At 41.1% G+C, this 57,671-nt stretch carries 53 protein-coding genes and 3 tRNA genes (2 of these 56 only partly in view); 37 read left to right on the top strand and 19 right to left on the bottom strand.

The genetic code is table 11. The features are described 5' to 3' along the window. The 3 genes in view from B3P16_RS08310 to B3P16_RS08300 are tightly spaced (at most 54 nt apart) and all read right to left on the bottom strand, a layout consistent with a single transcriptional unit that may run on beyond the window. On the bottom strand, positions 1 to 51 hold the 5' end (the start) of the coding sequence (locus B3P16_RS08310) for an RNA polymerase sigma factor (RefSeq protein ID WP_286842370.1). 1,191 nt of this gene lie to the left of the window's left edge; 51 of the gene's 1,242 nt are visible here — the first part of the coding sequence; its start codon is at positions 49 to 51; its stop codon lies off the left edge, out of view. Positions 52 to 105: 54 nt separating this feature from the next. Further along, entirely contained in the window at positions 106 to 444 is a 339-nt protein-coding gene (locus B3P16_RS08305; protein ID WP_046672122.1) for a YciI family protein, read from the bottom strand. Between the two features lie 40 nt (positions 445 to 484). Continuing rightward, the gene (locus B3P16_RS08300) at positions 485 to 961 is read right to left on the bottom strand and encodes a carboxymuconolactone decarboxylase family protein (RefSeq protein WP_046672123.1); all 477 of its coding nucleotides are present in this window, start codon (positions 959 to 961) and stop codon (positions 485 to 487) included. 224 nt (positions 962 to 1,185) lie between these two features. On the opposite strand from B3P16_RS08300, the gene B3P16_RS08295 reads away from it, so the two are divergent. From B3P16_RS08295 to B3P16_RS08285, 3 genes are all read left to right on the top strand, one after another. Further along, complete coding sequence (locus B3P16_RS08295; RefSeq protein ID WP_286768384.1) at positions 1,186 to 1,890, top strand: MgtC/SapB family protein; 705 nt, start codon at positions 1,186 to 1,188, stop codon at positions 1,888 to 1,890. 91 nt (positions 1,891 to 1,981) lie between these two features. Next, positions 1,982 to 4,681, top strand: coding sequence for a magnesium-translocating P-type ATPase (mgtA, locus tag B3P16_RS08290; RefSeq protein WP_286842366.1), 2,700 nt, complete (start codon positions 1,982 to 1,984; stop codon positions 4,679 to 4,681). Positions 4,682 to 4,749: 68 nt separating this feature from the next. Then, positions 4,750 to 6,504: a DUF885 domain-containing protein gene (locus tag B3P16_RS08285; RefSeq protein WP_286753249.1), complete on the top strand. Its 1,755-nt coding sequence runs from the start codon at positions 4,750 to 4,752 to the stop codon at positions 6,502 to 6,504. Positions 6,505 to 6,566: 62 nt separating this feature from the next. On the opposite strand, the gene B3P16_RS08280 is transcribed toward B3P16_RS08285, so the two are convergent. After that, positions 6,567 to 7,556 (bottom strand): GlxA family transcriptional regulator, encoded by a 990-nt coding sequence (locus B3P16_RS08280; RefSeq protein ID WP_046672125.1) that lies wholly within the window; start codon positions 7,554 to 7,556, stop codon positions 6,567 to 6,569. Positions 7,557 to 7,691: 135 nt separating this feature from the next. On the opposite strand from B3P16_RS08280, the gene B3P16_RS08275 reads away from it, so the two are divergent. From B3P16_RS08275 to B3P16_RS08245, 7 genes are all read left to right on the top strand, one after another. Continuing rightward, positions 7,692 to 8,114, top strand: coding sequence for an SRPBCC domain-containing protein (locus tag B3P16_RS08275; RefSeq protein ID WP_112375656.1), 423 nt, complete (start codon positions 7,692 to 7,694; stop codon positions 8,112 to 8,114). A gap of 62 nt (positions 8,115 to 8,176) precedes the next feature. Continuing rightward, complete coding sequence (locus tag B3P16_RS08270; RefSeq protein WP_286753250.1) at positions 8,177 to 8,599, top strand: DoxX family protein; 423 nt, start codon at positions 8,177 to 8,179, stop codon at positions 8,597 to 8,599. Positions 8,600 to 8,693: 94 nt separating this feature from the next. Then, the gene (locus B3P16_RS08265) at positions 8,694 to 9,143 is read left to right on the top strand and encodes an SRPBCC family protein (RefSeq protein ID WP_046672128.1); all 450 of its coding nucleotides are present in this window, start codon (positions 8,694 to 8,696) and stop codon (positions 9,141 to 9,143) included. A gap of 12 nt (positions 9,144 to 9,155) precedes the next feature. Next, a complete protein-coding gene (locus tag B3P16_RS08260) occupies positions 9,156 to 9,554 on the top strand; it encodes a glyoxalase (protein ID WP_112375658.1) in 399 nt (132 codons plus the stop codon). 63 nt (positions 9,555 to 9,617) lie between these two features. After that, positions 9,618 to 10,589, top strand: a complete 972-nt coding sequence (locus B3P16_RS08255) for a dimethylarginine dimethylaminohydrolase family protein (RefSeq protein WP_286842359.1) — start codon at positions 9,618 to 9,620, stop codon at positions 10,587 to 10,589. 215 nt (positions 10,590 to 10,804) lie between these two features. Next, positions 10,805 to 11,689: an ABC transporter ATP-binding protein gene (locus B3P16_RS08250; RefSeq protein WP_286753253.1), complete on the top strand. Its 885-nt coding sequence runs from the start codon at positions 10,805 to 10,807 to the stop codon at positions 11,687 to 11,689. Continuing rightward, the gene (locus B3P16_RS08245; protein WP_286842356.1) at positions 11,682 to 15,326 is read left to right on the top strand and encodes a M1 family aminopeptidase; all 3,645 of its coding nucleotides are present in this window, start codon (positions 11,682 to 11,684) and stop codon (positions 15,324 to 15,326) included. Before B3P16_RS08250 ends, B3P16_RS08245 begins: the two co-directional genes overlap by 8 nt. Before the next feature lie 47 nt (positions 15,327 to 15,373). Here the strand turns inward: B3P16_RS08245 and B3P16_RS08240 are convergent. Next, positions 15,374 to 15,447 (bottom strand) — tRNA-Ile (locus tag B3P16_RS08240). A gap of 89 nt (positions 15,448 to 15,536) precedes the next feature. Here B3P16_RS08240 and B3P16_RS08235 point away from each other — a divergent pair. The 8 genes from B3P16_RS08235 to B3P16_RS08200 all read left to right on the top strand — a co-directional run bounded on the left by B3P16_RS08235 (position 15,537) and on the right by B3P16_RS08200 (position 23,204). Continuing rightward, the gene (locus B3P16_RS08235) at positions 15,537 to 16,169 is read left to right on the top strand and encodes an HAD family hydrolase (protein WP_172462466.1); all 633 of its coding nucleotides are present in this window, start codon (positions 15,537 to 15,539) and stop codon (positions 16,167 to 16,169) included. A 91-nt stretch (positions 16,170 to 16,260) separates the two neighbouring features. Further along, the gene (gene rpsU, locus B3P16_RS08230; RefSeq protein ID WP_046672133.1) at positions 16,261 to 16,455 is read left to right on the top strand and encodes a 30S ribosomal protein S21; all 195 of its coding nucleotides are present in this window, start codon (positions 16,261 to 16,263) and stop codon (positions 16,453 to 16,455) included. Between the two features lie 101 nt (positions 16,456 to 16,556). Continuing rightward, positions 16,557 to 17,438: a tyrosine-type recombinase/integrase gene (locus B3P16_RS08225; protein WP_286753255.1), complete on the top strand. Its 882-nt coding sequence runs from the start codon at positions 16,557 to 16,559 to the stop codon at positions 17,436 to 17,438. A gap of 14 nt (positions 17,439 to 17,452) precedes the next feature. Then, entirely contained in the window at positions 17,453 to 17,812 is a 360-nt protein-coding gene (gene hpf / locus B3P16_RS08220; protein WP_286753256.1) for a ribosome hibernation-promoting factor, HPF/YfiA family, read from the top strand. A gap of 245 nt (positions 17,813 to 18,057) precedes the next feature. Beyond that, on the top strand, positions 18,058 to 18,432 hold the full coding sequence (locus B3P16_RS08215; RefSeq protein WP_046672136.1) for a DUF6686 family protein: 375 nt from the start codon (positions 18,058 to 18,060) through the stop codon (positions 18,430 to 18,432). Between the two features lie 373 nt (positions 18,433 to 18,805). Further along, the gene (locus tag B3P16_RS08210) at positions 18,806 to 19,333 is read left to right on the top strand and encodes a ferritin (RefSeq protein ID WP_070563752.1); all 528 of its coding nucleotides are present in this window, start codon (positions 18,806 to 18,808) and stop codon (positions 19,331 to 19,333) included. 224 nt (positions 19,334 to 19,557) lie between these two features. Beyond that, positions 19,558 to 22,236: a TonB-dependent receptor gene (locus B3P16_RS08205; protein ID WP_286842354.1), complete on the top strand. Its 2,679-nt coding sequence runs from the start codon at positions 19,558 to 19,560 to the stop codon at positions 22,234 to 22,236. Next, positions 22,233 to 23,204 carry an NAD(P)H-quinone oxidoreductase gene (locus B3P16_RS08200; protein WP_312522780.1) on the top strand — a complete coding sequence of 324 codons (972 nt, stop codon included), beginning with the start codon at positions 22,233 to 22,235 and terminating at the stop codon, positions 23,202 to 23,204. The genes B3P16_RS08205 and B3P16_RS08200 overlap by 4 nt, the downstream gene beginning before the upstream one ends. Here B3P16_RS08200 and B3P16_RS08195 read toward each other — a convergent pair. Continuing rightward, positions 23,193 to 24,056: an AraC family transcriptional regulator gene (locus tag B3P16_RS08195; protein WP_286842352.1), complete on the bottom strand. Its 864-nt coding sequence runs from the start codon at positions 24,054 to 24,056 to the stop codon at positions 23,193 to 23,195. The two genes, B3P16_RS08200 and B3P16_RS08195, sit on opposite strands and share 12 nt — an antisense overlap. Positions 24,057 to 24,200: 144 nt before the next feature. Here B3P16_RS08195 and fucP point away from each other — a divergent pair, with 144 nt between their 5' ends. From fucP to B3P16_RS08155, 8 genes are all read left to right on the top strand, one after another. Then, positions 24,201 to 25,466: an L-fucose:H+ symporter permease gene (gene fucP / locus B3P16_RS08190; RefSeq protein WP_286842349.1), complete on the top strand. Its 1,266-nt coding sequence runs from the start codon at positions 24,201 to 24,203 to the stop codon at positions 25,464 to 25,466. A gap of 10 nt (positions 25,467 to 25,476) precedes the next feature. Continuing rightward, on the top strand, positions 25,477 to 25,809 hold the full coding sequence (locus B3P16_RS08185; protein ID WP_046672141.1) for an L-rhamnose mutarotase: 333 nt from the start codon (positions 25,477 to 25,479) through the stop codon (positions 25,807 to 25,809). A 2-nt stretch (positions 25,810 to 25,811) separates the two neighbouring features. Beyond that, positions 25,812 to 27,470: a UxaA family hydrolase gene (locus B3P16_RS08180; protein ID WP_286842347.1), complete on the top strand. Its 1,659-nt coding sequence runs from the start codon at positions 25,812 to 25,814 to the stop codon at positions 27,468 to 27,470. Positions 27,471 to 27,519: 49 nt separating this feature from the next. After that, positions 27,520 to 28,833, top strand: a complete 1,314-nt coding sequence (locus tag B3P16_RS08175; protein WP_286842345.1) for an alpha-L-fucosidase — start codon at positions 27,520 to 27,522, stop codon at positions 28,831 to 28,833. 2 nt (positions 28,834 to 28,835) lie between these two features. Further along, positions 28,836 to 29,600 (top strand): SDR family NAD(P)-dependent oxidoreductase, encoded by a 765-nt coding sequence (locus B3P16_RS08170; RefSeq protein ID WP_046672143.1) that lies wholly within the window; start codon positions 28,836 to 28,838, stop codon positions 29,598 to 29,600. Between the two features lie 41 nt (positions 29,601 to 29,641). Further along, a complete protein-coding gene (locus B3P16_RS08165; protein WP_070563737.1) occupies positions 29,642 to 30,499 on the top strand; it encodes a fumarylacetoacetate hydrolase family protein in 858 nt (285 codons plus the stop codon). Between the two features lie 25 nt (positions 30,500 to 30,524). Then, entirely contained in the window at positions 30,525 to 31,352 is an 828-nt protein-coding gene (locus B3P16_RS08160; protein WP_286842342.1) for an amidohydrolase family protein, read from the top strand. Positions 31,353 to 31,531: 179 nt separating this feature from the next. Further along, a complete protein-coding gene (locus B3P16_RS08155; RefSeq protein WP_115047408.1) occupies positions 31,532 to 32,323 on the top strand; it encodes an SDR family oxidoreductase in 792 nt (263 codons plus the stop codon). Positions 32,324 to 32,473: 150 nt separating this feature from the next. On the opposite strand, the gene B3P16_RS08150 is transcribed toward B3P16_RS08155, so the two are convergent. The 3 genes from B3P16_RS08150 to B3P16_RS08140 all read right to left on the bottom strand — a co-directional run bounded on the left by B3P16_RS08150 (position 32,474) and on the right by B3P16_RS08140 (position 34,172). Then, the gene (locus B3P16_RS08150; protein ID WP_286842339.1) at positions 32,474 to 33,721 is read right to left on the bottom strand and encodes a S41 family peptidase; all 1,248 of its coding nucleotides are present in this window, start codon (positions 33,719 to 33,721) and stop codon (positions 32,474 to 32,476) included. 263 nt (positions 33,722 to 33,984) lie between these two features. Next, positions 33,985 to 34,057, bottom strand: a tRNA-Phe gene (locus B3P16_RS08145). Positions 34,058 to 34,099: 42 nt separating this feature from the next. Then, positions 34,100 to 34,172 (bottom strand) — tRNA-Phe (locus B3P16_RS08140). A 188-nt stretch (positions 34,173 to 34,360) separates the two neighbouring features. On the opposite strand from B3P16_RS08140, the gene mnmA reads away from it, so the two are divergent. Both mnmA and B3P16_RS08130 read left to right on the top strand, forming a co-directional pair. Then, positions 34,361 to 35,452 (top strand): tRNA 2-thiouridine(34) synthase MnmA, encoded by a 1,092-nt coding sequence (gene mnmA, locus B3P16_RS08135; RefSeq protein WP_046672147.1) that lies wholly within the window; start codon positions 34,361 to 34,363, stop codon positions 35,450 to 35,452. 187 nt (positions 35,453 to 35,639) lie between these two features. Then, positions 35,640 to 36,704 (top strand): PA0069 family radical SAM protein, encoded by a 1,065-nt coding sequence (locus tag B3P16_RS08130; protein ID WP_286842336.1) that lies wholly within the window; start codon positions 35,640 to 35,642, stop codon positions 36,702 to 36,704. 126 nt (positions 36,705 to 36,830) lie between these two features. Here B3P16_RS08130 and B3P16_RS08125 read toward each other — a convergent pair whose 3' ends face one another. The 4 genes from B3P16_RS08125 to B3P16_RS08110 form a co-directional block, all read right to left on the bottom strand. Beyond that, a complete protein-coding gene (locus B3P16_RS08125; protein ID WP_286842334.1) occupies positions 36,831 to 38,249 on the bottom strand; it encodes an amino acid permease in 1,419 nt (472 codons plus the stop codon). A 387-nt stretch (positions 38,250 to 38,636) separates the two neighbouring features. Then, entirely contained in the window at positions 38,637 to 38,798 is a 162-nt protein-coding gene (locus B3P16_RS08120; RefSeq protein WP_286842332.1) for a FeoB-associated Cys-rich membrane protein, read from the bottom strand. 6 nt (positions 38,799 to 38,804) lie between these two features. After that, positions 38,805 to 40,907 (bottom strand): ferrous iron transport protein B, encoded by a 2,103-nt coding sequence (feoB, locus tag B3P16_RS08115; protein ID WP_286777336.1) that lies wholly within the window; start codon positions 40,905 to 40,907, stop codon positions 38,805 to 38,807. Then, a complete protein-coding gene (locus tag B3P16_RS08110; RefSeq protein ID WP_046672175.1) occupies positions 40,907 to 41,146 on the bottom strand; it encodes a FeoA family protein in 240 nt (79 codons plus the stop codon). The genes feoB and B3P16_RS08110 overlap by 1 nt, the downstream gene beginning before the upstream one ends. Positions 41,147 to 41,274: 128 nt before the next feature. Between B3P16_RS08110 and B3P16_RS08105 the strand changes: the two genes are divergently transcribed. Then, positions 41,275 to 41,724 carry a MarR family winged helix-turn-helix transcriptional regulator gene (locus tag B3P16_RS08105; protein ID WP_070563722.1) on the top strand — a complete coding sequence of 150 codons (450 nt, stop codon included), beginning with the start codon at positions 41,275 to 41,277 and terminating at the stop codon, positions 41,722 to 41,724. A 5-nt stretch (positions 41,725 to 41,729) separates the two neighbouring features. On the opposite strand, the gene B3P16_RS08100 is transcribed toward B3P16_RS08105, so the two are convergent. Together B3P16_RS08100 and B3P16_RS08095 are read right to left on the bottom strand one after the other, a co-directional pair. Next, the gene (locus tag B3P16_RS08100) at positions 41,730 to 42,539 is read right to left on the bottom strand and encodes a ZIP family metal transporter (RefSeq protein ID WP_286842330.1); all 810 of its coding nucleotides are present in this window, start codon (positions 42,537 to 42,539) and stop codon (positions 41,730 to 41,732) included. After that, on the bottom strand, positions 42,539 to 43,120 hold the full coding sequence (locus B3P16_RS08095) for a phosphatase PAP2 family protein (protein ID WP_120336230.1): 582 nt from the start codon (positions 43,118 to 43,120) through the stop codon (positions 42,539 to 42,541). The genes B3P16_RS08100 and B3P16_RS08095 overlap by 1 nt, the downstream gene beginning before the upstream one ends. 200 nt (positions 43,121 to 43,320) lie before the next feature. Here B3P16_RS08095 and glmM point away from each other — a divergent pair, with 200 nt between their 5' ends. Then, a complete protein-coding gene (gene glmM / locus B3P16_RS08090; RefSeq protein ID WP_286842328.1) occupies positions 43,321 to 44,703 on the top strand; it encodes a phosphoglucosamine mutase in 1,383 nt (460 codons plus the stop codon). Between the two features lie 88 nt (positions 44,704 to 44,791). Next, positions 44,792 to 46,867 (top strand): Na+/H+ antiporter, encoded by a 2,076-nt coding sequence (locus tag B3P16_RS08085; RefSeq protein WP_286842325.1) that lies wholly within the window; start codon positions 44,792 to 44,794, stop codon positions 46,865 to 46,867. Positions 46,868 to 46,967: 100 nt separating this feature from the next. On the opposite strand, the gene B3P16_RS08080 is transcribed toward B3P16_RS08085, so the two are convergent. The 4 genes from B3P16_RS08080 to B3P16_RS08065 form a co-directional block, all read right to left on the bottom strand. Continuing rightward, complete coding sequence (locus B3P16_RS08080) at positions 46,968 to 47,990, bottom strand: WD40/YVTN/BNR-like repeat-containing protein (protein WP_112375758.1); 1,023 nt, start codon at positions 47,988 to 47,990, stop codon at positions 46,968 to 46,970. Between the two features lie 13 nt (positions 47,991 to 48,003). After that, complete coding sequence (locus tag B3P16_RS08075; RefSeq protein WP_070563707.1) at positions 48,004 to 48,477, bottom strand: hypothetical protein; 474 nt, start codon at positions 48,475 to 48,477, stop codon at positions 48,004 to 48,006. A gap of 1 nt (position 48,478) precedes the next feature. Continuing rightward, positions 48,479 to 48,967, bottom strand: coding sequence for a hypothetical protein (locus tag B3P16_RS08070; RefSeq protein ID WP_239468737.1), 489 nt, complete (start codon positions 48,965 to 48,967; stop codon positions 48,479 to 48,481). Positions 48,968 to 49,063: 96 nt separating this feature from the next. Continuing rightward, positions 49,064 to 50,086, bottom strand: a complete 1,023-nt coding sequence (locus B3P16_RS08065) for a LacI family DNA-binding transcriptional regulator (protein ID WP_070563701.1) — start codon at positions 50,084 to 50,086, stop codon at positions 49,064 to 49,066. A gap of 123 nt (positions 50,087 to 50,209) precedes the next feature. Here B3P16_RS08065 and B3P16_RS08060 point away from each other — a divergent pair, with 123 nt between their 5' ends. From B3P16_RS08060 to B3P16_RS08035, 6 genes are all read left to right on the top strand, one after another. Further along, positions 50,210 to 51,694, top strand: coding sequence for a xylulokinase (locus tag B3P16_RS08060; protein WP_046672159.1), 1,485 nt, complete (start codon positions 50,210 to 50,212; stop codon positions 51,692 to 51,694). 1 nt (position 51,695) lies between these two features. Next, a complete protein-coding gene (gene xylA / locus B3P16_RS08055) occupies positions 51,696 to 53,024 on the top strand; it encodes a xylose isomerase (protein WP_286753270.1) in 1,329 nt (442 codons plus the stop codon). A 51-nt stretch (positions 53,025 to 53,075) separates the two neighbouring features. Beyond that, positions 53,076 to 54,752, top strand: a complete 1,677-nt coding sequence (locus B3P16_RS08050) for a sodium/sugar symporter (RefSeq protein WP_286753271.1) — start codon at positions 53,076 to 53,078, stop codon at positions 54,750 to 54,752. A 121-nt stretch (positions 54,753 to 54,873) separates the two neighbouring features. Continuing rightward, positions 54,874 to 56,829, top strand: a complete 1,956-nt coding sequence (locus tag B3P16_RS08045) for a gamma-glutamyltransferase family protein (protein WP_286842319.1) — start codon at positions 54,874 to 54,876, stop codon at positions 56,827 to 56,829. An 87-nt stretch (positions 56,830 to 56,916) separates the two neighbouring features. Then, the gene (locus tag B3P16_RS08040; RefSeq protein ID WP_115047425.1) at positions 56,917 to 57,519 is read left to right on the top strand and encodes a 2'-5' RNA ligase family protein; all 603 of its coding nucleotides are present in this window, start codon (positions 56,917 to 56,919) and stop codon (positions 57,517 to 57,519) included. Positions 57,520 to 57,603: 84 nt separating this feature from the next. Then, positions 57,604 to 57,671 carry the start of an Nramp family divalent metal transporter gene (locus B3P16_RS08035; protein WP_112375766.1) on the top strand. 1,810 nt of this gene lie beyond the right edge of the window, so 68 of the gene's 1,878 nt are visible here — the first part of the coding sequence; its start codon is at positions 57,604 to 57,606; its stop codon lies beyond the right edge, outside the window.

Below are 57,671 nucleotides of genomic sequence, written 5' to 3'. Positions count from 1 at the left end.
TATTTTGGTAAATTCTTGCTGGAAAAGCTGTTTTAGAAAATCTGGATCCATAAGTTTAAAATAGGATCGGCTATGTCGGTGTACAGCCGATCCTGTATATTATGATTAGTTGAGCAGTGCACGTATCTCTACACTTCCGTTAAATTCGAGAATAGGACAGCCATGGGCCAATGTTGTGGCTTCGTCAAGATCCTCTGCTGCGACGACAATAAAACCGCCGAGTCTCTCCCGAATTTCCACAAAAGGTCCATCCGTAACGATACCGCCAGGCTTTAATACCTTTCCGGCAGGCTCAAGACGGGAGCCATGATCCTTCAGTTTACCTTGCGTATCGATGTCATGGATCCAGTCGAACCACCTTTTGTTCACAGCTTTTGCTTCTTCTTCTGTCAGTTGACTTTGCTCATTGGCCCCCTGACGAAATAATAAGATGAAATCTTTCATTTTTATGGTTTAATTTATCGTGTAAATATACGTTTCGTATTTATGAGGTTGGCTGTACTTTGTGCTGCCCAACTTTGTAGCTTCCTGCTTGTGTGCGGAAGGAAATATTGATCCTATTGTAGGAATTGATTGCTGTAATGGCCAAGGTCAGGTCAATAAGTTCTTCTTCCGAAAATATTGCAGTTGCTTTAGCATAAACCTCGTCCGATACATCACCATGTGTAATTTTCGTCACGGCTTCGGCCCATTCCAGTGCAGCACGTTCACGTTCGCTATACAGCGGGGCTTCCCGCCAGGCATCCAATAAGAACAATCGTTGTGGTTGATCTCCGGTGGCCAGTAGATCTTTTGAATGCATATCCAGACAATAAGCACAGCCATTGATTTGTGATACACGGAAATAAATAAGATGCAAAAGCTCTTGTTCTATGGAGCACTTGCTCAGATATGCACCTATTCCAAACATCGATTTCATGGCGTTTTGCCCTTTTGCGAAAAAATTAATTCGTTGTTCCATTTTTTTATTGTTTTTAGTGTAACTGATTTACACCACAACAATGCTTGAAGTTAAAGAAATTGGACAGCTTGATCTATAAATTTTATATTTAAATTGTAAGTACCTGTATTATAGTTTTTTAATTTAAGTATTTCTCTAATAAAATTCTAATAATTTTCTAAAAGATTTCTAACGAATCATGGGGGGAGGAATGTGGACCTTTGCAGGCAAAGGAGGATAAAGAGATGAGTGTTTTTGAATTTACCATACGATTATTTGCTGCATTGCTTTTGGGCGCTGCCGTGGGCGTAGAGCGCCAATGGCGCCAGAAAAATGCGGGACTTCGGACGAATACCTTAGTTTCGTTGGGAGCAGCAGCTTTTGTGTTACTTTCCATAGAAATTGGCGGTGATGCTACCGGACGGATCGCTTCTTATGTGGTCAGTGGAATTGGTTTTCTTGGCGCTGGTGTGATTATGAAGGACGGTTTGAATGTGCATGGCCTGAACACGGCAGCGACGATTTGGTGTTCGGCGGCAGTAGGCGCGCTCTCCGGTCTAGGTTTGTATGCCCAAGCATCTGTCGTTGCGCTGGCTATTATTTTTACACACCTGATCTTTCGTCCAATCGGACAAAAAATGGCCTTCTTGACTTTTAATAAATCGGCAGCATCCCAGACCGAATATCTACTGACCATAGGCTGTGGGATAGACATCGAAAATCATATTCGTGTTTTATTGATGCAGATGCTCAGCAGTAACGAAAAGCTATTGTTGTCTTCCCTTTCGAGTGACGATACCCTGGCTACTAACACTGTTGTCATTAGGGCTATTGTTAGAGCCATCGGTCAGCAAGACAGTCTTATCGAACGGATGGCTAGCCGATTGACGATTGAAGAAAGAGTAACAAAAATAAGCTGGGAAATTATTGGTACCGAGTCGGATTTGTAATACAAGTCGGATTTGTAATAAGAATTGGATCGGTAATACGAATTGGGTTTACGGAAATTAACATGAAACGGGCTATAGGGTTATGATTAAAATGAACAATAAAACAACAAGGAATCCATTGCACAATATGATCAGTTCCAATGGAATGAATGTAGGGACTGTGACCAAATTGCAGGGGGTGGCCAGTCAGGATGAAAAACTTGCCTGCGCGATGTTAGAAACGAGCAGAGAAGGGATTACAGATGAAATGGCTGCGGAGCGTCAACAGAAATTTGGTTTAAATGAGGTGAAACATCAAAAGGCCCCAAAGTGGTATGTGCAGCTATTGAAATCTTTTGCTAACCCCTTTATATATATTCTGTTATTGATTGCCACTGTTTCCTTTATTATCGATGTTGGGCTTCCGAAGGTTGGCGAACGGGATTATAAAACAGTTGTTGTGGTGTCCATTATGATTTTGGTCAGTGCACTGCTTCGTTTTGTACAGGAGTATCGAAGTAATGCCGCCGCAGAAAAATTAAAAAGTATGGTGAAAACTACGGCGACAGTATTGCGGAAATTTAAAGGCAAAAGAGAGATTCCTATTGTTGAGCTGGTGCCGGGAGATGTTGTATACCTTTCCGCAGGGGATATGATTCCTGCAGATTGCCGTATTATTCAGAGTAAGGATCTTTTTGTGAGTGAAAGTATGCTGACCGGAGAGGCGGTTCCTGTAGAGAAGAATTATTTGCCGATCCGGGATGCAGGGAATAAATCACCTGTTGAACTTTGTAATATTTGTTTTATGGGGACCAATGTCGTTAGTGGATCGGCGACAGCCCTGATTGTAACGACAGGAAGCTACACCTATTTTGGAAGTATCAGCAAATCGATTACGGGTGAACGTCCCGAAACAAGTTTTGATAAGGGGATAAATAAGGTGAGTTTTTTATTGATCCGTTTTATGCTGGTCATGGTTCCGCTGATCTTCTTGATCAATGGGTTGATGAAAGGGAACTGGACGGAAGCGCTACTGTTTGCCATTGCTGTTGCTGTAGGTTTAACACCCGAAATGCTGCCCATGATTGTCACCGCTAACCTGGCAAAGGGTGCTGTCAATATGAGCAAACGTAAAGTCATCGTCAAGCGGCTAAATTCCATCCAAAATATAGGTGCCATGGATATTCTGTGCACGGATAAAACAGGAACATTGACATTGGACAAGATCGTCATGGAAAAACATCTGAACGTCTACGGTGTCGAAGATGACGAGGTACTCAAATGGGCCTATCTCAATAGTTTTCATCAGACTGGCCTGAAGAATCTGATGGATAAGGCTGTGCTGGAACATGTCGAATTGCACGATTACCTGAAAGTGGAGGATCAATATTTGAAAATTGACGAGATTCCATTTGATTTTCAGCGGCGACGGATGTCTGTGGTCCTCAAACAGCATAATGGCAAACACCTATTGATCTGTAAAGGGGCCGTAGAGGAAATGCTTGAGTTATGTACACATGCTTTTGATCCGGGAGATGACCGTAGCCTGCATGTCGAAAATGACCGTACAGTACCGATGGACGATACGATGCGTAAAATTGTATTGAAAACATCAAAAAAGATGAATGAGGAAGGGCTACGTGTTTTATTGGTTGCTATCCGAGAATTTGAAGGTAGTCACCCGTTGACCTATGCTGTTGCAGATGAAGCGAAAATGACGTTGACCGGATTTATTGGCTTTTTGGATCCGGCCAAACCATCGTCACAGCCTGCGATTGAAGCCTTGCAGAAATTGGGGATTGCGATTAAAGTACTGACTGGAGACAATGAGATTATTACACGCAAAATCTGTCTGGATGTCGGCATTCCGGTGGATCGGATCGTCAATGGAAATGAATTAGATAGCATCACGGACAGCGAGCTAAATCAATGTGTTGATCGGGTGTCGGTATTTGCGAAATTAAGTCCGCTCCAAAAAGTTCGTGTTGTGAAGGCATTAAGGGAAAAGGGGCATACGGTTGGGTTTATGGGCGATGGCATCAATGACGCAGCGGCACTTAAGGAGGCTGATGTCGGTATCAGCGTGGATACGGCTGTCGATATCACCAAGGAAAGCGCAGATATCATTCTTTTGGAAAAGGATCTTATGGTGCTGCGAAAAGGGGTTATTTACGGGCGTAGAACTTTTGGCAATATCATTAAATATATCAAGATGACGGCGAGCAGCAATTTCGGCAATATGTTCAGTATGCTTGGTGCTAGCGCTTTTCTTCCATTTCTTCCAATGCTGCCCGTGCATCTGCTTATTCAGAATCTACTCTATGATATATCGCAGATAGCTATTCCCTGGGACAGTATGGATGAGGAATTTATTGTCGAGCCAAAGAAATGGGACGCTGGCAGTGTCTCTAAGTTTATGTTATTTATTGGTCCCATAAGTTCACTGTTTGATTTTGCCACTTTTGCAGTATTGTTTTTCGTGTTCAAGGCCAATACCGTATCGGATCAAACACTCTTTCAGACTGGTTGGTTTGTGGAGGGATTGCTTTCACAAACATTGATTATCCATATGATAAGAACCAAGAAAATACCCTTTATTCAAAGCTGGGCTGCAGCGCCGGTTGTGGCGTTGACGAGTTTGATGATGATTATCGGTGTTGTTTTGCCGTTTACACCATTTGCTGCTGCTTTAAAAATGGAGGCACTGCCCCTAACTTATTTTCCATGGCTTATCGGCATTTTGATCTGCTATTGTTTAATGACGCAGTGGGTGAAAAATTGGTTTATTCGGAAATTTCATACCTGGTTATAGTTGTAAATTATTGGAGTAAAATGCTGAAATTCATCAACAATAATGTTAATTTTAGGCAAAATACTCCAATGAAACTTATAACATATACCCTTGCTATCTTTGGATTGGGCCTAATGGCTTCCTGTGGATCGGGAACTCAGGACCGACAATCTACTGTTGATACTGCTGCGAATGAAAAGTTTAAATCGTATGAGGACCGCTTTATTCTACAGCTTTGGAAGGAAAATCCGGAATGGGCTACCCAGGTCGGATTCCATCAGTATGATTCCTTGTTGACCATACCTGATGCTGATGCGCAAAAACTACGACTGGAGTTTTCGAAAAGACATTTGGACAGCCTTAAAAATTTTGATCTGAGTACGTTGAATCTTTCTCAGCAAACAGATTATCATCTGATTCAAAACTATCTTGAATCCAATATTTGGGCGATTGAAAAAGAGCGCGCGTATGAGTGGAATCCTTCTTCGTACAATGTTGGTGGGACGATCGCTTTTATGCTTGCCGAGAATTATGCGCCTTTATCGACCAGACTTAAAGCGATATATCATCGGTTGACGAAGATTCCGGCCTACTATGAGGCGGCGAAAGGACAGCTTAAAAATCCGGCCACGGTCTTGACCGATTTGGCCATTCAACAGAATTTGGGTGGTTTATCTGTGTTCGAAAACGATTTACGGGATTCACTTAAAAAATCCGATCTGCCGACATCAGAAAAGGATGCCATCCAGAAGGCTTCACAACAAGCTATTGCGGCGATTAACGGATATGTTCAATTTTTAAAAGTGACACCTAACCCTTCTCCACGAAGTTTTAGACTAGGAAAAGAACTTTATGACAAGAAATTTGATTTCGATATCCAATCGGGTTCAACGGCAGAACAGATTTATCAGGCTGCTCTAGCAAGAAAAAGCTATTTACACAGAGAGATGTATAAAATTAGCAAAGAGCTGTGGCCTAAATATTTTGGAAAATCGTCCTTGCCATCCGATAGTTTGCTTGTCATTCGAAAAATGATCGACACCCTGTCTGTCAAACATGTCAAAGCAGAAGAGTTTCAATCAGCTATCGAAGCACAGATACCGAAGCTGGTTGCATTTGTCAAACAAAAGGATTTATTGTACATCGATGATAGCAAGCCGCTCGTGGTGCGTAAAGAGCCTGCTTATATGGCTGGTGTTGCAGGAGCTTCAATCAGTGCACCTGGTCCATACGATAAAGGCGGAAATACCTATTACAATGTGGGCAGTCTGACCGGTTGGACGAAAGAGGCAACGGAAAGTTACCTTCGGGAGTATAACCATTACATTTTACAGATACTCAATATCCACGAGGCTATTCCAGGCCATTATACCCAATTGGTGTATGCCAACCAATCGCCGAGTCTCATCAAGAGTATTTTAGGAAATGGTGCAATGATTGAGGGCTGGGCTGTCTATACCGAACAAATGATGCTCGAAAATGGTTACGGAGACAATGCTCCAGAAATGTGGTTAATGTGGTACAAATGGCATCTGCGTACTGTTTGCAATGCGATACTCGATTATAGCGTCCATGTGAAAAATATGAGTGAAAAAGACGCCATGCATTTGTTGGTTGATGAAGCGTTTCAACAGCAGGCTGAAGCAGCCGGAAAATGGAAACGTGTGTCGGTGAGCAGCGTGCAGTTGACATCTTACTTTACGGGATATAAAGAAATTTATGATCTTAGGGAAGCTGTGAAGCAAAAAGAAGGAAAACAGTTTAATTTGAAGGCGTTCAATGAAAAATTCCTGAGCTTTGGCAATTCACCGGTGAAGTATATCCGGGAAATGATGTTAAAATAAAAGTAAGAAATGCGATCAATGATAAAGCCACTCCCCTGAGTGGCTTTATTGTTGATCAAAGCTTATTGCTCGATGGCAACATCGGCGGTCACCTTGGCAAATTTGTTTCGATAATCTATTGGTGTAAGGCCAGTAATTTTTCGGAAAATATCTCGAAAGGCTTTTGTATCTGTATAACCTACATCATACATGACCTCAGAGACGTTTTTTCGTGATGCTTCGAAGAACTTTTTTGCAGCTTCGATGCGTACGCGTTGCAGGTATTCAACAGGCGTGTTATTGGTTGCTTCTTTGAATCTCCGTTCAAATGTTCGCCGCCCAATATTGACATGATTGGCCAGTTCTTCGACTGTAATTTTCTCCTCGTACTTCTTCTCGATATAGTCTTGAGCTTGTTGGATATCCAGATCAGCATGATTACGTTGGCCTCTGAATATGGCGAATTGCGATTGATTATCCCGGCTGATATCCAGTGCGAAATATTTGGCTATGAGTACGGCTGTTTCCCTATCGGCATACTTTTCCACTAAATAGAGGATCAGATTCCATAAACTGCTCGCGCCACCACTGCTGTAGATATTTTCATGTTCAGTGATCACGGCACCATCTTCAATTTCAATGTGGGGGTATTTTTCCTTGAACTCTTCGATATGTGCCCAGTGTGTCGAACATTTTTTCCCATCTAAAAGACCGGTCTCAGCGAGCAGGAAAGCACCCACACATAGACTGGCAAGACTAGCCCCTTTGTGGTACAGTTTTGTGAAATAAGGGATCGCTTCGGCATTATCACGTATTCCTTTTTCTATGTTGCCAAAAATAGGCGGTATAATAAGCAGATCTGTTTTCTGAACGTCCTGTAGTAGTCGGTTTGTCTTGATGGTATACTCCCCGCTATTGGCCGGGACGTAAGTCGTTAAACCTACATATTCGACTTCAAAAATAGGCTGTTTTCCAAAGGCCGTTAGAAATTCATTGGCCGTATGAAAGGTTCTGAACGCAGGGGTAATACCTTCGATAGTACCGTATTCGGGAACAAAAACAGAGATTTGCATATCATTTTTGGTTTATGATATAAAGGTACAAATAGTTTTTGTCGTAATCTACCCCTAAAGTTGTCGTCTTTGCAACAGCCGCAATGTTGTGATCCTTTGCATCTTTGTTATATCAATATAAACAATAGAAAAACAATGGAAAGACAGACAAAAATTACAGTTGAAGCCGCGATTAACGCTCCTGTAGAAAAAGTATGGAAACTTTGGAACAATCCTGTGGATATCATGCAATGGAATACGGCAGATCCGAGCTGGCACTGCCCAAGTAGTGAAAATGACCTTCGTGTAGATGGAACTTTTAAAAATAGAATGGAGGCGAAAGACGGAAGCTTTGGGTTTGACTTCGAAGGAACCTACCATACGGTAAATCTATATCGGGAAATTGCTTATACCATGGCTGATGGAAGAACTGTAAACACGTTTTTCTCGGAAACGGAAGGGCAAACTAACGTAACTACAGTATTTGAAGCGGAACAGGAAAATGATCCTGAACTGCAAAAATCGGGTTGGGAGGCTATTCTGAATAACTTCGTAAACTACGTAGAATCTGCGAATTAATATTTCCTGACTTCAAGGTGAATCAGAACTGAAATTATACACTTACACAAACGACTTATACAATGAAAAAGAACAAAATTGCTTTTTGGATAGCAACGGTATTTATAGTTCTCTGGGAAGGACTAATGCCACTTGGAACACTATTATTTGCTCCTCAATATATCAATGCGGGCACAAAACCGTTGGGATACCCCGACTATTTTGCCTATGCATTAATCATCTGTAAGGTGTTGGGCGTTATTGCAATTGCTGTACCACAGGTTCCAGGTAAATTAAAAGAATGGGCTTATGCTGGATTGACATTTAACTTAATATTTGCTTTTATCAGTCATGCCTGTGTTGACAAAAATGCTGCATTTATGGCCATGCCTATTGTGATATTGGCGGTACTCGCTGTTTCTTACGTCTATCAGGGTAGAATAGCCCGCTTGAGCAGCAAAGATATGAGCAACACAGGAACGTATCATCAGACCTCAGTTGTTTAAGGCCTTATTAGATTGGATTGTCCTAAAATAATGCCTAATAGAAAAAGTAAAACAAAAAACCAGCAGTAGTAATTTATTTATAAACGATATAGCTATGAAAACGAATCATGTTTCTTTACATCGAATTATTCAGGCGAGCCCTGAAAAAGTGTTCCGTGCTTTTGCAGACCCGATAGCACATGCCAGCTGGCTTCCTCCTTATGGTTTTCTATGTACCGTACAACACATGGAATTTAAAGTCGGGGGAAGTTTCAAAATGACTTTCACCAATTTTAGTACAGGTCATAGTCATTCCTTCGGTGGTGAGTATCTAGAGATTGAACCAAATGGTTTTATCAAGTACGTGGACCGCTTTGATGACCCTAATTTACCAGGTGAAATGACTACGACTGTTTCTTTGCGTAAAGTGATCTGTGGCACTGAACTTCAGATTGAACAGACGGGAATTCCCGAGATTATTCCCGCGGAGATGTGTTATCTTGGGTGGCAAGAATCTTTGGAAAAAATGAAAAAGCTTGTGGAACCTGAAATACCGGACGCTTAATCAATTTAAATTATGCTAGTTGAGCAGATGGAACGCTTGCAAAGCGGAATATTCATTACATTCTCAGGAAACTGTAGGGCAGCACTTACCTTTTACCAGACTTGTTTCGGGGGCACTTTACATTTCGAGATGTTCGAAGAACCCCTTCAAGGCTATGTTGAAACTCCTGTGGTGAGTGCCGCTCTTATTTCCGAACGCATTGTCATCTATGGCTCCGATCTCGTACACAATGAAGGTCGGAAAGTGGGAAACTATGTAGCTGTATTTGTTCCCTGTCAGGACAATGCTGATCGCGAGGAATTAATCGGAAAACTTACATCCCAAAGGATCAAAAATAAATCTGGTGATACAGCACATAAATTTATTGAGGTAACTGATTTGTTCAATGTACGCTGGGTTTTGGGAATTTAGTTTCCTCTTTCAAATAGTTGCTTTTTCTATTAAAAAAAAGCAAATTGTACTAAAATCAGTGTTATGATCTTTGTAGAAAATGAGTTTGCGCCATTAAAGAAAGTTATTTTGACGGTTTCCGAATTTGGCTTTCCCAAAATGATGAAAATGGATGATCTTCGGTTTTTGTCTTCGACCGCCCTGGAGGAGGATGATACCCATGCAGGAAAGGATTTTGGAGAAGTATATCCGGAGTTGCAGCGGTTATGGGAACAAGAACGCCACAATTTCGCTTTGGTGTTGGAAAAATATGGGGTGGAAGTGTTTCGGCCCCGTCATTTAACAGCATTGGAGAAATGGGCAGGGGGAGAGCATGGTTATTCCAATTTCTTTGTTCGCGATCCATTTTTTACAATTGGACATGCTGTGATTGAAGGATCCATCCGTTTTATGCAGCGACGTAATGAAATATGGCCAATCCGGGATCTGTTGGAACGTGAAGTTTATCAACAGGACTGCCTTTATGTAGCAGCGCCAAGACCAGCAATAGCAGAGCAGGATGATCTTGCGCTATGGCACGGTCCCTTTATCGAGGGCGGGGATATTTTGGTCTATGGAAAGCATGTTTTTGTTGGCAATTCTGGACTTGCTTCGAATAGTCTTGGCATCAAATGGCTTTCTAAATTATTGCATCCTTATGGCTACCAGGTTGAAGAAGTAAAACTTCATCCCAATATACTCCATTTGGACTGTGCACTTGGTATGATCCGGGAGGGGTTGATGATTGTTTGTGAAGAAGCCTTTATCCATGGGATACCCCAAAAATTGAAGGCTTGGGACAAAATCCTGGTGAATTTGGAAGAGGCGAGTTTGCTGGCGACGAATGGTCTGCCCATTAATCCGGAGGTTTATGTGACAGATCCTATTTTTGCCTACTTAGGCGACAAAGTCTCAGCACTGGGTATGCAGGTTGAATACGTTGATTTTCAGGTCAGCCGTAGCTTTGGTGGGTCTTTTCGTTGTAGTACCCAGCCATTATTGCGGAGTTTCCAGTAGACTTCTTCATTCTTTCTGATCCCTATCCAGATTTTTTGGTCCTGCTGGAGACGCACTTTTTCCAATGGATAGTTAACTAGTAAAATGCTGTTGCTTTGTCCATAGTCCTGTCTACAAAGAGTCTTTTATTTTCGTTTGTTTTTAACTTTTACTATATTGATGTAACATATCCTTGTTTTGGTATACTAACATATTATTAACAGTTAAAATAAATTATGAATTTATCAATAGAGACCCTTAGTAAGACCTATTCTAATGGGGTAAAAGCTTTAGATGGCGTAAACTTAGAAATCAAGCCTGGGATGTTTGGTCTACTGGGGCCAAATGGTGCAGGCAAATCTTCTTTAATGCGGACGATTGCGACACTTCAGAAACCCGACAGTGGGCGTATTACTTTTGGTGATATTGAGGTACTCAAAAATCAGCTCGATTTACGGAAAGTTTTGGGTTATTTACCACAGGAATTTGGTGTTTATCCCAATCTGTCGGCATCAGACCTGCTGCAATATTTTGCAAAATTGAAAGGAATTAAATCTAAAGCGGATCGGGATGCCATTATCAATCGTGTTCTTGAGGTAACCAATCTTTGGGACGTGCGCAATAAAAGTGTAAGTGGTTATTCGGGCGGTATGAAGCAACGTTTTGGTATAGCGCAATTGTTGCTGAATGATCCTAAGTTAATCATTGTTGATGAACCGACCGCAGGGCTTGACCCAGCGGAAAGACATCGTTTTTTAAATGTGCTACGCGAGATAGGTACCGATCATACTGTTATTTTTTCCACGCATATCGTGGATGATGTGCGTGAACTCTGCCATGAGTTGGCCATTCTGAATGGGGGAAAGATTCTTTTGAGGGGCACTCCTAAAGAATCCATCGACCAATTGGAAGGTAAAATCTGGGTACGTATCATCAGTCGGGATCAATTGGATGAGTATACACAAAAATATAACGTTATTTCAACCAATTACAATCAGGACAACACGCTCAATATTCGGGTGTACAGCGATGAGCGTCCTGATGAATCATTTGTGAACGCTCAAGGCCAATTGGAGGATGTCTATTTTGTGGCGCTAAAAAATGATCAACGCCATGTTTAGAGCCATTTTTAATTTTGAGTTTGCGCGTTGGTTTAAGAGTTCGGCCGTCTACATCTATATGGCACTCTTCTTTGCGCTTTCGTTGTTCATTATGCTGTCTTCACTCGGTATTTTTGACGGTATAACGGCAACGACTTCGTCCAATACCATGATGAATTCTCCTTGGGCAATTAACGGCATGGTCAACGGTATGTCGACTATTATCTATTTTTTGATACCGTCCATCGTTGGAGCCTGCGTCTACCGGGATTTTCAATATCAGGTGCATACGATACTTTTCAGTTACCCTTTCTCAAAAACGGATTATCTACTCGGTAAATTCTTTGGATCGGTGGCTGTTGTATTGGTTATTGTATTTGCTTCAACCCTGGGGATTATCGTTGCACAATTTGTACCAGGCATCAATCAATCCCTTTTGGGGCCAATTCAGGTTGGGGCTTATTTACAAACCTATCTTGTGCAGGTTATCCCTAATCTCATTATTTTTAGTGCAATTATCTTTGTGCTGGTAACATTGACACGAAACGTATACGTTGGTTTTGTTGCGGTGCTGATTCTTATTATTCTTCAGGTGCTGGTTCAGAATCTGGCAAACAACATGGACAACCGTTTCGTAGGGGCATTGATCGATCCTTTTGGGGATAGTGCCATCTCGTATTATACACAATACTGGTCTCCTGAAGAGAAGAATGTAAACAACCTGCCATTTACTGGAGCTGTTATTTATAACCGGTTAATATGGCTTGCGGTCGCAGCCCTATTCATTGGCGGGTTTTATGTGTTGTTTTCTTTTTCACAACATTCGATTTCCTTTAAATCGTCGAAAAAAGGAGCCCGTTTAACCAAAAATAACTTTGATAGTGTCTTCAAAATCAATCTACCAAAAGTAAATTATGATTTTTCGACATTTCATTATTTAAGAACAATGTGGATGATGGCACGGTATGACTACCAATATATTGTCAAAAATCCGGTGTTTTTAATATTGACTTTGGTAGGGGTATTGTTCATTATCTTAATGGCAAGTACCATTGGTTCGATATTCGGAACGTCGACCTATCCCGTGACCTGGAAAATGCTGATGATCCCGGGGACTACATTTAAATTTTTCCTGCTGATCCTCACTTTTCTTTTTACGGGACTTCTTGTGCATCGTGGAAGTATTACTCGGATGGGAGGACTACTGGATACCACAGCGGTACCCAACTGGGCTTTTATGGGATCGAAGGTTCTCGCAATTCTTTTGATGCAATTAACCTTGCTGGCCGTTGTGATTGTGACCTGCATGGGCTTCCAAATATACTATCGTTATTATAATTTTGAAATCGGACAATATGTGATGCACCTGATGGTATACGGTATGCTGTCAAACTTGGTGTGGCTCTTCATTTCGCTTTTTGTCCATACGCTTTTCAAGAATTACCTGGCTGGATTTTTTGTGTTGTTGACACTTTTTATTGGATTACCTTTTTTATCTATGGTGGGTGTAGAACAAGAGATCTATCAATTTAATCAGGGACCGGATCTCGATTACTCGGATATGGATGGATTTGGTTACGTTCTACCGTTTTTAACCTATCGGGTTTATTGGCTACTTTTTGCAGTGTTCTTTGCTGTTATAGCCCTGTTGTTGTGGCGGAGAGGTAGTTTTTCAGGAATTGGCGAGCGTTGGCGTATTTTTAAGGCGAACTTGGGGCCGGTAACCACGGCGATACTCATTTTTGCCTTTGTGGGCTTTATCGGCATCGGTGCTGCAATCTATTACGAAAATCATGTTAAAAATCCCTATTATACCAGTTTAGATCATGAAAAACAGGCTGTGGAATGGGAGAAGAAATATAAAAAGTACCAATACAGGCCGCAGCCCCGTGTCGTGGATGTCAAGTTTAATTTAGATATTTTTCCCGATAAGCGTAGTTTTAAAGCGAATGCGGCCTATGTGCTAAAAAACAAGACGAATACGCCTATAGATTCCATTTTCGTCAATTATAATGATTACGATTATACCTTTTCTTTAAGTGTGCCGAATAAATTGATATCGGCCGACGATAAATATAATTTCAATATTTATAAACTCGAAAAGCCTATGGCTCCGGGCGATTCTATTGTATTGAAATTTAGCACGGCTAGTCCGGCCAACACCTGGATAAATGAAAAGTCTCCTGTGAAGGGCAATGGCACTTTTATCAACAATATGCTTTTTCCGAATATAGGCTATCTTGACCGTGGCGAGCTGGTAGATAATGATATTCGAAAGAAATACGGACTGCCACACCGGGATAGAATGGCTCCACAGACTGACAAAAGGGCCCTTCAGAATAACTATATATCTAATGATGCCGATTGGATCCGTTTTGAAGCTACGGTTAGCACAGCCAAAAATCAGTTGGCTATTGCTCCAGGCTATCTCACAAAAGAATGGGAAAAAGATGGTCGTAAGTACTATCAGTATAAGATGGATTCAGAAATCCTGAACTTTTTTGCTTTTAATTCTGCCGAATATGAAGTCAAAAAAGATAAGTGGAACGGGGTTAATTTAGAGATCTATTACCATAAGGGGCATACCTATAACCTGGATCGCATGATGGCTTCCAGTAAAGCTTCTTTGGCTTACTATACGAAAGAATATAGTGCTTACCCGCATCGACAATTACGTATTATTGAATTTCCGCGCACAGCAGGAACTTTCGCACAGTCCTTTGCCAATACTATTCCTTTTTCCGAAGCGATCGGCTTTATTGCTGATGTCAATGAGAAAAAGGAAGATGCAGTCGATTATTCCTACGCGGTAACAGCCCATGAAATTGCACATCAGTGGTGGGCACATCAAGTGGTAGGAGCCAATGTGCAGGGAGCGACATTGATGTCCGAAAGTATGTCGGAATATTCATCGCTAAAGGTTTTGGAAAGAAGATATGGGAAAGGGCAGATGCGTAAGTTTCTCAAAGATGCGCTCGATGGCTATTTACAAGGGCGAAGTGCCGAAAAACTCGGTGAAAAGCCGTTGATGTATAATGAAAATCAAATGTATATTCATTACCAAAAGGGATCCTTGGTACTGTATGCCTTGAGCGATTATCTGGGCGAGGATCTTTTTAACCGGACAGCTCAATCTTATTTACAACGTGCAGCGTTTCAAAACCCACCGTATACAACGTCGTCGGAGTTTGTGGATAGTTTTAGACAGGCGACTCCAGATTCCTTACGTTACCTGATTAAAGATATGTTTGAAACGATCACCCTATATAACAACAAAATAGAAAAAGTAAGTTCTAAGAAACTTAAGAATGGTAAATATCAGGTTGATATCCAATTTGAAGTTTCTAAATACCGCGTAGATGGCAATGGGAAAAAGAGTTACAATGACGAAGGTGGACAGCCACTGTCCTTTAAGAAATCAGATCGTGTGACCCTGAAATCATTGCCATTGGCAGACTATATTGAAGTCGGCGTTTTCTCGGATAAGAAAAGCAAAGACGGTAATAAACGTCAGGAGCTTTATCTAAAAAAGCATAAAATCGATCGAATCAACAATACGATGACGCTAGTTGTTGATCAAAAACCTGAACAGGTCGGCATAGACCCTTACAATAAATTGATCGATATTGAATCGGACGATAATCGAAAGGAAATATAAAAAGGGTAGTTATAAAAAAATCCTCATCGCATGATGAGGATTTTTTGTGCTCCCACCTGGGCTCGAACCAGGGACCAAAAGATTATGAGTCTTCTACTCTAACCGACTGAGCTATAGGAGCAGGTCGTTTGTTTTGTCAATTTAAACAGCTGTTGTGCCGTTTTGACGATGCAATTATCGATATTTGTATCGATATTTCAAAATAATTCAATGGAAAAAATTAAAAATATTGTTCTTGATTATGGGAATGTGATCTTTATGATCGACTTTGTAAAATTGAAAGATGCTTTTACTCAGTTAGGTATAGAAAATGTGGATGCCGTATTTGGACATCATGGTCAAAGTGCACTTTTTGATAATTTTGATAAAGGGAAAATTGATTCTACGCAATTCCGTGAGGGGATAAGAGCATTAACCCAAAATCCAGCCCTGACGGACGAACAGATTGATACGGCCTGGAACAGTTTGCTGCTTGGTGTACCACAAGGTAACCATGAGATTCTAGTTCAGTTGAAAGATCGATACCGAACATTTTTGTTAAGTAACAATAATGCAATTCATTATGCCTATTGTATGAATGATATTCATCAAAAATATGGTGTTGCCGACAATGAAGGTTTTTTTGAAAAGACCTACTATTCCCATTTAGTGGGGATGCGCAAACCGGATGCGGAAATATTTGAATTGGTCATGCAAGAACAACAATTGGATCCGGCGGAGACTTTATTTATTGATGATAGTCCGCAACATCTGGCGACAGCAAAACAATTGGGTTGGCATACAGCATTGTGTACTAGGGAGAAACCCTTAAAAGTTTTGTTGGAAGAATACGGATTGTTATAAAAAAATAATTTTGTTTTCCTTTTTAAAAAGAAATAGCTTACCTTTGTCCCACTTTAAATTTAAAAGCGGCGAAAGGAGGTATATATAACGCATGATTATCGTAAATGTAAAAGAAGGAGAATCTTTAGATAGAGCATTGAAACGTTTCAAAAAGAAATTCGAAAAAACTGGAGTTTTAAGAGAATTGCGTTCACGTCAAGCTTACGAAAAGAGATCTGTAACTCGTCGCATTCAAGTGAAAAAAGCGATTTACAAACAATCTTTGAATCAAGATGTAGCTAACTAATTGATTCGCTGAGAATTTTAAAATATAAAGGGAAAAGCCTAGCTTTTCCCTTTTTTTTGTGCTTTTAAGTTTGTAATTTAAGCTATATAGCGAGGGAAAATATGTTGGAAAAGGAGTTTATTCGGTTTTTGCAGATTGAAAAAAGGTATTCAGAACATACGGTTATTGCCTATAAGCATGAGCTGGAGATGTTCCAGTCTTTTTTGAATCGTGAGGGGCTGACTGTGCAGGATATCGTATACCGTGATTTGCGTCATTATTTTGCGCAAATGGTAGAGTCCGGAAAAAATGCAAGTTCAGTCAACCGGAGTATGTCTTCAATGCGAACTTATTTTAAATTTTTGCAAAGAGAAGAGTGTATTGCGAAAAATCCCATGACGCTTATTAAAGCGTTAAAAACTGCTAAAAAATTACCGGTTGTTGTTGAAAAGGAAAAGCTGGTCCGTTTGTTGGATCAGATGGGGCAGGAGCAGGATGGGTTTGAATCCTGCCGCGATTATATGGTGATGGAATTGTTGTTCGGTACCGGGATTCGGTTGGCAGAATTGTTGAAAATTAAGGAGCAGGATATAGATTTTTTTAATAAAAATATTCTTATATTAGGTAAAAGGAACAAAGAACGCTTGGTTCCGATCAATAATCTTTTATTGAAAGAATTGAAAAACTATTTGCAACAAAAGGCGACGCAATTTGTTGATACTAATAACAGCTTACTAATCGTTACGAAAGAAGGAAAGCCAGCATATGCCAAGCTGATCTATGCTATTGTACATCGGCAATTGACGCTGATTTCGACTCAAGGTAAGAGAAGTCCTCATATTTTGAGACATACTTTCGCAACAGCCCTATTGGATAATGGGGCGGATTTAAATGCAATTAAGGAGCTGCTGGGGCACGCGGGGCTTGCGGCAACGCAAGTGTACACGCATAACTCAGCAGAACGACTGAAGTCTATTTATAAACAAGCTCATCCAAAAGCTTAAAAAAAGGAGGAAAAATGAACATTACTGTGCAATCCATTCGATTTACTGCTGATCAAAAGCTAATCGAGTTTATCAAAAAGAAAACAGGAAAATTGGAGCAGTTTTTGGATTCCATTATTGGTGGCGAATGCTACCTGCGATTGGAAAATGTCGATGATGAGGCAAATAAAATTTCAGAAATTAAATTAAATATCCCGGGAAGCCAGCTTTTTGCGAAAGGGCAAGCGAAAAGCTTTGAGGAGGCGACAGATATTGCTGTAGAATCCTTGCGTAGACAGATTAACAAACATAAAACAAAAACGAAAAATACAGTGATCAATGGGCGTAATGAAGTACTTGCGCTAGAGGAAGAAGAGGAAGAAGAATACGATTAATAACGATCAAAACATAGGAATACATACAGGAGGTCAGTAGTAACTGGCCTCCTTTTTTTTGTTGTTATAGTCAGAAAAAAGCGTCAGTTGGTTTTCATAATTTGCTGCAGGAAATCATGGAGGCTTTATTACCATGAGCGGTTGAAAGGCTTATTTATATTAAATCAAAATAATCTTCTGTTTTACTTGGATTGATTATAAATAATATTTATTTTTGATCGATTTAAATGATAAGGGAAATAGAAATGTCAAAATTGGTTTGTCCGTTAGCACATGTTGAGGAAGTGTTTTCAACTATAGCAGGTACAGTTTATCAATGTAGCCGCAAAAATTGTTTCTGGTTGGAATATAATAATGAAACAACGTCTTTCTCGGTATCGGATTTTTTGAAATTTAAGAAACGTATCGATGGGATTGATGTTGAGCATATGCTTCATGATACAACACGCTCATCTGATTTTGAAATCATTATGCCTTTTCGTACAGAAAGATGTTTCATCTTAACTGTAGCGGATGTGCTCCAGTTGCGCGAATTATTAGATGGCGCTAAATTTATGATGGAATTGAATAGCGTTGTCAGAACTTGTTTGCAGGTTTCGCCATTTGCGGTTTTCGCTTAGGTAGTATATATAAACGAATTTAAAAAGCGGTGTACGTCTATGATGTATACCGCTTTTTGTTTTGTGGTGACCTTATTTAATTTTAATTTAAATAAGTCTCAATGGACTACCTTTTGTTTTTTCGTTGGCATTCCTGATTTTAAGTCCTTTCTGCCACTTATTGTTTTATTTGATGGCTTATTGAAAGTATCAATATCACGTATTTGTAATTGTATTGATTCTAAACAAGTTGTGGTTTGTTTGTCTAATTTAGACTGAATTTGTATTACATATTCTTGATACACATTTTGAATATCTGCTGTATCTTTGTGATGTAGTCAGGTGATCATGTGTTTCACTTGTTCATGTTTTAGAAATTAAACTTAAGGTAAATATGAAAGATTTATTGAAATTAAAATCTTCTTTGAAAGAAGAGATCGAAAATATATTGAATGCACAGATTAAAGTTGAAGCTCATTCTTCAGCATTATATTTGGCAATGTCTTCATGGTGTGATGATCAGGGTTTGGAAAATGCTTCCGAGTTTTTTGCGAAACAATCCAACGAAGAACGCGAGCACATGTTGAAGCTTTTCAATTATATTAACAACCGCGGTGGTCGTGCAATTTCTCCGGAAGTTACAGGTATTCCTCAAGATTTTGAATCATTCCGTGGTGTATTTGAGCAAACATTGGAACAAGAGATGTTTGTTACTGAACAATTCAATAATATTGCGGATAGATGTGCGAAGGAAAAAGACTACGTAACTTTTAACTTTGTTCAATGGTTCTTGGAAGAGCAAGTGGAGGAGGAGTTTGTTGCAAGACGTATTCTTGAATTATTCGATGTAATCGGTGAAGATGGTACTGGCCGTTGGGAAATTGATAAGCACCTCGTTAAGGTTACCTTTGCGGGTGAATAATAAATTGTAAAAAATAGTGTAAGAAACGAGCTGTTGAGAAAACAGCTCGTTTTTTTTATATACAAAATCACAACTTTTTACGTTAATAGCTTAAGAATTCTTATATTGAATTGTATTATTGCAAAGTCTATTTGATGGAACTAAAGGACGGGAATATTATCCGGTTAGTACTTTTTTTAGCTATAACGAACTTGTTTTTTTTACCCAAAACCACTTTAGGGCAGGTGTCAAAAAAAGAGGTTTATGGCATTGTTGTCGATACAGCTGGAAGGCCCCTAAATGGTGTAAGTGTTCACCTGACGAGTTCCCGCGATACCTTGTTCTCATCAACTTCCGCAACAGGTTATTTTCATTTTAATCGTGTACTGGGTAATGATATTCGTATTAGCTGTAGCCAGCTGGGCCTTAGTATCTTGGAACGTAGTTATCCCTTGTACAATAGCACGACAGCTAAATTGGATGTTGGAAAATTGACCATGTTTCCCCATGTATCCCTTTTAAAAGAAGTTGTTGTACTAAAATATAAACCCATTGTCTATAAGCAGGATACTGTTCAATTTAATCTGGATGCTTTTCAATTTGATCGTCGGGCACTCTTAGAAGAGGCTCTTAAGGCATTACCCAATATTCAGGTCTCGCGGGATGGTTCTGTCTACGCCTTCGGTAAGCCCATATCCTCTGTTAAGGTGGATGGTAAAAAATTCTTTGGTGGCGATGTGCTCACCGCCACACGCAATCTTCCTGCAGATTTTGTGAAAAGCGTTCAAGTTATTGATTTTTATGGTGACGAGGCGACGGCAAAAGGAATTAAAAGTGCTGAATCCGAAAAAGTTCTGAATATTGTGCTCAAAGATGATAAGAAGAAAATTACTTTTGGTCAAGCTACGCTTGGCGGTGGTTCGGTAGATCGTTACTTGGGGAGTGCTGGACTGAATCGTTTCAATGACGGTAAAGAGTACTCTGTTATCGCCTCGGTCAATAATACCAATACCAACCTTTTTTCTTTCGGTTCGCCCAATGGCGGGGAACGGGAGCGGGAAATGGGCGAGCTAGCGGATTTTGCGGACCCGACAGACGGCGTCAATAAAATCGGCTCTGTAGGTGGTAGTTTCTCTAGTCCGCTTTCTAAAACGGTAACAGCAAGCGGAAAATATAGCTTTACGCAACGTAATAATTATATCCAGGGAAATTCCTTATTACAATCGATATATGGGTATGGCAAAGCCGCGAATAATCTGATTAGTAATTTTGAAGATTACAAAATAAAATCAATCGATCGTATCCATAAAATGGACTGGGATTTTGATATGAAGCTGTCGCCCAAAGATCAGCTTAAAATATCGCCCAAACTATCTTGGACCAATTCGACCAGCAATACGTTAAAAGATAGAAGGATCCAAAATAATCGGTTAAGTAGTACGGGGAACTACGGCGCGGCCAATAGTACAGAAAGCCCTGCTGCGGCTTTAGATCTTTTTTACGTGCGAAGTTTTACTAAACCGGGGCGGAAAGTACTTTATACTTTGCATACGGATTTTAATTCCTTGGATAAAGATGAGGAAGTGCGCGATTTTAATAGAGCGATCGACAGCAGCTTGAACGTGCCAAAAATAACGGAAACTTACCTGAATCAAATGGTCCGTTCCAGCAATGAGAATAAAAATATCCAAAGTCGCTTGTCGTTGGTGGAGCCCGTTGATTTAGGTGGTACCTTGGAGATCAATTACGATTTCGATTATACCAAAATTGATGCCCGTCGCTCTACTTTTGACAATAACAATAATTTTAACAACGGGCCCATACTGGTGGATTCACTTAGTTTGAAGTACGACTATTCTTTCGCAAGCAATAAAGTCGGCATGATTTACCGCCAAGACTTAAGCGAAAAAGTAAAGGTAAACTTCGGTTTTGCAGTTCAGCCGTCCGAATTAACGGGAAGTTCAACAGATAAACTGATAAAAACCTCCTATTCAAATGTTAATCTCGTGCCCTCTGCTGGATTGAAATGGAAGTTTACCAAAGAAGAGGATCTTTCTATGGACTATTATGGACGTAATAACCAGCCTAGTTTCTATCAGATACAGCCGGTGGTGGACAATACCAACACACAGAATATCGTGGTCGGAAATAAGGATTTGAAATCTGAATTTGCACATAGTATTGTTTCAAAGTATCGCAAATCCATCACGCGGAGGGGACAATATCTGGAAGCCAGTCTTGCTTTTAACTTAGTAAATGATAAGATTGTAGCCAACCGGACAATTGAACCTAATTCAACGATACAGAAAACGACTTATCGCAATACAGAAGGCTACTATGATATTAAGAGCTATTATTTGTTTACAGCTTCTTTATTGTCGGATAATTTGCAGATGAGCTTAAATGGCAATGCAGATTATTACAACAATATTTCGTACGTCAATGATAAAAAGAGCTTTGGTGGACACTTTTTGTTTACACAAGCCCTTCAATTCCGCTATACCTGGAGTGATATTTTTGAAGCGGAATTAAATGGCAACTATTCGTTGAACAGGGCCACATTTGACTGGCCTGTACAAGATAATATCACGGCGCATTCTGGAATCGTTGGTTTGGGATCTAAAGCTTATTTGGGCAAACATTTTACCATGGGACTTGAACTTTCTCAAAAATTTAATGCGGGTTATTCGAGCTCATGGAACAATATTAATCCAACGATAATCAACGCCTATATGGAATATACTTTTGGAAGGAATAACTTGGGTATGTTGAGATTTCAGGGATTCGATCTAATGAATCAGAATACTGGAATTTCACGTGCCGTGGTGGGAAATGATATTTTAGACGTTCGAAACAATCGTTTGGCTCGTTATTTTATGCTTTCGCTCAATATAAGATTACAGAAATATCCCAAAAAATCATGATGAAAGCTGTCATTATTACTGAACCGGGCGGACCCGAAGTTTTGGAAGTCCGCGATGTGGAGATGCCGCAGATCGGTGAACTGGAAGTTTTAGTAGAAGTAAAGGCTGCAGGTGTAAATAGACCAGATGTTTTTCAGCGTAAAGGGAACTATCCGGCACCTGCCGGGGTGGATGCGCGGATACCTGGATTAGAAATAGCAGGGGTTATTGTCGCAAAGGGAACCGGGGTCGCTGACTGGAACATTGGTGATCGTGTATGTGCACTCGTAGCGGGTGGAGGTTATGCAAACTATGCTAAGGTCTATCAGGGACATTGTTTGCCTATTCCCGATCATTTAGATTTTGCGGAAGCAGCCTCGCTGCCTGAGACCGTATTTACAGTATGGGACAATGTCTTTCGAAGAGGGAATTTGCAGACCGGCGATCATTTTTTGGTACACGGTGGTGCTGGTGGGATTGGCAGTACGGCAATTCAGTTAGCGGCCTTGTTTGGTGCAGCAGTATATACGACAGTCAGCTCATCTGAAAAGGCTAGCTTTTGTAAATCATTGGGAGCAACCAAAACAATAAATTATAAAACGGAGGATTTTCTGGAGGCGCTGAAGCCTTTGGGGGTTGATGTTATTTTAGACAGTATTGGTGGTTCATATTTTGAGAAAAATATCAACCTTTTGAACCCCGATGGACGTTTGGTTTATATTAATGCGATGGAAAGCGCAATAGTCGAGTTAAACTTGCTCAAATTAATGCAGAAACGGATTGTTTTAACGGGAAGTACATTACGGGCGAGAGACCGTGAATTTAAGCAAGTGCTACGGGATGATATCTGGTCTCAGGTATGGCCGAAACTTAGCGCTGGCGATTTCAAACCGACCTTATACCAGGTGCTTCCTTTTGCCGAGGCTGCGGAAGCCCATCGATTGATGGAAGATTCAAGCTTATTGGGTAAAATCGTCTTAAGTTTTTGATCGCTGAAAGCTGAGCGGCGTGGTGCCGGTTACATTTTTGAAGTATTTATGGAAGCTTGAAAAGTTTTGAAAACCTGATTCAAAGCAGATCTGCTTCACCGTCTGTTTGTTTTCTATTAATAAATTGCAAGCGGTTTTCACGCGCATTTCGATCAGAAATTGAAAGAGCGTTTTTCCGATCTGTGATTTGAAATAACGGCAGAAGGAATTTGGGGTCATTCCCGTGAGAGAGGCAAGTTCTTGCAGGCGTATCTGGTCGCGATAATTTTCACCGATATATTGCATGGCAACCTGCATACGGTTGGCATCCTGATCTTGCAGCTGGATGGTAAAAGTGGGGCTCGTTAACAGATCATGTTGTTCTTCGGCCGAAATATACTGTAATATTTCTAATAAATGAATAATACGTGGGGTACCTGTTGCTGCCAAGATAGCGTCAATTAATTGCGCAGTTTTTAGTCGGCTGCACTCCAATAATGAAATGCCTCTTTTGGAGACGCGAATAAGGTCTTTGATGGATTTATTTTCAGGTAAATTAATAAAATCATTTCCCCAAAAGTTCTCTTTAAAATGAAGCACACGAATATCTGCGCTTTCTGCTTCTTCCTCTTGAAGATAAATTTCGTCAAATAACCAATAATGAGGTAGGTTTGAACCCACAAGGGTGATATCGCCCGATTCAAAGCGCCGGACACTATCGCCAATAAATTGGGTGCCTGAGCCTTTGGCGAAATAAATTAATTCCAGTTCTTCGTGGTAATGCCAAAGATTATGGTACTGAGGTGTATTGTCTCTACGCGCGTTGAACGAATGCTCAAGATTGCTGTTTAAATGAAGCAGCTGTGCTTTCATAATTATGAAATATATGCAGTAAAGTTACATAATTCAGTTTAGCTATGGTAATATAGCTTAATAATTTGATAATATACTTGAATATTGTCTAGCATTTTTAAGCTTATTTTACATTAAATAACTACTTATAACCATTTGAAAAATATGACGAATAAAAAGAGTTACGCATTTGCCTTGATTTTGGTGACATCCTTGTTCTTTTTCTGGGGATTTATTCATAACCTTGATCCGATCTTAATTCCGCATTTGAGGAATGCGTTTAGTTTATCCCATTTCCAGGCTTCCTTAGTCGATTCGGCTGTATTTATCGCTTATTTTGTGATGGCGATTCCTGCTGGAATTATCATGAAAAAATATGGCTATAAAGCGGGTATTTTGATTGGATTGATCTTTTTTGCCATTGGCTGTTTTCTTTTTGTACCTGCGGCCAATACGATAAGTTATGTTTTCTTTTTGGGGGCATTGTTCGTTGTAGCCTGTGGTCTTACCATTCTGGAAACCGCTGCAAATCCGTATGTAGCGATTTTGGGAGATCCAGCTTCTTCGGCGCAACGGCTTAATTTTGCGCAGTCCTTTAATGGACTAGCAGCCTTTGTTGCTCCGATTTTTGGTGGAAAATTTATTTTATCCCATGAACCCAAATCACAGGAAGAACTGGCGCAAATGGCTGAGCAGGCAAAGATGGCGTATATTCAGTCGGAAACAGCTGCTGTGAAATTGCCTTATGTAGTATTGGGAATATTGATTTTATTGATCGCTGCCTTGTTTTTCTTTACCAAATTACCTGATATCAAAGATGCCGAGGAAGAAGGTAGAGCTGGTTTTTTCCACGCGTTGCGTCATAAAAATGTGCGTTGGGCCGTGGTGGCTCAATTTTTCTATGTGGGAGCGCAAGTCTGTATTTTAAGCTTCCTGGTATTGTATGCAACAGAAGCTGCGGGCATATCGGGTAAGGATGGGGCCGATTATGCTGGGTTTGCGGGATTGGCTTTTATGTTGGGCCGGTTTATCGGTACATTTTTTATGCGTTTTGTATCAGCATCCCAGCTTCTGATCATCTATTCCGCTATAGCGATCGTTCTATCCCTATTTGTCATCTTCGGATCAGGTATTCAGACCTTGTATGCATTGATCGGTATTGCATTCTTTATGTCTATTATGTTTCCGACGATATTCGCGTTTGGTGTACAAGGTATCGGTGCCGATACCAAATCTGCTTCCAGTTTGATCGTCATGTCTATTGTTGGTGGTGCTTTGTTACCTCCAATTTTGGGCTTTATCTCGGATAAAACAGGACATTTCCAGTATGGCTATTTTGTGCCATTGGTTTGTTTTATTGTTGTCTTATTGTTTGCTTTCCAAAATAGAAATGTCAATATTGCGGAAACCGAAAATCTTAAATCACATTAATTAGTTAGTAATGAAAAGATATGTCATGGCTTTAGATCTTGTGGACGATCCACAATTGATCAAGGAATATGAGGATTACCACCGTGAGGTTTGGCCGGAAATAAAACGTTCGATTCTGGATGCAGGTATTCTGCAGATGGAGATCTATCGTTTTGAAAATAGATTGTTTATGAACATGGAGGTGGGTGAAGACTTTTCATTTGAGAAAAAATCGGCTATGGATGCTGCCAATGAAAAAGTACAGGAATGGGAACAGCTGATGTGGAAATACCAGGCGGCCATTCCGGGGGCAAAGCCGGGAGAGAAATGGGTAATGATGACAAAAATATTTGAATTAGTATAATTATGGCTATACAGCGCTATTTACAGATCCATCCAATGGATAATGTCCTTGTTGCATTACAGGACTTGGCTGCGGGAACAACGATTGTTTTTGAAGGTAAGGAATTTACATTAAAGCAAGCTGTTGCTGCCAAACATAAATTCACCATCCAGCCAATGGAACAAGATACGGAGATATTGATGTATGGTGTTCTGGTAGGAAAATTGAATACTCCCCTAGCTGAAGGGGAACTCATTACCACTGAAAACTTGCGCCATGCGTCGGAAGATTTTAAAATGGGCAATCGCAAGACAGCCTGGACAAGACCTGATGTTTCTGCATTTAAAGATAAAACGTTCAATGGATTCCACCGTTCAAATGGGACTGTTGGAACGGCCAATTACTGGTTGGTTATTCCATTGGTTTTTTGCGAAAATAGAAATGTATTGACCCTGAAGGCTGCTTTTGAAGAAAAGTTGGGCTATAAAGTAAAAGCCAATAATTACGTGTCTGAGGTAGAAGATCTCATTAGCTTATATAAGTCTGGTGCTGATGTAAATGCGATTCTTAGTCAGGATCTACTTGCTAATTCGACTTCCAGTGAGCAGGAACGCCTGTTCAAAAATGTCGATGGAATCAAGTTTTTAAACCATGAAATGGGCTGCGGCGGAACCCGCATGGATTCGGATGCCTTATGTGGCCTTTTGGCTGGTTATATCACCCATCCGAATGTGGCGGGGGCAACGGTATTGAGTTTAGGATGTCAGCATGCGCAGGCTTCCATTCTGAAAGCTGAAATTGAAAAGCGAAGTCCAGGTTTTGATCGCCCACTGTATATTTTCGAACAACAGAAAGAAGGAACTGAAAAAGAGCTTATGCAAAAGGCGATTAAAGCAACTTTTGCAGGGATGATGCAAGCGGATAAAAATGAGCGCAAACCAGCCTCATTGGACAAATTGTGTATAGGTCTGGAATGTGGTGGTTCAGACGGATTTTCGGGCATCTCGGCCAATCCGGCGCTCGGATTTGTATCAGATATTTTGGTGACTTTAGGCGGATCGGTGATTCTGGCGGAGTTTCCTGAATTATGCGGCGTGGAACAGGAGTTGAGTGATCGTTGTATCGATGAGCCAACGGCGGAGCGTTTTATGTCGCTGATGCGTACTTACAACGCAAAAGCTGAAGCTGATGGTTCGGGATTCTATATGAATCCTTCTCCGGGCAATATTCGTGATGGTTTAATTACTGACGCAATTAAGTCTGCTGGGGCTGCCAAAAAAGGAGGAACATCACCTGTTGCAGCAGTGATTGATTATCCTGAATTGGCCAACGGTCCGGGGTTAAACTTATTATGTACGCCTGGTAATGATGTGGAAAGTACAACTGCAGAAGTGGCAGCAGGTGCTAATATTGTCTTGTTTACTACGGGGCTGGGTACCCCTACAGGTAACCCGATTGCACCTGTTGTGAAACTATCAACAAATACCAAGACTTTTGAGAAAATGCCCGATATCCTGGATTTGAACTGTGGTACCATTATCGAAGGTACAGAGACTATTGAGGAAGCCGCACACCGTATTTTGGATTATGTAATAGAGGTTGCTTCTGGTGAAGTGAAACCGAAGGCGGTGTTGTTGGGGCAAGACGATTTCATACCATGGCGTAGAGGTGTTTCTTTGTAGTTGGGTATAATGAGTTTATTGAAAATCCATGACAACTAATCATTTACATATGAAACTTAAACATGTAATCTGTGGTTTAGCCTTGCTGATGGGATCAGTATCCGCGAGCTATAGCCAGCAACATTATCAACCGAGTCCCGAAAATCTGAAAAATAGGGAGTGGTTTGAACAATCTCGGTTTGGTGTTTTTATCCATTGGGGGGTATATAGTGTGCTGGGGGATGGTGAGTGGGTCATGAACAACCAGAATATCAGTTTGGATGAATATGCATTGCTGCCTAAATTTTTCAATCCAATTTCCTTTAATGCGAAAGAATGGGCGAAGTTATTTAAACAGGCAGGGGCAAAGTATATCACCTTTACGACCAGACATCATGATGGATTTTCGATGTGGAACAGCCAGGTTTCGGACTATAATGTGGTGAAGAAATCTCCCTTCAAACGCGATATTGTGAAAGAGTTGGTGGAAGCTTGCCGTGCCGAAGGGATAAAAGTGATGTTCTACTATTCGCTTTTAGACTGGCACCGGGATGATTATCTGCCTGTTGGTAAAACGGGTGGTGGCATTGCGGGGCGCGATTCAACGAAAGGGGATTGGAATCATTATGTCCAGTTTATGAAAAGCCAATTAACGGAGCTGTTGAGCAACTACGGTGAGATCGATGGGATCTGGTTTGATGGTCATTGGGACAAGCCCAATGAAGATTGGCATTTCAAAGAAATCTATGAATTGATTCATAAGTTACAGCCACAGTGCTTGGTGGGTAACAACCACCATCTGGCGCCATTTGAAGGGGAAGATTTTCAGATGTTCGAACGTGATTTACCTGGAGAGAATACTACTGGGTTCGGCACGAAAGCGCATGATGTTGGGAAACTAGCGAAGGAAGTATGTGGAACAATTGCAGGATCTTGGGGATTTGAGCTGAAAGATCGGACACGAAAATCCTTTCAGGAAGTGCTGAAATACCTGGTCAAGGCAGCTAGTCATGGTTCCAATTTATTGCTCAATGTTGGCCCGATGCCAAACGGTGAGATTCAGGACTATCAACAGGAGCGCTTGAAAGAACTTGGAAAATGGCTATCGGTGTATGGTGAAACAATCTATGGAACAGCGGGTGGGGCGGTGTCACCAACAGACGATTATGCGTTGACAAAAAAAGGAAACCAAGTGTATCTACATGTGTTTAAAACGGATAAAAAGGAATTGTTGATTAATAACCTTCCTTATCAGGTGAAAAAAGTAAGCACATTTATCGGAAAGAAAGAGATTAAGTTTAGTTATAAGAACAATAGTCTACGCTTGGATTTGCCAACATCGACAGATGAAGCAGATTTGGTATTGACATTAACAATTAAATAACAATGGGAAAATTAGAACAAAAAGTAGCTGTAATTACCGGTGGTGGTAGTGGGATAGGCCGTGCGATCAGTCTGCAATTTGCTGCAGAAGGAGCAAAAGTTCATATTCTGGATTTGAATGAAGATGGCGGTAAGGCTGTAGTTGATGAGATCTTGGCTTTGGGTGGTCAGGCTGCATTTAATCGTTGTAATGTAACTGATCAACAAGAAATTACTGCTATAGCACAAAATATCGGAAAAATTGATATTTTAGTAAATAATGCTGGTATCGCTCATGTTGGTAATTTGGAAAATTGTCAATCAGAAGATTTTGAGCGTGTTTTTAATGTGAATGTTAAGGGAGCTTATAATGCATTGCATGCTATTGTGCCGATGATGAAGGCGCAGGGTTCGGGAGCAATCCTTAATTTAGCATCCATAGCTGCATGGGTTGGTATCACGGATCGTTTTGCGTATTCGATGAGCAAGGGGGCTATTTACGCGATGTCAATGTCTGTAGCACGGGATTACATGGCCTACGGTATTCGTTGCAATAGCATTTCGCCTGCACGTGTACATACCCCATTTGTGGATGGATTTATCGCAAAAAACTATCCTGGAAAAGAGGAAGAAATGTTTGAAAAACTATCAGCAAGCCAACCAATAGGCCGCATGGCGCAACCGGAAGAAATTGCCAAATTAGCACTTTTCTTGTGTAGTGACGATGCTGGATTTATTACTGGAAATGACTACCCTATTGACGGTGGTTTTATTAAATTGAATAATTAAAAAGCTAAAAATAAAATATCTATTATCTCAATACTATAAAAATGAAATTAATACGTTTTGGAGCTCAAGGCAAGGAGAAAATCGGTGTTCAGATCGATGGTGTAAATTACGATGTAAGCGCATTTGGTGGTGATTACAATGAACAATTCTTTGCCGAGAATGGTGTAGCCCGTTTAGAAGAATTTGTGAAGGCAAATGAAGGTAAGTTGATTGAAGTTCCTCAAGGCGAACGTATCGGAGCACCTTTTGCCCGCCCATCCAAAATTGTTTGTATTGGATTGAACTATTTAGACCATGCCAAGGAAACAAATGCACCAATTCCTGCTGAACCGATCATCTTTATGAAATCGACCACTTCGTTGGTAGGTCCATACGATAATGTGATGATTCCGAAAGATTCTGTAAAAACAGATTGGGAGGTGGAATTCTGTATTGTGATCGGTAAAAAAGCTTCTTATGTAGAAGAGCATGAAGCCTTAGATTATGTGGTCGGTTATGTATTGCACAACGATGTTTCCGAACGTGAGTATCAGCTGGAACGTGGCGGTACTTGGGATAAAGGAAAAGGATGTGATACGTTTGCACCGATGGGACCTTTCATGGCGACAAAAGAAGAAATCAAAGATATCAACAATGTGCGTCTATGGTTGAAGGTAAACGGAAAAACCTACCAAGATGGTAATACCAAGGATTTAATCTTTTCGGTGGCGCATGTAGTATCCTATGTGTCTAAATTTATGACTTTGTTGCCAGGAGACGTGATATCAACAGGTACTCCGGCAGGTGTTGGCTTAGGATTTAACCCACCGATTTATTTGAAGCCTGGCGATGTGATCGAGTTAGGAGCAGATGGTCTTGGAGAGTCCCGTCAGACTGTGGTAGCGTATTCAAAAAATTAATTGCTCATTAGGTTTTCTTTTCATTATGCGTATAGATACCCATCAGCATTTCTGGAAATTCGATCCAATTAGAGATAGTTGGATTACCGAAGAAATGCAAGTCATCAGACGTGATTTCACCCCTTTGGATATTCAATTTGTGCTTGAACGAAATGGATTTGGAGGGAGTGTTGCTGTTCAGGCGGATCAATCCAACGAAGAGACTGCTTATTTGGTTCAGCTGGCTAGTGATTATCCTTTTATTAAAGGCGTAGTGGGCTGGATTGATCTTCAAGCAGCGGATATTCGACAACAGTTGGATGGCTATCAATCAGCTAAGGTCATCAAAGGATTTCGTCATATTGTTGAAGGAGAAGCTGACCCTGATTTTCTCATTCGCCCTGCGGTATTAAACGGGCTGAAGGCCTTAGCAGATTATGGTTATACGTATGATCTGCTCATCCGTCCACGACATTATGCGGCAACGTTGGATTGTGTGCAGCAAAATCCAAATCTTCAATTTGTATTGGATCATATTGCCAAACCGCCGATCAAGTCGAAAGCATTTGATGAGTGGGCGGCGTTTATCGATGCGCTATCTGCCTTTCCAAATGTCGTATGTAAAGTTTCGGGACTTGCAACAGAGGCCGATTGGGAAGGATGGAAACTTGATGATTTTAAGCAATATCTGGAGCATATCTTTGCGCGTTTTGGAAAGGAGCGCATTATGTACGGGTCAGATTGGCCGGTATGTCTATTGGCGGCATCCTACGAAGAAAGTATTGCCATCGTTGAGGATAAATTAGGGCAATTTACGGCTGAAGAGAAGAACGCATTTTGGGCAGAGAACGCAATACGTGTATATAATCTTTAAAAGGAAAAACTTCAGCATGCTATGAAAGGGAAAAATAGCATGCTGAAGCTTTTTATTGGTCATGAAGCTGGATAATGGGCTTAATGACGTCAATATAAATTAATCAATAACCAGAGAACGAATTCATTGTTGCGAATGTTAACCACAATCAATGAAACAAACCATTCAATAAAAGTATTATGGATCTTCATTTAAAAGATAAAGTTGTTATTGTTACCGGCGGAGCAAAAGGAATCGGGCGGGCTGTAGTCCACGCGTTGGCTAAAGAACAGGCTATTCCTGTCATTGTTGGCCGTAAACAAGCTGATAATGAAAAAGTCAAAGAAGAAATAAAGCAATTTGGTGTGGATGCACTCTGTATTGAAGCAGAATTATCTAAACCCGAAGATTGTGAAAGAGCCGTTCAAAAGACATTGGAAGTGTACGGGCGGATCGATGGTTTGGTGAATAATGCCGGACAAAATGATGGTGTTGGATTGGCATCGGGCAACTATGAAAGATTTGTTGCTTCGCTGCATAAGAACTTAATTCACTACTATCTGATGGCACATCACGCTTTGGATGCGTTGAAAGCATCTAAGGGCAGTATCGTGAATATTTCGTCCAAAACTGGTGAAACAGGGCAGGGCAATACCTCGGCTTATGCGGCATCCAATGGTGGACGTAATGCACTTACGCGAGAGTGGGCTGTAGAATTGTTGCCTTACTCGATTCGTGTCAATGCCATTATTGTGGCAGAATGTGCAACTCCCCAATACGATACCTGGATTCAAACCTTATCAAATCCGGAGGAGACATTGAAAAAAATTACGGACCGCATTCCATTGGAGCATCGCATGACCACAGCAGCGGAAATCGCCGATACAACAGTCTTTTTGCTGTCTAACAAATCAAGTCATACAACTGGTCAATTGATTCATGTGGACGGTGGCTATGTGCATCTTGATCGGTCGATTATTGCTGAATCGTAGCAGAAAAGCGATTGGGTTTTGGAAATTAAACTTGAGTGAATTTTAAAAAGACAACGCCGGTTCATTTCCAAAATCCATGATCTTTTTTGTATTAATTGTTGAATCAGCTATTACGAAACTCAGAGAGTAGACAGCTTGTTTTCCTCTTTTTTAAGAAGCGCTGTTGCCTTTTATCTTCGCTAATGTTTGCTCGATCCAGTCGCGATCTGAAGTTAAGGAAATATCGGGTTCTACACCTATTCCTTCAAATGGTAGATACTGCTGCCAATTGTCCTTCAGATCTGTAAAGCTAATCTTAATTTTTTTCGAAGGGCATAGCAATGTTGTATCGTAATTTCGGCCATAGGTCAGTACACCTTTGGTTTTTTGGCCAAGCACCGTTACATTTTTCATCCCTTTTATTCTCACCACAAATTCTTCGGCATTGCTGGCGGTATAATAGTTCATTAGTATATAGATTTTTCCGCTGTATTTAGTAAGTATATTTCGTAACATATCTGAGTTTTTGTCTGCACCACCGCCATTGTTCTGGAGGTCGACAATAAGATTTTGAGCCAGGTTCTTTTCTTTTAAATCATTATAGAAAGTCGTAGCTTCTTTAAGTACTGCAGTTGAAGAGCCAAAAGTCGAGATTTTAAGGTAATCTATCTCTGGTTGAAGCTGCTTTAGCTGGTATCTGCTTGTGATAGGGTTTTGTAAATTTGTAATAGGTTTATTATTTCTTTTGCTCCAGCCGAAACTTAAGAATTCTCCCTCTTGAATACGATTAAGTGTAGATAGGATTTTCTTGTCAATAAAGCCACCGGTCACTATTCTAAAATTATTATCCTCTTTAGGGATAAGGTAGAACATTTCTTCTCCTCGGGACCAGGACGGAATTTTAGTATCTAAGATAATACCCACCAATTTGCTTTCCGATTGGACAACTGCTACCTTAAAGAGATTATGGTAAAAATAGATCCCTTCATATTCTTGGGGAGTTTTATTTGCTAGCTCGCGCTCTAAACTGTCTAAATTCAGATTGGATTTTCTATAATAGCCGTCAGTTTCGTTGATGATTTTTTTCAAGGTATCTTTGTTCTGCAGGTCTTGATAGGTATAACTGGAAGAATTAGTATTAATTACATTATGGTAATCCTTTAAACAATCCAGCAGGCTATAATAATTTACTAACGCTTCAATAAGGTAGATATCATTCTTTTGCGCTTCTTGAAGTCGTTCAAATTGTGACCTAACTTTTTTCTGATTCTCCTTTTGGGTCTTAAACGAGGGTGTTTTCTGCAAATTCTTATAGATAAAGGAGAGATCAGCGAGGTATTCTTGTTGCGTAATTTTTTGCGGGTATATTTTAGATAATACTACGAATAGTAGCAGAGCTACTGTTATTATTTTTTTCATAAAAATGGTTTATTCGCAAGAGTTATAATTTATCATTAAGATAGTTAAATCCGGTTACAAAAAAAATAGTAGCAGTTATTTTAGAACCTTTGAATTTAGTTAACTATGTTTTATTATGCTATTCATTTCAAGCGAAGCGGATAGAGTAGATATCGCTGCTATATCTTTCATGGAAAATTCAATAGGATGTATGGGGCGGAAAAGGTGCAATGTAGTAGGGGGATAAAACAAAAAAAGCTTGTTCATTGAACAAGCTTTTTTTGTGGTGCCACCTGGGTTCGAACCAGGGACACAAGGATTTTCAGTCCTTTGCTCTACCAGCTGAGCTATGGCACCAGTTGACCTTTTATTTAAATCTGTGATCATCAGATTGAAGCGTGGTGCCACCTGGGTTCGAACCAGGGACACAAGGATTTTCAGTCCTTTGCTCTACCAGCTGAGCTATGGCACCGCTTTTTTGCTATGGGTTTGTTCCCTTATTGCGATGCAAATATAGTCCGATAATTTGAATTCTAAAACTTTTATGCAGATTATTTTCGTACTTTTTTCGAACGTGTTGATTTTGATCGAGATAAAATTACAAGAAACTAACATATAGGAAAAGGAATAAGCTGTATCTTTGCATTTCAATAATTAGAGATGAGTAAAAGAGGAAGAGTTTTAGTTGCAATGAGTGGAGGGGTAGATAGCTCCGTTGCTTCTGTCATGCTCCACGAACAAGGATATGAAGTTATCGGTATCACGATGAAGACATGGGATTATGCATCCGCAGGTGGCTCGTCGAAAGAAACCGGATGTTGTAGCCTTGATAGTATCAATGACGCTCGTACATTAGCCGTAAACTATGGTTTCCCTCATTATATATTAGATATACGTGATGAGTTTGGAGATTTTGTGATTGACAATTTTGTAGAAGAATATATTGCTGGGCGCACGCCTAACCCATGCGTGTTGTGTAATACCCACATTAAGTGGGAGGCTTTGATGAAACGCGCTGACAAATTGGACTGTGAGTTTATCGCTACCGGGCACTATGCTAATATCCGTATGCACGACAATGGTCGTTATGTGATATCAAAAGGTAAGGATGAAAACAAAGATCAATCTTACGTTTTATGGGGCGTGTCACAAGAAAATCTTGCCCGGACACAGTTTCCGTTAGGATCTTTCACGAAAAAGGAGATTCGTCAGATGGCTTTGGATATGGGACAGAAGGAATTGGCCAATAAGTCGGAGAGTTATGAAATCTGTTTCGTTCCTGACAACGACTACCGTGCGTTTTTGAGACATAAGGTGCCAACGTTGGATCAACAAATTGGTCCCGGTAACTTTATTCTTTCCGATGGTACCGTTGTAGGTAAACATATTGGTTACCCTTATTTCACCATCGGTCAACGTAAAGGCTTAGGAATTGCCTTGGGGAAACCGATGTTTGTGATTGAGATCCTTCCGGAAAGTAATACGGTCGTATTGGGTGAAGAACATGAACTTGAAAAGTCACATGCTTACGTTCGTAATGTGAACTTTGTGAAATATGCAGGACTAGATCAACCGATGGAAGCAATTTCAAAGGTACGTTACAAAGACTCTGGTGCTTTGTCGACCATATCCCAAGAAGGCGATAAAGTGCGTATAGATTTTGTGCACAATGTGAAAGGTATTGCTCCAGGGCAATCGGCCGTTTTTTATGAAGGCAATGATTTACTCGGTGGTGGTTTCTTAATGAAATAAATAGAAGCTGGACTGAGATCTAAAATAAGAATTTTAATCCCTATACTGTCGATGCAGTATAGGGATTTTTATTTGGTTTAAAATACGTTTTATTGGGACTTCAAACTAGAAGATATTCGCTTTCTCTCTTTGTGGAAAATGGGAAATTTTAATTTGTTTTTACTAATAAAATTAGTAATTTTAACCTATGAATTCATCGGAATATTTCAAGGGCAGAGGGGCGCAGATCAATCCCAATAACAAATTTTTTTCTAACCAATACGTGCAGGAACATGTGGAAGGGCTGGATGAGGAATTTTTGGGGGCCGAGAAAACTCAATTTATTCCGACACATCCGAAATCCATTATATCCAAATCAAATAGCCCGGATCTCCGTTTTGAACGATCCATTAATCCTTATCAGGGCTGTGAGCATGGTTGTATTTACTGTTATGCGCGCAATTCGCATGAATACTGGGGCTTTAGTGCTGGGTTGGATTTTGAGCGTAAGATCTTGGTAAAACACAATGCGGCTCAGCTTCTCGAACAGGAGTTTAGAAAATCGAGCTACCAACCCGATTTGATTATGCTTTCAGGCAATACAGACTGTTATCAACCGATTGAACGGAAGCTGGGTATCACACGCTCGCTATTAGAATTGATGGTCAAATACCAGCATCCGGTCTCCATCATCAGCAAAAATGTACTAATGCGACGGGATTTTGATCTTTTGCGCGAGCTTGCAGCGCACGAGCTGGTTTCCGTTGCCGTGACCATCAATTCGCTGCGCGAAGAGGTTCGTCAGAAAATGGAACCTCGGACTGCTACAGCATCTGCCCGGTTGAAACTGATTGAGGGATTGACTGGGATAGGTGTACCCGTCATGCTGATGATGGCTCCCATCGTTCCGGGGATCAATAGTGATGAGATTTCAGATTTGATCCGTTCAGGAGCAGATGCGGGAGCCATTACGGCCTCCTATACCATCGTGCGGCTCAATGGACAGATTGGTGGTATCTTTAAAGATTGGCTCTATCAGAACTATCCTGATCGTGCTGAAAAGGTGTTACATTGGATCGAAGCCTGTCATGGTGGAAAAATTAACGATACCGATTTTGGACGGAGGATAAAGGGGGATGGCCATATGGCCGAGAGCTTACAGCATTTATTCAAGCTTTCCGTCAAGAAATATATGAATAATGGGACGCTTCCATCCTTGAGAAGGGATCTTTTCCGCTTACCCGATGCAGGAATGCAGCTGGGCTTATTTTAGATGGTTGGAGCGACAATTATGAATTTGCTATTCTCGAGGAGGAATACCCGCATTAAATTTTAGCAAGAAAGCCTGATTCATGCAATGAATCAGGCTTTTTTATGGACAAGATCAAGGTTCTGTGAACTAAGATTTCTTTCTTTTGATCAATACATAACTCACATAGAGTAATATAAGCCAAGCAGGGATCAATTCTACCGGAAGTTTCATCCCTGTTATCCACATGATGCCAAGTACAGCGATCAAAAAGATCAGACAAATATAATTACTTAAAGGATACAGAAAGGATGGAAACTTGGTGCGTAAGTGGGCATCGAGTTTATTCTTTCTGAAATACAAGTGTGTAATGGAAATCATGACCCAGTTTATAATCAGTGAAGATACCACCAGCGACATCAGGATCTCCAAGGCATTTTTAGGTGCTACATAGTTGATAAATACACAAATCGCCGCGAACAGTGCCGAAACTAAAATCGCGTTAATAGGCGCATGATTCTTGTTGAGTTTCGAAAGAAAACGGGGTGCATTTCCCTGCTCTGCCAATCCATATAACATTCTGCTATTGCTGTACACGCTGCTATTATAAACAGATAATGCAGCGGTAAGGACAATAAGATTTAGCGCATTTGCGATAATTTTTGTGAAATAGAAGGTCTTTCCAAAGATCGTAAATTCAAACCCATTGAGTTTGTCAAACACCAGCACAAAGGGACTTGTATCGGCGGTGATATTTGTCCACGGTGTCAAAGAGAAAAGAATAATCAATGCACCTACGTAAAAGATTAAGATTCGATAGATAACCTGGTTGGTCGCTTTGGGGATGTTCTTTTCGGGATGCTCGGCCTCGGCAGCAGTGATACCAACCAACTCCAGGCCACCGAAAGAAAACATGATCAATGCTATGGCGGAAAGAAGGCCTTCAAAACTTCCATCCGCTGTTTGGCTAAACCAACCTTTTGGGAAAAAACCACCATGTGAAGTCAGGTTGTTGAGACTTGCCTGCTCCCCTCCAGTACCGCTTACCAATAAATATGCACCAAAAACAATCATGGCAATGATTGCAACAACCTTGATAATGGAAAACCAAAATTCCGTCTCGCCATAAATTTTGACTGAGGCAAGATTAAGGGCGTTGATTGCAAAGAAGAAAAATAAACTTGATGCCCATAAAGGTATTTCCGGCCACCAGAATTGTACATAAACGCCTATCGCTGTGAGTTCGGCCATGCTGACTAAGATATACAGCACCCAATAGTTCCAGCCCGAAGCATAACCCGCAAAAGAACCCCAGTATTTATTGGCGAAGTAGCTAAAACTTCCTGAAACAGGTTCCTCAACAACCATCTCACCCAACTGGCGCATAATAAAAAAAGCAATAATTCCGGCGAAAGCATAGCCGAGGATAACAGCTGGCCCAGCCAATGTGGCAGCCTTCCCAATACCTAGAAATAAGCCCGTTCCGATTGCACCACCCAGGGCAATTAATTGAATATGTCTGTTTTGAAGTCCTCTTTTTAACTCCTCCTTATTGTTCTGTTTCTCCATGTGTATGGTTAATACGGTTACTAGTCTGTTTTAATCTGGTCCTTAGATACGGAAAAACCCATGAGGCTATTTGCTCCCGCCAAGGATCGTTTGAGCAAAATCAATGACGCCAGAAGAATTACCTGTTTATCGTAAAGCTTCCCAGCGAACGATTTGCCCTAAGCGCATAAAGTTAATAAAACACTTAGGTATTTGTGCACATTCTGTTGTGGTTTTAATGTATTTCGTTGTTTTTTTATAAACGATAGCGAGGGGCCTGTTTGACTCAGAAATAGAAAGCGCCGTAATTTGGAAATACGGCGCTTTATGAATTAGCAGCTAGTGTGATTTTTGGCCACTCTAACTAATAACGAAATCTTATTTGTAAATGCTACTCAAAAAGATAAATTAATTTGCTTTTTGTGTTTTTTCTACGCCGCAGTCGCATCCGCAGCCTTTCGAGCAGCTCGACTTGCCCTTTAGTGATTTTCGGACATTTTTAACGACATACCATACAGCCGCCACAACGAGCATTCCTACGATGAGATATTGTACTGTTAAATTATCCATAGCTTTTTATTTTAAAAGTTGATAAGCAATCAAGGCACTGAAATACGCCAAGCCTGTCATAAAACCAAGCTGTATCAAAGTCCATTTCCACGAGCCTGTTTCCCTCTTTACTGCTGCAATTGTACTCATACATTGCATAGCAAAAGCATAGAAAAGTAATAAGGATACACCAGAAGCTAAATTATAAGCCGGTAAACCGGTATTCCTGTTAATTTCGCTTTTCATTTTGCCTAATACCGTTGTTTTAGATGCTTCATCTTCGATATCCACTTCGTCACCAAGGCTATATACTGTGGCCATTGTGCCTACAAAAACTTCACGGGCAGCAAACGAAGAAATAAGACCTATGCCCATCTTCCAGTCGTAGCCTAATGGTTCAACAACAGGTTCAATAGCCATGCCAAGATAGCCAAGGAAAGAGTGTTCCAGACGGTAAGATGAAACTTCATGGTCCAAATCGGCTTCGGACAGGTTGGGGTTATTTTTTGTCACATATTCCTCCGCCCGGCTAAATTTATCGTTCGGACCAAAACTACCCAATGCCCATAGGATAACGGAAATGGCTAAAATGATTTTACCTGCGCCGAAAACAAAGCTTGATGCTTTTTCCCATACATTTAAGGCTACGTTTTTCCAATCTGGAGTCTTATAGGTGGGGAGTTCAAAGATTAGAAATGATTTGTGTTTTGATTTGATGACTTTGGTCAGGATAATCGCCGATAGCAAAGCTGCGAATATTCCAAGTAGGTACATCACAAACAATACAATACCTTGTATTTGAAAGCCCCCTAATTTCGTGTCCGGTATCACCAGTCCGATCAGAACGATATAAATAGGTAGACGTGCTGAGCAGGTCATAAAAGGCGTTACCAGAATAGTGACCAGTCTTTCTTTGCTATTTTCGATGTTACGTGCCGACATAACCGCAGGAACAGCACAGGCTACGCCCGAAATCAATGGAATCACTGATTTTCCATTCAGCCCGAAAGGGCGAAGCCAGCGGTCCATCAGGAAAACAACACGGCTCATATAGCCCGTTTCTTCCATGATCGAGATAAAGATGTATAAAATAACGATCTGTGGAATGAAGATCACAATTCCGCCAATACCTTTGATAATACCATTGCTGAGCAAGTCGGTCAATGGCCCTGCCGGCAATGCTGTTTGTATATAGGCTGCAAGATCACCAAATAAACCATCGATAAAATCCATGGCTGGTCCAGACCAGGTATAAATTGCCTGGAAGATTAAAAAGAGGATTCCAAAGAAGATGACATAGCCAAAGATGGGATGAAGCAGGATGCTATCAATCGTATTGGTTTTGTTTTTATTGGAGGATTCATCCTTTGCATAGATTTCAGCAAGGCTGCTATCCAGGGATTTACTACGCAAAATGGCTTCGTCTTTTTGCAGTCTCTCGGCGCGTAATTGGTGTTTTTCACGGATTTGTTGAATCGCCTGATTTTTTTCTTTCGATAAAAAGGATACCTCGCCTTTGGCCAGGTATTGCCAGGTATGGTATTCCGTATCTAATGGAAAAAGACGTTTGGTTTCTTCTAATGCGGCATCAGCTTCCTTGGGTAGGCTGAATTTGCTGATATACATGGGCGGAACAGCATCAAAGTTTTTGATCAGCTGATCGATACCTTGTCCCGTACGTGCATTGGTTTCGTAGACTTTTGTATTTAATAGCTGCTCAAGCTTCTGAACATCTATTGTAATTCCTTTTTCTTTGGCTTCATCTATCATATTGATGACAAAGATGGCCGGCAGACCGAGCTCCCGGGCCTGCTGATAAAGAATAATAGACCGCTTTAAGTTCGTAGGTTCAGCGACGACAACGACAAGGTTAGGTCTGAAACTACTTTCTTTATTGACTAAAGTGTTGAAAACAACTTCTTCGTCCAGCGAACTTGGGAACAGGGTATATGTTCCCGGTAAATCAATAATACGATAAATTTTGTTGTTGGCTTTTACTTGCCCCTCACGTTTTTCGACCGTAATACCGGGATAATTTCCTACTTTCTGATTTAATTTTGTAATCCGGTTAAATAGAGATGTTTTACCCACATTTGGATTACCCAAAAGTGCAATAATCGGGTTATTCATTATTTCTGATCAATAAGGATGACTTTAGCTTCTGATTTGCGGATAGCAATTAAGGCGTTATTAGCACTAATATTTAGACATATGGGACCGTCCAAAGGTGCGATATGTTTCACTTCTACTTCAGTACCAGGTATAAACCCCAATTCGAAAAATTTAGCTGGAATTTCGTGTGAATCAAAATCAATAATTACCGCTTTTTCCCCTTTTTTTAGCTTATCTAAGCTAGTTCTATTACGCATCTGCCTGTTTTTTTGAATTCTTCAAATATACAGAATTTCTACCATTTAGAATGATTCTAATGTCATAGTTATGTATTTAGTAAAAAACAGCTATCTTTACTATTCAGAACGATTAATTATCAACCAGAATGAAGATTGAGGACGAAATCAAAGTAAGTAAATTCAGCAATGAATGGCATCGTTGTACGGTAAATATTCTATATACGTACAATTGGATTAACAATGAGCTTGAACAGCGAGCTGCCAAAGAAGGGATCACTTTGAAACAGTTTAATGTCTTGCGCATATTGAGGGGCCAATATCCTAAGCCTGCAACCAATAATCTGATTAAATCAAGAATGTTGAGTACCACCCCTGACATCTCGCGTATGATTGATCGCATGGTTTCCAAAGAATTGGTTTCACGTTGTCAATCGGGTGGAGATAAAAGGGCTGTGGATTTGGTTATCACCGAGAAGGGCTTGGAGATTCTTAAGAATCTAGATGAGGAAATGCTGATGAAGGATCTTTTACCCAATCGAATTAGTGAAGAAGAGGCAATGACGTTAAGTACACTGTTGGATAAACTTCGCGGCTAAAGAAATTAATGCGCATGGTCATGATGTTCATGATCATGCGGTTGTTGGTGTTGATCGTGCCCATGATCATGTTCTCCGACAAATAAGAAACTTCCGAGTGCAATCGCAACACCTGCAATCACAGCGATCATTTTCTTTTTATTGAATTTATGATGGTCAATGGAGCCCGATTCAAAAAGTATCGTCGTCGATATGTGTAAGAAGATACCAATAACGACGGCCATGATTTTATCAAAATATTGCTGGATATTCCCTACTTCACCTGCACTGATGGCTTTGCTCAGTAAAAAGCCAAAAGGGGTCATTGCCGCAAATAAAGCCAGTGTAATGAGGATGGTATTTTTCTTTAAATGTGTGCTTATTAGAATACTTCCCAACGCAAATGCGGCCGGAATGTGGTGGATGGATATGCCTAGTGCAAGTTCTGTCTGATGTGTAGCCGCAAGTGGCATTCCCTCGAGGAAAGCATGAAGACATAGGCTGAACATAATACCGATTGGAAAACGATGGCTATGGTGGTCATGATCATTTTCGATATGGATATGGCCATGTTCGATCCCTTGGGAGAACTGTTCAAGAAATAGCTGGAAAAGAAATCCAGCAAGTACATAAATACCCAATACTTCAGGTGAAGTATTGTTGGACTGATAGACATGCGGAATGAGGTGAAGCACAGTAATAGAGAATAAATAGGCTCCACTAAAAGAAAGGATGAGTTTAAGGAAGCTGGTTCCTTTCTTTTGTACAAAAAATACAGCAATTCCACTTGCAAATGCAGGTATGAATAAAATTAAAATCAATAAAATTGAATTCATTATACGTGTTCAGTTTTAAAAAAGCTAGGCACAAACCGTTTAAATAAGTAGCCTGTTGCCAATCCAACCAGAATACCTAAGGCTGAACCACACAGGACATCAAACGGGTAATGGACACCAACATAAATTTGAGAGACTGAGATTAGGGTTGCCCAGGTAATACAAAGCCAAAGCGCATGTTTCCATCTTCTCCGGAAAAGTACAATCCAGAAAAAAGCTAGGGAAAAATGATTGGCCGCGTGAGAGGATGTAAAGCTGAAGCCCGAGCCGCATCGCACTCGGATGTTGACATTTTCTTTAAACTCCACGTCGTTACATGGTCTAATCCTTTTTACAGTCTTTTTGATCAAATGAGAGGATATACCATCGGAAATTCCGAAAGTAACCAAGGTCATGGCAACAATTAGGATACCTGTTTTTCCATAGGTCTTAATGAAAAATATGATCAGAAATAAATACAAAGGTGCCCAAGTGTATGGATTGCGTAATATCGGCAATAACCAATCAAATACGGGGTTACTCAAGCCTTGATTAATGGCCAGAAAAATCTCTTGATCGATGTGTACTAATTGTTGAATCATAAATGTTGCTGATGACAATGAAATTCCCAAACTTTAAAAACTCATTTTTCAAAAGTAAAAATAATTTCATTGCAAACGGTTGTTTCTTTTAAAAACAACTTTGTTGCAACAAATATACGTTAAATATTCATTAATTATAATTTTAATTCGATATTTTATTGCCATTGTGCTAAATTTACACGTTAATCAATTCAAAAGAAATGACTTTAATTAAATCAATATCAGGAATACGAGGTACGATCGGCGGACGTGCTGGAGAGGCACTTACCCCAATAGATATCGTTAAGTTTACAGCTGCTTATGGCAAAATAATTGTTAAGCAGAGTGGTATCAAAAAAATTGTTGTCGGAAGAGATGCGCGTGTTTCTGGTGAGATGGTAAGTAATTTGGTGATTGGAACCCTACAAAGCATCGGTGTTGATGTGGTTGACCTGGGTCTTTCAACAACGCCAACGGTAGAGATTGCCGTACCGATGGAAAAAGCAGCGGGTGGTATTATTTTGACTGCTTCACACAACCCCGGTCAATGGAACGCACTAAAGTTATTAAATGCAAAGGGTGAATTCATTTCAGATGCTGAAGGGCAAGAAGTATTGGCCCTTGGTGAATCCTTAGACTTTGATTTTTCCGAAGTGGAAGAACTGGGACAAGTTCATAAAGATTATTCATACTTACAGAAACATGTAGACGCTGTGTTGGCACTGGAATATGTGGATAAAGAAGCCATCAAAGCGGCTAATTTTAAAGTTGCTTTGGATGCAGTCAACAGTACCGGTGGTACATTTATTCCAGCGTTATTGGATGCACTTGGTGTACAGACAGTCTATAAAATCCATTGTGAGCCAAATGGTCAATTCCCGCATAATCCAGAACCATTGAAAGAGAATTTGACGGATCTATCGGCTGCGGTTATTGAACACAAAGCTGATTTAGGGATTGCCGTAGACCCGGATGTAGATCGATTGGTCTTTATGATGGAGGATGGCGAGCTATTTGGTGAAGAATATACCCTAGTTGCCGTAGCGGACTATTTATTGCAGCATAAAAAAGGAAATACCGTTTCCAATTTATCTTCTACACGCGCACTACGTGATGTGACTAAAGCACATGGTGGCGAGTACTATGCGGCGGCTGTGGGCGAAGTCAACGTGGTTACAAAGATGAAAGAAGTCGATGCTGTCATTGGCGGAGAAGGAAACGGTGGTGTTATCTACCCGGCATCTCATTATGGCCGTGATGCGCTGGTAGGCGTGGCCATCTTCTTGACACATTTGGCTAAGCTTGGAAAAAAAGCCTCCGAATATCGTGCTTCTTTGCCGCAATACTTTATGTCAAAAAACAAGATCACGCTGACTCCGGAATTGGACATTGACAACCTATTGGCCAAAATGGAGGAAAAATATAAGCATGAAGACCATTCGACAATCGATGGCTTGAAAATAGACTTTGAAAATGAATGGGTGCATTTGCGTAAATCGAATACCGAACCGATTATTCGGATTTACTCGGAGGGACCTACGCCTGAAGCTGCTGAGCAGATCGCGCAACGGATTATCAGCGAAATTGAAGAAATAATTAAATAAAAACAAAAAGCTGCATACGCAGCTTTTTGTTTTAAGACTGATCTCAGCGAAAGCGTATTGTCTGAGCGATTACGAAGTTTTATAATGTATGATTAGAAAGATCATTTTAGGTACGTATTGTTTTCTTAGTTTAATCTTATTTGTCTTTCCGACAAATGCCCAGCAGCCAATGGACGAAATCAATGGGCTGTTAGACCGTTGGCACAAAACCTCGGGCGAGGTAAAGTATGGCCCGTTTTTGAATGTTATTGCTTCAGATGGCGTTATTTTGGGTACTGATCATGATGAAAGGTGGGATAAAGCACATGCAGAGAAGTTCACCGATCAATATTTCAATCCAAAAAATGCCTGGACCTACACCTATGATAAGCGGCATATCAGCTTTAATGCAGATAGTACGACAGCGTGGTTTGATGAATCTTTTAAGATCAATACCAAGTCTTTTCGTGGCGTGGGGGTATTAAGTAAGCTGGATAATGAATGGAAGATTCGTCAATACAGCATGTCCATGTCGGTTCCCTATCAGGATGTTAAGTCTACCGTGGGCGGGAAGGCCGGTGAAAAAATTCACAGCAACCTCTTATTGGTTATGGTGCTGTTTTTCTTTATGGCCATGTTATTTGTGCTGAGTCAACGCTTAAAAATCTCTTACCCCATTCTGCTGGTTATTGGCGGACTGGTGATTTCGCTGATTCCGGGCGCGCCGGTTATTAGTGTTGATCCCGATATCGTATTTATGGTGTTTTTGCCACCTTTGCTTTTCGAAGCAGCCTGGTATACCAATTGGGGGAATTTTCTAAAGTGGCGACGGTCTATTTTCATCATGGGCTTTGGTTTAGTCTTTTTCACATCATTGGCCATTGCCTACTTTTCGGTCAGTATTATTCCTGGGTTTACCTTAGCGCTGGGCTTTTTACTGGGTGGGATTATCTCTCCCCCAGATGCCGTGGCCGCGAGTTCTGTCCTGAAGGGGGTAAGTATTCCTAAACGGGGAATTGCAATATTGGAAGGAGAAAGCCTGGTCAATGATGCGGCCTCATTGACTGTCTTTAGATTTGCATCCATCGCGATTCTTACTGGTCAGTTCGTAATGAGCAATGCGACGACACAGTTTCTGATGTTATCAGTCATGGGTGTTGTAGTTGGTTTGGTTATAGGTCACATCCTCTATATTTTCTTACGCTATGTCGCGAAATCGTCCAGTATTTCAACACCCATTACCCTCATCGCACCTTACCTGATGTATATTGTTGCGGAGCATTTTGAATGGTCGGGGGTCTTGGCGGTGGTTAGTGGTGGATTGTTTCTTTCCTTCCGGGCAGGCGATTACCTCAACTACCATACGCGCATCCAGACGAAGGAGGTTTGGGCGACAGTGGGCTTTCTATTAAATGGATTTGTTTTTATTTTAATTGGACTTGAGCTTCCGGTGATCATCAATGGATTGGGTGAATACTCCATGGAGGAAGCTATTGATTATGCCTTGGCGATCTGTGTAATTGTTATTGTTTTGCGCTTAATCGCCGTTTATCTTTCGGCTTTTGTTCCCAGAATATTATTCAAACGGGTTCGCATCAAGGAAAAGAGTCCGGGGTGGAAACTGCCCCTGGTCGTTGGCTGGGCCGGGATGAGAGGCGTGGTTTCTTTGGCGTCAGCATTAGCGATTCCATTGACTTTATACGATGGAACGGCCTTCCCGCACCGAAATCTGATTTTGTTCATTACGTTTGTGGTTATTTTGGTAACACTCGTTTTTCAGGGGCTTACATTGCCTTTGTTGATTAAATTGATAAAAATTGAGGAAGTCGACGAGCAAGCTTCAATGGAAGAGCAAATTGATGAGATCCGTGTACGGCTTGGCAAAGAATCTATTGCATATCTGGATAAACATTATGCAAAAGAAATGCTGGAACATGAGACCATCGCTCGCGTCAAAGAGCAGATTATCCGAAGCGTAAATGCATCCGAACGAGCGAAAGAAGAGGATACGCGCGCGCAGCTTTCGGCAGTAAGGGGGCTCTATAATAAAATTATGCTGGAACTTTTGGCGCTGCGTCGTGATGGTCTGTACAAGATCAAGGAAAGCAAGGCTTTTGACAGCGATGTCATTAAAGAGATCGAGTATTCCCTGGATTTGGAGGAATCGCGTTTGTCGCGTAAGTAGTTATTTATAAGTGCGTAAATCTCGGTTTTGGACGACAAAACCTAGCGGCACAGTGCTGCAAAAAATAGTGTGTAGTGTTGCAGGAAATAGCGAATTTAGCTTATAATGCTAAATTCGCTATTTTGCCTTTATCGCCCACTAAAAATATCGCTCGACCTTTTTTTGCCTTTTGGACGGCATTGAAACTTTCCTTTCCAATAGGCGTCCAGTTTTTTCCGCCGTCATTCGATAGGTCTGTACCCGAAGTGCCCGTGCTGATCAGCTGTTTTTTTGAAAGATAAATAACGGCCGACTTAAAGCCAGCGGGTGCTGTCTGTGGTGCAGACCATGTTTTGCCGCCATCGTTGGTTAGCAGGCTATTTTTGTCTTTGTTTTTATCCGCCTTGTAATCGCCACCGACGACAATACCCGTTTTTGATGTGTTAAATGCGACAGAAAAAGGGCCGGTGCTATTTGTGCCCTGAATGATGGGGCAGCTGTAACGTTGCCATGTGTTACCCTGATCCTTGCTGCTGTAGATATTGGAAACTGTCCCACCTGTGGCAATCCAATATGTTCCGCTGTTATCGCAATATATTGATGTTCCACTGGCTGCAAAACCGGCCTCGCCATCGGTAATGGTAAAGTGCATATTCGGGGATATATCTTTCCAGGACCTTCCGAAATCGGTGCTTTTCAATAGCGGCATTTTTCCCTGAATGGCGTCGCCAAAGGCAATGCCGACCCCTTTTGATGTAAAAGCAAAACCGTCATAAAATATTTCGGGCCGCTTGTCATTGAATACTTCTTTCCAGCTTCGACCACCATCCTGTGTGCTTAAGATAATGGCAGGGGAACCGGCCGATATAATTAAGGCTTCATGCTCATCAAATGCTTCGATATCCCTAAAATCTGTTTTTTCGTAGCCAATTGGATTGACCCACTGCCAGTTTTTTCCAGCATCGGTGCTGAGCCCAACTGTCCCATTGCTTCCGCTTACCCATAGAGTTGTATCATCAACTACACTTAAACCTCTGTAGCTGCTATTTCGTTCTTGATTTACGATGTTAATTTTTGCTTGTTGAGCACTCAAATGGCTCAGGAGAAAGATTTGGATAATAAGGGCAAGAAATAAAGGTTTCATGTGGTTATGCTTTTTATTTAAACAAATCTACTCGTCTTTTTGAAACTTTCCCCTGTTTTTTTAAGATTGTTTTGCGGAGCTGGAGAAATCCAACGGTCATTTTCCGTGGTGATTTAAAATAAGGGATACTCAATACGACCAACAGTGCGATGCAGGCCGAAGTTCCAAGTGCTCCACCGTAGCCGGTGAAAAATTTACTTGTATTAAGCAGAATCGTTGTAAAGATAATGCCGGCAAGGGCTAAACCAAAATAAGTTGATAACTGACTTTTTGATACCATACCTATAAATGATGCACCGATAAAAATCGGCGGAATATATTGTGCAAGATAGGGCGAAACACTTTGTGGGAAGAAATGAAGAAAACCTGCGACAAATAATGTCAGCAATGCTGATGAACGCACTGCTCCTTGGTGAAATTTGGTATTGACATAGTAGGTCGCTGTGCTCCCTATAACTCCAACGAGGTATAAAATGAATGTTTCCATATTACTTAAAAATGTATAACAGGAGGTAGGTCAGTGAAACACCCAGGAAGGCCAATGTTCCTAGTTTACCGCCGACACCATTTAATAAACTTTTCGATACGATCAGAAAGATCGCTGTAAAAATACTGGCTGCTAAAATAAAAGAGAACCCATGCGCCACCTGCGCATTGGACATCCCTACAAATGCACCGCAATAAATTGCTGCCGGAAGGTGGGGTAGATAGCTTGAATTTTTGTTGATATTGGGAATGAACGAGGCGATGGTACCTGTCAGTGCTGCGCCCAACACAGGGCCCAAACCGAAAATCTGATTGAAATAGTAGGATGCAATCGCTCCTACAGGTACCCAAATAGCAATTTTAATCGATTCATATTCATGCCTGTGATGATGAATGGGCGACTTGAGGTAACTGTATAAGATCAGTAAGGACAGTAGGCCGATAAAAGCCAATACAATATAAGAATGTGTGTTTTCTACAAAGATGGCCACTAAAAAAAGGGCCTGAATGACAAATAATAAACAGATGCTTATTATCCTAAATTTCTGCCGGGCTTGCATTTAAATAAATTTAGGCAAAGGTACTGATTATTTGTCTATTCTATTGGTAGATTTTCTTTTTATCAATATAGGGTCAAGAACAATCTGTTCGATTGCTTCGTATGGACTTTTTTGTTTGACCATTTTCAGAAAGAGCTTAGCACATTCTTCGCCCATTTTGTTGGCCTGCTGGTCGATACTTGACAGTGTGGGCGTGATAAAAGAAGAAAAGGTCTGGTTTGCAAAACCGATCACACCAGTTGTTGGAATAGCAATATTTGCAGTTTTTAATGCTTGTATTATCCCGACAGCTGTAAAGTCATCGCCACCAATAAAGGCGTCAGGTTGGATTGCAGATTTTAGAATCTGTTCGGTTCCTTTGATACCGGCTTCAATGGATAAGTCGCCGCGAATAATAAAGTCCTTCTGCGGGGAAATCTGCGCGTCTTTTAGGGCGGCTTCGAAACCATGGAAACGATCCTGAAAAATCGCTATTTCTTTATCCGTTGTGATAAAGGCAATATTTTTGTAGCCCTGTTCAAGTAAATGCTGTGTTGCGAGGTAGCCTGCTTTAAAATCATCAAGTTTGACCACGGGAGCAGGAATATTTTTATGCGTACGGTCAAAAATAACCAAACATTTGCGCTGATTGATCACTTCCTGAAAATGCTGGGTTTCCTGCGTTTCTAGCGACAACGAAGCAATAATGCCGTCCACCTGGGCTTCCAGTAAAGTCTTCACGCCATTAACTTCATCCTCAAAAGATTCATTCGATTGATAAAGCAATAGACTATAATTGTGTTTTTTTAACTCTTTTTCAATACTATGTACCGCCTCTGCAAAAAAATGAATTTGCATGGTCGGTACGATGACTCCAATTGTATTGGACTTGCCCGAGGAAAGGGAGGACGCTAGCTTATTGACACTATAATTTAATTCCTTTGCTTTATCAAGCACAAGCTTGCGTGTCGCCTCGCTGATCGTAGGCACATTATTCAATGCGCGCGATACGGTAGAGACTGTCACTCCAAGCGCACGGGCAATATCGTAAATTGTCGTTTTTTTATTCACGCTCCAAAGTAAATAATTTTATTTAATATTTTGATAATTCAGAAACATATCCTACTTTTATGCAACCGGTTGCAATGTTTGTTTCCGCCTTTGTTTTAAAATAACCAGTTTCAATTAATTACCATGTATTTATTAGGTATAGACGTAGGTACTTCTTCCGTAAAGGTTTCGATTGTTGAGGCATCTTCGCAACGCAAGGTTTGCTCGGTGCAATATCCGGACGTAGAAGCTCCCATTATAACGGTGGAGCCCAATTGGGCTGAACAAAACCCGCTCGATTGGTGGGACTACTTTAAACAGGCTTTATTGAAGGCAAATGCGTTAGGGTTATACGATCCCAAAGCGATTTCCGCCATTGGTATTGCCTATCAGATGCACGGCTTAGTTATCGTCGATAAAGATCAGAACGTGTTGCGAAATGCAATTATCTGGTGCGATAGCAGGGCTGTAGAAATAGGGAATGCTGCTTTCGATGAAATCGGAAGATCTTTTAATCTGAGCCATCACTTGAATTCTCCGGGGAATTTTACGGCGTCTAAGCTGGCTTGGGTGAAGGCTAATGAACCGGCGATCTATGAAAAAATAGATAAGATCATGCTGCCGGGCGATTTTATCGCCATGAAACTTTCGGGACAGGTGACAACTTCCATATCAGCCTTGTCTGAGGGAATATTTTGGGATTTCAAAAACAATAAGCTGTCGGATACCATCATGGATTATTATGGCTTTGAGGATCATCTTATTCCTGAGATCTTACCCGTGTTTTCGACCCATGGACAGATTAAAACAGCTGTTGCCGAGGAGCTTGGCCTCTCTGGCACAGTGACTATCAATTATAAAGCTGGTGATCAGCCCAATAACGCACTTTCCCTCAATGTCCTTCAACCCGGGGAAGTTGCCGCGACCGCGGGCACTTCAGGGGTTATCTATGGGGTGAGCGACCAGTTGATTGCAGACCGTGAATCGCGCGTCAATACATTTGCACACGTCAATTATCGCGAGGATGATATCCGTACAGGGGTATTGCTCTGTATCAATGGGACCGGTATTATGAATAGTTGGGGCAGAAGGTTACTGGGGCGTGATTTATCCTATGAACAGATTAATGCACTAGCCGGCGCATCACCTATTGGTAGCAAAGGATTACAGGTTGTCCCATTCGGCAATGGCGCCGAACGCATGCTCAATAACCAAACAGTGGGGGCATCAATTACAGCGATAGATTTGAACAGACATGAGACAAGCGATATTTTACGCGCTATACAGGAAGGGATTGCCTATGCCTTCCGCTATGGCCTGGATATCATGCGTGAAAACAATTTGTATCCAAATATGATTCGTGCGGGGTATGCAAATTTATTCTTGAGCTCCGTTTTTAGGGAGTCATTTGTGGGGGCAACAAACGTTCCTGTGGAGATCTTCAATCACGACGGGAGTATTGGAGCCGCTCTTGGAGCCGGTATAGGGAGTGGCTATTATGCAGACTTTACAGAAGCATTTCGTTCGTTGAAGCCTGTGTATACTGTCGAACCGCAATTTGTAGCGCAATATGAGGAGCATTATCAGCAATGGAAGGAAGTATTAAACAAACAAATAAATAAAAAATAAGATGAATATTATCAAAGGGAAAAAGGAATTTTTCAAAGGCATTGGTCAAATTCAATTCGAAGGAAAAGACAGTACAAATCCATTGGCTTTCCGTTATTACAATCCAAAACAGCTTGTTGCTGGCAAGACCATGGAAGAGTATTTTAAGTTCGCCTGTTCGTATTGGCATTCGTTCAATGGTAACGGTTCGGATCCATTTGGCGGACCCACACATCAATTTCCGTGGGATGAAAGCAGTGATGTAATCACTAGGGCAAAAGATAAAATGGATGCAGCATTCGAATTTATCAGTAAAATAAACATTCCCTATTACTGCTTCCATGATGTCGATTTAGTTGACTATTCGGATAATGTTGTTGAGAATGAAAAACGCCTTTCCACGATTGTTGATTATGCGAAGGAAAAACAACAGGAAAGCGGAATAAAATTGCTTTGGGGTACAGCCAATCTTTTTAGCCATAAACGCTATATGAATGGTGCCGCAACGAATCCGGATTTTCATGTCCTTGCACACGGTGGTGCTCAGGTAAAGGCAGCATTGGACGCAACGATCGCACTTGGTGGTGAAAACTATGTGTTTTGGGGTGGAAGAGAAGGGTATATGAGCCTTTTAAATACGAACATGAAGCGTGAGCAGGAGCATCTTGCACAGTTTTTACATATGGCCAAGGATTATGCCCGTAAAAACGGTTTTAAAGGAACTTTCTTTATTGAGCCGAAACCATGTGAGCCTACAAAACATCAGTATGACTATGACGCGGCTACCGTGCTGGGCTTCCTGCGTCAATACAATCTTTTGGATGATTTTAAATTGAATTTAGAGGTAAATCATGCTACTTTGGCCGGACATACTTTTCAACACGAGTTACAGGTCGCTGTAGATGCCGGTAAATTGGGTTCGATTGATGCCAACCGCGGTGATTATCAAAATGGATGGGATACGGATCAATTTCCAAATGATATCAATGAACTGACCGAAGCCATGTTGATTATTTTAGAAGGTGGTGGCTTCCAAGGTGGAGGTGTGAATTTTGATGCCAAAATCCGCCGGAATTCGACAGATCCCGAAGATTTGTTTTATGCACATATCGGTGGTATGGATATTTTTGCACGCGCACTTCTTACCGCAGAGCGTATTCTCGAAGATTCGGATTATAAAAAAATACGGGCCGATCGCTATGCTTCTTTTGACAAAGGCCATGGCGCATCATTCGAAGAGCGGACCTTGACGTTGGAGAACTTAAGGGATTTGGCAGTGGAATTAGGTGAGCCGAAAACGATTAGTGGTAAACAGGAGTATTTAGAAAATTTGGTCAATAGATATATATAGTTCTAAAAATATTTCTATATTAGGCGATCAAATTAAACCAATTACCAATACATGAATAATTATTTAAGCACAAAAGATTACATCGTTTTCCTGATATACTTTGTTATTGTGGCAGGTTACGGATTATGGGTGTATTATCGCAAAAAATCTGAATCTGTAGGATCCAAAGACTATTTCTTGGCTGAGGGATCATTGACATGGTGGGCTATCGGAGCCTCACTTATTGCATCCAATATCTCGGCCGAGCAATTTATCGGTATGAGCGGTTCTGGATTTAAGATGGGATTGGCTATTGCGACTTACGAGTGGATGGCTGCCATTACACTGATTGTGGTTGCGGTATTTTTTATCCCGGTATATTTAAAGAACAAGATCTTTACGATGCCACAGTTTCTCCATAAACGGTATAATGGAACTGTAGCGATGATCATGGCCGTTTTCTGGTTATTGTTGTATGTTGTCGTTAATTTGACATCCATCCTCTATTTGGGAGCCATTGCGGTAAGCAGCATTTCCGGTATCAGTCTGGAAGCCTGTATGTATGCCATTGCGATTTTTGCGGTGATCATTACATTGGGGGGAATGAAAGTAATCGGCTATACAGATATTATTCAGGTTTTCTTTCTGGTATTGGGTGGTTTGGCGACCACTTACCTGGCCTTGAACCTCGTTTCAGAGCACTATGGTGGCTCAGGAGTATTGGAAGGCTATCATTTGATGACCGAAAAAGCTTCCGACCACTTCCATATGATTCTGGATCGTAAAAACGAGAACTATCTCGATTTACCGGGGCTAACCGTATTGATCGGGGGGATGTGGATCGTTAATTTGAACTACTGGGGATGTAATCAATACATCACGCAACGCGCACTTGGAGCAGATTTGAAAACCGCGAGAAACGGTATCTTGTTTGCAGCATTTCTGAAGTTATTAATGCCTATTATTGTGGTGTTGCCGGGTATTGCAGCTTATGTCATGTGGAAAGATGGCCTGTTCCAAAATGAAATGATGCAACATGGAGAGGTAAATCCGGATCATGCTTACCCAGTTTTATTGAATTTATTGCCAGCTGGTTTGAAGGGACTGTCGTTTGCAGCCTTGACAGCGGCGGTGGTTGCTTCTTTGGCAGGTAAAGCAAACAGTATCGCAACAATCTTCTCCTTGGATATTTATAAAAAAGTATTCAATACAGAAGCATCGGACAAGAAATTGGTCAACATCGGCAAGCTAACTGTTGTGGTTGCCATGATTTTGGGCGTGCTGATTGCTCCACATCTAGGTATTGATAAGAAAGGTGGATTCCAATATATTCAGGAATATACAGGTTTTGTATCTCCAGGTATTTTTGCGATGTTCATTTTAGGATTCTTCTGGAAAAAAGCAACTTCAAATGCGGCTTTGTTTGCAACAATTGGTGGTTTTATTTTCTCGATCATCTTCAAAAAATTGCCAGATTGGGTCGATCTGTCATTCTTGTCATCAACAGGTTTCTCTGTTCCGAATCCAACAACAGGAGTGTACGAAATTCCATTTTTGGATAGAATGGGATTTGTTTTCGTCATCTGTATTATCGGTATGATTCTCATCAGTATTATCGACAATAAGCGAGGTGTCGTGCCAGCTGGATTGGAAGTTGATACCACGATGTTTAAACCACACCGGGCGTTTTTGGTCATCGCATTGATCGTAGCGCTATTGGTTACAGCCTTATATTCTATTTATTGGTAAAACAAGAGCACATAAGATTTTAAGAACTCCTATCAATCTCGGTTGATAGGAGTTTTTTGTTTGTTTTAAAAATACCTATCTTGGTTTAACTAAAACCATTGCTTAACGAAAGATTGCTGCTATGAAAAGAAGAAGTACCCTGCTACTGACGACGCTATTTGGATTACTTACTACCGGTATGCCGATGCTGAGTTCAGCTCAGCGCACACAGAAACCACCTTTACATGGAAAACATTGGATGGCTATTACGGGTAAGCCCTTGGCGGCAACAGCGGGTGCCCAACTATTCCAACAAGGCGGAAATGCGGTGGACGCTGCTTGTGCCATGCTCGCAGCAACCTGTACGATGTGGGATGTTTTGAGTTGGGGCGGAGAGACGCAGGCCTTAATTTATCATCCGAAATTAAAGAAGGTTATTGCCATAAATGCCTTGGGGGTAGCACCCAGTGGAGCGACAGTTGATTTTTTTAGGTCAAAGGGCTATGAATTTCCACCTGAATATGGCCCCCTTGCTGCGGTTACTCCGGGTACGCCCGGCGGATTGTGCTATATGTTGGCTCATTATGGAACGAAAAGTCTTGCAGAGGTATTGGCTCCTGCTCTTGAAATGGCTGCGGGTTATCCCATTGATGCACAAACAGCAACGAGTATAGAGCGGGGTAAAGACCGCATTAAAGAATGGCCCTACAGTAAAAAGGTGTTTTTAGTACATGAAGGGAAATCCTGGGAAGCTCCCGAGGCGGGAGAGGTTTTTGTACAGCAGGATCTGCATAAGACCCTGTCCAAATTGGTAGAAGCCGAAAAGAAGGCCCTAGCAGCGGGAAAAGATAGGAAAGCCGCAATCATGGCTGCCTACGACCGGTTTTATACCGGCGATATTGCAGATGAATTTGTCCGTGGCAGTAAGGAGCAAGGTGGCTTAATCACGAAAGCAGACTTGGCCAATTGGAAACCTATTGAGGAGGAACCATTGCACGTCAATTATAAGGGCGTTGACGTGTATAAATTACAAGAATGGACACAGGGGCCAGCCATGCTACAGAGCCTGCAAATGTTAAAAAACTTTGACCTAAAGGCCATGGGTTATAATTCTGCTTCTTATATTCATACACTCTATCAGGTTATGAACTTAGCCTTTGCCGATCGGGATTTTTATTATGGTGATCCCTACGGTAAACCGAAGACACCTATTCAAGGCCTATTACATGAGTCTTATGCGAAGGCGAGAGCTGCAACAATTGACCTTAAGCGAAATAACCCGAATGTACTTCCCGGAGATCCTTATCCCTATGAAGGGAAACAGAATCCTTATCTTCCGTTATTGGAGCAGCGTAAGCAGGAGTTTACACCACATGCGGAGCTGAAAAATGATTTTGTCCCTAAACATGACGCACGCTCAAGTTCGTTGCTAACGGAATTGCCAAAAACAGCTCTTTTGGCCTCTTTAGCGGTGGATAGTGCCTATGTTGACCGTTTATTACGGGGTACCACAAGTGTTGAAGCGGCGGATGAAGAAGGTTGGGTCGTTTCGATCACACCGAGTGGAGGTTGGCTTCCTGCCTGTATTGCCGGGAATACTGGGGTGGGCATGAGTCAGCGCCTACAGAGTTTTGTCTTAGATTCGTTGATTAACCCGTTCAATGTGGTCGAGCCAGGCAAAAGACCGCGTGTAACGCTCACCCCTTCGATGGCTTTGAAAAACGGAAAACCTTACCTTTCTTTTGCCGTGCAGGGCGGAGATACTCAGGATCAGAATTTACTGCAATTTTTCTTGAATATGGTCGAGTTTGGTATGACGCCACAACAAGCCAGCGAGGCGGCCAATATCAACAGTAATCAGCTTTGGCTATCGCTGGGAGGAACAAAGACCGATGATCGAAAACCGCGCTCAGGTAGCCTGCTATTGGACAAAAATACCGCTCCAGCAATTATTGAACAATTGAAGAAAATGGGGTATAGCATTCAGCTCGGCGATCGTACCAGTGGACCTATCAATGCGATTTATTTCGATCAGCAGCACCGTACACTTTGGGGCGGCAGTAGCAATAATGGGGAGGATTACGGCATCGGGTGGTAGTATTTCATTGGCTTTTGCTTAGGTTTTGGTTTTGTTATCTCCACTGTATTTATTATCTTACCTACTGATCGGAAACTGATTTTTGTTATGGAGGGTAGTGTCAATAAATATTCGTTTGTTTTTCAGCCTGATGAAGCTGGTATTGTCTTGGTAGATGGCTTGAAGCGGCGATTACGTGCATCGTTAGCCGAACTGCTTCCCGACAAAAACAAAGGCTGGTATCCCAGTTGCAATTCCAAAGCTCATGTAACGATATGTGCTTTTGAAGCAGATGCGTGTAAACTGACAATGGCTATTGAGGCTTTGCAGGAGACTTTGGTCTATGAGCGTAGTCAGTATGTTTATTTCGATCATTTTTCATCATTTGCGGGTGGTGCTTTCTATATTGCACCAACTGTGCACGCCCGGAGTTATCTCAAGGACCGGGCGCGGAAGGTTGTTCAAACATTGACGGAGTTTGATTTGATCGAGATTAGCGACGAACCCCATATTTCGATTGGGCGACGTCTGGAGCCAGAGCAGCTTGAAATCGCAAAAGAACAGTTGCGGTCTGTCGATCTGAGCTTTATGTGCAAGGGCGTTCATGTGCGGCAGTATAAGCCTGATTTAGGTCAGTACGAGATCATCGATTTTATCCAATTTGGCAACCAATCGAAGGAAAATTCTGGCCAGCTGGCATTTAAATTCTAATAATATCGCGGTTTAATTGCCTAATAATGTAAAGCTTTTTATCTTTAAGGCTGACAATATACGATATTGCACTTATAGTACTTTATGCATTACGACGAATCTCATCATAAATCCCTATCTGACATCCATGAAAGTGTCGATGTCAATCAAGG

It is taken from the genome of Sphingobacterium sp. UBA7631, from assembly GCF_002483935.1.
GTDB classification, from domain to species: Bacteria; Bacteroidota; Bacteroidia; order Sphingobacteriales; family Sphingobacteriaceae; genus Sphingobacterium; species Sphingobacterium multivorum.
Note: the sequence above shows the minus strand (reverse complement) of the source record. Positions and strands in the feature narration are given on the sequence as shown.

What these genes read in the sequence shown, in the direction of transcription:
- B3P16_RS08305 (WP_046672122.1), bottom strand. Translation starts at nt 444, where the DNA reads ATGAAAGATTTCATCTTATTATTTCGTCAGGGGGCCAATGAGCAAAGT.
- B3P16_RS08300 (WP_046672123.1), bottom strand. Translation starts at nt 961, where the DNA reads ATGGAACAACGAATTAATTTTTTCGCAAAAGGGCAAAACGCCATGAAA.
- B3P16_RS08295 (WP_286768384.1), top strand. Translation starts at nt 1,186, where the DNA reads ATGAGTGTTTTTGAATTTACCATACGATTATTTGCTGCATTGCTTTTG.
- mgtA (WP_286842366.1), top strand. Translation starts at nt 1,982, where the DNA reads ATGAACAATAAAACAACAAGGAATCCATTGCACAATATGATCAGTTCC.
- B3P16_RS08285 (WP_286753249.1), top strand. Translation starts at nt 4,750, where the DNA reads ATGAAACTTATAACATATACCCTTGCTATCTTTGGATTGGGCCTAATG.
- B3P16_RS08280 (WP_046672125.1), bottom strand. Translation starts at nt 7,556, where the DNA reads ATGCAAATCTCTGTTTTTGTTCCCGAATACGGTACTATCGAAGGTATT.
- B3P16_RS08275 (WP_112375656.1), top strand. Translation starts at nt 7,692, where the DNA reads ATGGAAAGACAGACAAAAATTACAGTTGAAGCCGCGATTAACGCTCCT.
- B3P16_RS08270 (WP_286753250.1), top strand. Translation starts at nt 8,177, where the DNA reads ATGAAAAAGAACAAAATTGCTTTTTGGATAGCAACGGTATTTATAGTT.
- B3P16_RS08265 (WP_046672128.1), top strand. Translation starts at nt 8,694, where the DNA reads ATGAAAACGAATCATGTTTCTTTACATCGAATTATTCAGGCGAGCCCT.
- B3P16_RS08260 (WP_112375658.1), top strand. Translation starts at nt 9,156, where the DNA reads ATGCTAGTTGAGCAGATGGAACGCTTGCAAAGCGGAATATTCATTACA.
- B3P16_RS08255 (WP_286842359.1), top strand. Translation starts at nt 9,618, where the DNA reads ATGATCTTTGTAGAAAATGAGTTTGCGCCATTAAAGAAAGTTATTTTG.
- B3P16_RS08250 (WP_286753253.1), top strand. Translation starts at nt 10,805, where the DNA reads ATGAATTTATCAATAGAGACCCTTAGTAAGACCTATTCTAATGGGGTA.
- B3P16_RS08245 (WP_286842356.1), top strand. Translation starts at nt 11,682, where the DNA reads ATGTTTAGAGCCATTTTTAATTTTGAGTTTGCGCGTTGGTTTAAGAGT.
- B3P16_RS08235 (WP_172462466.1), top strand. Translation starts at nt 15,537, where the DNA reads ATGGAAAAAATTAAAAATATTGTTCTTGATTATGGGAATGTGATCTTT.
- rpsU (WP_046672133.1), top strand. Translation starts at nt 16,261, where the DNA reads ATGATTATCGTAAATGTAAAAGAAGGAGAATCTTTAGATAGAGCATTG.
- B3P16_RS08225 (WP_286753255.1), top strand. Translation starts at nt 16,557, where the DNA reads ATGTTGGAAAAGGAGTTTATTCGGTTTTTGCAGATTGAAAAAAGGTAT.
- hpf (WP_286753256.1), top strand. Translation starts at nt 17,453, where the DNA reads ATGAACATTACTGTGCAATCCATTCGATTTACTGCTGATCAAAAGCTA.
- B3P16_RS08215 (WP_046672136.1), top strand. Translation starts at nt 18,058, where the DNA reads ATGTCAAAATTGGTTTGTCCGTTAGCACATGTTGAGGAAGTGTTTTCA.
- B3P16_RS08210 (WP_070563752.1), top strand. Translation starts at nt 18,806, where the DNA reads ATGAAAGATTTATTGAAATTAAAATCTTCTTTGAAAGAAGAGATCGAA.
- B3P16_RS08200 (WP_312522780.1), top strand. Translation starts at nt 22,233, where the DNA reads ATGATGAAAGCTGTCATTATTACTGAACCGGGCGGACCCGAAGTTTTG.
- B3P16_RS08195 (WP_286842352.1), bottom strand. Translation starts at nt 24,056, where the DNA reads ATGAAAGCACAGCTGCTTCATTTAAACAGCAATCTTGAGCATTCGTTC.
- fucP (WP_286842349.1), top strand. Translation starts at nt 24,201, where the DNA reads ATGACGAATAAAAAGAGTTACGCATTTGCCTTGATTTTGGTGACATCC.
- B3P16_RS08185 (WP_046672141.1), top strand. Translation starts at nt 25,477, where the DNA reads ATGAAAAGATATGTCATGGCTTTAGATCTTGTGGACGATCCACAATTG.
- B3P16_RS08180 (WP_286842347.1), top strand. Translation starts at nt 25,812, where the DNA reads ATGGCTATACAGCGCTATTTACAGATCCATCCAATGGATAATGTCCTT.
- B3P16_RS08175 (WP_286842345.1), top strand. Translation starts at nt 27,520, where the DNA reads ATGAAACTTAAACATGTAATCTGTGGTTTAGCCTTGCTGATGGGATCA.
- B3P16_RS08170 (WP_046672143.1), top strand. Translation starts at nt 28,836, where the DNA reads ATGGGAAAATTAGAACAAAAAGTAGCTGTAATTACCGGTGGTGGTAGT.
- B3P16_RS08165 (WP_070563737.1), top strand. Translation starts at nt 29,642, where the DNA reads ATGAAATTAATACGTTTTGGAGCTCAAGGCAAGGAGAAAATCGGTGTT.
- B3P16_RS08160 (WP_286842342.1), top strand. Translation starts at nt 30,525, where the DNA reads ATGCGTATAGATACCCATCAGCATTTCTGGAAATTCGATCCAATTAGA.
- B3P16_RS08155 (WP_115047408.1), top strand. Translation starts at nt 31,532, where the DNA reads ATGGATCTTCATTTAAAAGATAAAGTTGTTATTGTTACCGGCGGAGCA.
- B3P16_RS08150 (WP_286842339.1), bottom strand. Translation starts at nt 33,721, where the DNA reads ATGAAAAAAATAATAACAGTAGCTCTGCTACTATTCGTAGTATTATCT.
- mnmA (WP_046672147.1), top strand. Translation starts at nt 34,361, where the DNA reads ATGAGTAAAAGAGGAAGAGTTTTAGTTGCAATGAGTGGAGGGGTAGAT.
- B3P16_RS08130 (WP_286842336.1), top strand. Translation starts at nt 35,640, where the DNA reads ATGAATTCATCGGAATATTTCAAGGGCAGAGGGGCGCAGATCAATCCC.
- B3P16_RS08125 (WP_286842334.1), bottom strand. Translation starts at nt 38,249, where the DNA reads ATGGAGAAACAGAACAATAAGGAGGAGTTAAAAAGAGGACTTCAAAAC.
- B3P16_RS08120 (WP_286842332.1), bottom strand. Translation starts at nt 38,798, where the DNA reads ATGGATAATTTAACAGTACAATATCTCATCGTAGGAATGCTCGTTGTG.
- feoB (WP_286777336.1), bottom strand. Translation starts at nt 40,907, where the DNA reads ATGAATAACCCGATTATTGCACTTTTGGGTAATCCAAATGTGGGTAAA.
- B3P16_RS08110 (WP_046672175.1), bottom strand. Translation starts at nt 41,146, where the DNA reads ATGCGTAATAGAACTAGCTTAGATAAGCTAAAAAAAGGGGAAAAAGCG.
- B3P16_RS08105 (WP_070563722.1), top strand. Translation starts at nt 41,275, where the DNA reads ATGAAGATTGAGGACGAAATCAAAGTAAGTAAATTCAGCAATGAATGG.
- B3P16_RS08100 (WP_286842330.1), bottom strand. Translation starts at nt 42,539, where the DNA reads ATGAATTCAATTTTATTGATTTTAATTTTATTCATACCTGCATTTGCA.
- B3P16_RS08095 (WP_120336230.1), bottom strand. Translation starts at nt 43,120, where the DNA reads ATGATTCAACAATTAGTACACATCGATCAAGAGATTTTTCTGGCCATT.
- glmM (WP_286842328.1), top strand. Translation starts at nt 43,321, where the DNA reads ATGACTTTAATTAAATCAATATCAGGAATACGAGGTACGATCGGCGGA.
- B3P16_RS08085 (WP_286842325.1), top strand. Translation starts at nt 44,792, where the DNA reads ATGATTAGAAAGATCATTTTAGGTACGTATTGTTTTCTTAGTTTAATC.
- B3P16_RS08080 (WP_112375758.1), bottom strand. Translation starts at nt 47,990, where the DNA reads ATGAAACCTTTATTTCTTGCCCTTATTATCCAAATCTTTCTCCTGAGC.
- B3P16_RS08075 (WP_070563707.1), bottom strand. Translation starts at nt 48,477, where the DNA reads ATGGAAACATTCATTTTATACCTCGTTGGAGTTATAGGGAGCACAGCG.
- B3P16_RS08060 (WP_046672159.1), top strand. Translation starts at nt 50,210, where the DNA reads ATGTATTTATTAGGTATAGACGTAGGTACTTCTTCCGTAAAGGTTTCG.
- xylA (WP_286753270.1), top strand. Translation starts at nt 51,696, where the DNA reads ATGAATATTATCAAAGGGAAAAAGGAATTTTTCAAAGGCATTGGTCAA.
- B3P16_RS08050 (WP_286753271.1), top strand. Translation starts at nt 53,076, where the DNA reads ATGAATAATTATTTAAGCACAAAAGATTACATCGTTTTCCTGATATAC.
- B3P16_RS08045 (WP_286842319.1), top strand. Translation starts at nt 54,874, where the DNA reads ATGAAAAGAAGAAGTACCCTGCTACTGACGACGCTATTTGGATTACTT.
- B3P16_RS08040 (WP_115047425.1), top strand. Translation starts at nt 56,917, where the DNA reads ATGGAGGGTAGTGTCAATAAATATTCGTTTGTTTTTCAGCCTGATGAA.